The sequence below is a fragment of the Mesorhizobium sp. M0870 genome, from assembly GCF_040319775.1.
GTDB lineage: Bacteria > Pseudomonadota > Alphaproteobacteria > Rhizobiales > Rhizobiaceae > Mesorhizobium.
The window spans coordinates 1-57,671 of the sequence record NZ_JAMYOI010000034.1 but is presented as its reverse complement, the minus strand read 5'-3'; the positions used below and the strand labels follow the sequence as shown (position 1 = coordinate 57,671).

The window sequence follows — 57,671 nt, the reverse complement described above, 5'->3', positions numbered from 1 at the left end:
TCTCTATCAGATGGTCAGCCGGCTGATCTATGTGACCAGCGGCTGGTATCTGAAGAACGATGCCGGCACGGCACTGCTTGGCCAGCGCATCGCCGCGCTGCAGGACGCACGCAAGGCGCTGGAACCCAAGCTCGTTTCGCTGCTGCCGGCTTTCTCGCGCGAGCGCATCGAGGAGAAGCGGCACGGGCTGTTCAAGAGCGGCGCGCCGGAAGGGCTGGCCGGGCAACTGGCGCTCAGCGAGGTGGCGGAACTTATCCCCGACATCGCGCTGACGGCGCGCACCGCCGGCGCCGATATCGTCGCCGCGGCCAAGGCGTTCTTCGCCGTCAGCGATGCCTTCCGCATCCCGCGTGTCGAGGACGCCGCACGCTCGATCACGCCTTCGGACTACTATGATCAACTGGCGCTGTCGCGCGCCACCGACACGATCGGCGCGGCACGGCGCGGCATCGCGGTGGCGGCACTCACCGGCCACGCCAAGACGGCCGATCCGGTGGTTGCCTGGCTGGACGCCGGCGGCGAGCGGGTGGCGCGCATCCGCGAGCGGCTGCAGGCACTGACCGAGGGCGGCGACATCACCGTGTCGCGGCTGTCGGTGGCGTCGGGGCTGATGAGCGATCTGACGGGGATGTGAACCGCCGACGATCACCACACGCATCACCGGATGCGTGTGGCTCTTTTCGAATGCCATCCGCTTCGAAACCTGCGTTCAAAAAGCTCACCAGGAATGTTTGAGCGTGCCGACGATTTTCAGCCGGTCGCCGTAAAATTCGGTTCCGTAATAGCTGGTTGTCAAATACTTCCGGTCAAACAGGTTCGTTGCGTTCAGGGCCAACGTCACGTCCTTGGTCATCTTGTAGCTGATCGCCGCATCCACCAGTGCGTAGCCGCCAATCGAAGTCGTGTTCGCGTCATCCCCGTAGGCGTCGTATCGGTCATCGTTGCCGAACTCGTCGGTGAGGACGCTGGATGTGTAGGCCACGGCCTGCTGGAGGCTTTCGACATGGCGTGCCTCCAGTTCCTTCTGGGTTACAACTGAAACCGAGGCGGGAACGTCGACGATGGGCGTATCGGTCTTGGTGCCGGTCGCCGTATCCTCGGCGACGATCGTTTGATCGGGCCCGACAACGCGGTCCGACTTGCCGGTGACGACGATCGTTTCCAGTTGGGTTGCATCGTCCGGCGAAACCTCCTGGGCCCGGCCGGCCCCCATCGCTCCAAAGGATGCCGCTATCAAGGCACTGCTCGCAATCAATCGCCTTGCCTGAGTGCGCAACAATGCCTGTCGACCAATCGTCATTTCTTATTCCCTGTCAGACCAATATCGAGCCGTTCGACCGGTGACTTTCCGGCCCTGCGCGAGCGCAATTAGTCAAACCGGACAAAAGGAGTCAACTTAATAATCAAGAAATTCGCGCCGGCGGCAATCGCTGCGAAGCAGGGGGTGGAGGGCGGTGCCGGACCTTCGGTCCGACTTCCCCCACGAGAAAAAATAAGGGCTTGGCCCGCGCCGCGGACGAAAGCCAATTGCTGGGTTTTCGAACAATGAACCCCCGGCAGGGGCAAGGGACGGCACCAAGCTTCGTTCATTGCATGAGCGCATGAAACATGCAGACATGGCGCCCGACACGGAACCGGTGCCGGGGGATCATCATGACGGTAGAGACAGTGCAGCGTGCGTCCGGGCGCGGCATCTGGGGATGGATGTTGTTCGACTGGGCGGCGCAGCCGTTCTTCACCGTCGTCACCACCTTCATCTTCGGGCCTTATTTCGTGTCGCGGATGGCGAGCGATCCGGAAACCGGGCAAGCGGCCTGGGGCTACGGCATTGCCGCGGCCGGCCTTGTCATTGCAGTGCTGTCGCCCATCCTCGGCTCGATCGCCGACCAGACCGGACCGCGCAAGCCTTGGATCGCATTCTTTGCCGCGGTCAAGGTCACCTGCCTTTGCATGCTTTGGTTCGCGGCCCCCGGTTCGAACCTTTTCCTGGTCGTGCTGTTCTTTTCGCTGGCGTCGGTGGCGGCGGAGTTTTCGACCGTGTTCAACGATTCGATGATGCCGCGCCTGGTGCCGAAGAGCGAGATCGGCAGGATCTCCAACATGGCCTGGGGCCTTGGCTATCTCGGCGGCATGATCGCGCTGATCTTCGTCGTCGCTTGCCTGGCCGGTTCGCCGGAGACCGGCAAGACGATCATCGGCATCGACCCGCTGTTCGGGCTCGACCCGAAGCTCGGCGAGGACGCGCGCGCAACCGGGCCTTTGTCAGCCGGCTGGTACTTCCTGTTCATCCTGCCGATGTTCTTTTTCACCCCCGACGCCATCAAGGGCCTGCCGATCGGTCCGGCTGTCCGAGAGGGGTTGGCGGAGCTGAAAGTGACATTGGGCGAGGTGCGCAAGCGCAGCGGTATCTTCCGCTTCCTGGTCGCCCGCATGATCTATCAGGACGGCGTCAACGCGCTGCTGGCGTTGGGCGGCACTTTCGCCGCTGCGATGTTCCACTGGTCGATCACCGAGATCGGTATTTTCGGCATCATTCTCAACGTCGTCGCCATCTTCGGCTGCCTGGTCGCAGCCCGTCTCGACACGGCGCTTGGCTCAAAAACCATCGTCATGATCTCGCTGGTCCTGCTCAGCATCGCCACGATCGGCATCGTCTCGACCGGGCCGGGCTATACGTTGTTCGGCCTCTGGATGATGCCTGGACCGGACAGCGGCGGCCTGTTCGGCACGGCAGCGGAAAAAGCCTACATCTTCTTCGGCCTGTTGATCGGCGTGGCTTTCGGGCCGGTGCAGGCGTCGTCGCGATCCTATATGGCGCGCAGCGTCACGGCGGCAGAATCCGGCCGCTATTTCGGCATTTATGCGCTGGCCGGGCGGGCGACCAGTTTCCTGGCGCCGTTCATGGTCGCGTCGGTCACCCTGGCCAGCGGCTCGGCGCGGCTCGGCATGGCGGTGATCGTGCTGTTCCTGGGCATCGGCATGGCGATCCTGGTCAAGACGCCCTATCCGGCGGACCGGCCGGTGGATTGACTTTACCCTCCCCCTTGTGGGGGTGAGCAGCCGGTTCGCGAAGCGAATTCATCGTGCCAGTGGCACGATGAAAGGCCGGTGAACGCCGGGACGCTGCGAAGCAGCGGGGACCCGGCCCGGCGACTGGTCATTCAGAATTCAGCCCCGAGCCCTTCGCAGGCTCAGGGCGTTCGAAGCTCGAAAAGCCAAGCAATTGGCTTTTCGTTCGCTGCGCGAACCGCTTCTCACCCCCACAAAGGGGAGGGTAAAAGCAGCTAATGGCGGAAATGCCTGACGCCCGTAAACACCATAGCGATGCCGTGCTCGTCGGCGGCGGCAATGACGTCCTTGTCGTTCATCGAGCCACCCGGCTGGATGACGGCGGTGGCGCCGGCGGCGATTGCCGACAGCAAGCCATCGGCGAAGGGGAAGAAGGCGTCGGAGGCGACCACCGAGCCCTTGGTCAGCGGTTCGGCGAGGCCGGCGGCCTCGGCGGCGTCGAGTGCCTTGCGGGCGGCGATGCGTGAGGAATCGACCCGGCTCATCTGGCCGGCGCCAATGCCGACGGTGGCGCCGTCCCTGACGTAGACTATGGCGTTGGACTTGACGTGCTTGGCGATGCGGAAGGCGAATTTCAGGTCGGCCATTTCGGCCGGCGTCGGTGCCCGTGTGGTCACCACTTTCAGTTCGAGGTCGTCGACGACGGCGTTGTCCCGGCCCTGGATGAGCAGGCCGCCGGCGACGGATTTGACCGTCGTGCCCGGCGTGCGCGGGTCCGGCAGCCCACCGGTGACCAGCAGGCGCAAATTCTTCTTCCCCGCCACGATGGCCGCTGCCTCATCGGTGGCGCCGGGCGCGATAATCACCTCGGTGAAGGTTTTTACGATCTCTTCCGCCGCCTCGGCGTCGAGGGTGCGGTTGACGGCGATGATGCCGCCGAAGGCCGAGACCGGGTCGCAGGCCAGCGCCTTGGCGTAGGCGGCTTTCAGCGAGGCGCCTTCGGCAACGCCGCACGGATTGGCGTGCTTGATGATGGCGACGACGGCGGAAAGGTCGGGGTCGAACTCGCCGACCAATTCGAAAGCGGCGTCGGTGTCGTTGATGTTGTTGTAGGATAGCTGCTTGCCCTGCAGCTGGCGCGCCGTGGCGACGCCCGGGCGCTTGTCGCCGTCGACGTAGAAGCCGGCGCTCTGATGCGGGTTCTCGCCATAGCGCATCACCTCGACCAGCCTGCCGCCAAAGGCGCGCCATGTCGGATGTTCGATCTCGAGCGCCTCGGCGAACCAGCCGGAGATCGCCGCGTCATAGCTGGCGGTGCGGGCAAAGGCCTTGGCCGCCAGCTTCTTGCGGAAATCCAGCGACAGCGAGCCGATGTTCATCTCCAGCGCATTCAGCACCGAAGCGTAATCGCCGGGATCGGTGACGATGGCGACATAGGCGTGGTTCTTGGCCGAGGCGCGGATCATCGCCGGGCCGCCAATGTCGATGTTTTCGACGATCGACGCGTAATCGGCGCCGGAGCGGCGGACCTCCTCGAACGGATAGAGATTGGAGACGACGAGATCGATCGGCTCGATGCCGTATTTGCGCATTGCCGCGGAATGCTCCGGATCGTCGCGCACGCCAAGCAGCGCGCCATGCACGCCGGGATGCAAGGTCTTGACGCGGCCGTCCATGATCTCGGGGAAACCGGTGAGCTCGGAGACGTCGCGCACCGCCAGGCCCGCCTCGGTGATCGCTTTTGCCGTGCCGCCGGTCGAGACCAGTTCGACACCGGCCGCTGCCAGCGCTTTGGCGAAATCGATGAGGCCCGTCTTGTCGAAAACGGAGAGCAGGGCGCGACGCACGGGAACAAGGTCTGGTGCGGGAATGTTCTTGGCGGCGACGGCCATGGGCTGGCGGCCTTTCACGACTGGTGTGGTGGATGCCCGCGCCCGTAGCACATGCCGCCCGGAAATCAAACCGGCGGTCAGGTGGAGCAAGGCAACGAATCCGTGTTAACGGGTTTCTTCGGAGACTTCGCAGGCGCGTTGGCTGACGGAGCACCAACGAAAAAACCCGCCTATGCGGCGGGCCACTGGCGCAAACCGGCACCATAGGCAAAAATGTACCATAGCTGAGGGCACGGAGTCAAGAAAAAATTCCTATCTTGGGAAAGCTGCCGGCACAAAAGCTGCCGATGCCCCGAGCTGGTTGTCGTCAGGCCTTTTGTTAACCTGAGTTTGAAGCCCTGTCAGGAGGATCAGTTGTTTTCCGGGTGGCCGGCGATGCTGGTGCGGGTCAGCTGCCAGTGGACTTCGGCGATTTCCGAAGCCTTGAAGGCAAGCACGATCTGGCGGCTGCGGCGCGGGCCGCCAAGGCCGGCGAAATAGATCGATTCCTCGACCTCCGGCACCACTTCGGCTGCTGTGAACACCCAGGTGTCGGCCTGATCGGCGGCCAGCACCAGGCGGTCATGCTCGTCCTGCAAAAGGTTGACGTCGGGATGAACGTGGAAGCGGACGGTGACGAAGTCGCGCCCATTGTTGCGGATCGCCGTATTGCCGGGGCGCTGGAAGCGGTCGCGGCCAGCCAGCACATTGCCGTTCGACGACAGTTTCAGCTCGCGCTCATGCAGGAAGCCGAAGCGCGGGACATAGCCGTCATGGCGGGCGATGAAGCCCTGAACGCCCTTCTGGTCGGTGCGCTTGCACTGCACATGCTGCGGGCCGCCGATCAGCGGCGAACCGAGCAGGTCGTTGACGCGCAACGAATGGCTGAAGCGCGCCGACGAGGTGTCGTTGATGGTGGCGGTCGAGTGCGCGGCGGTGGCGCGCGCCAGCGGCCGGAATTCAGCCGCGCCATAGGTGTCAATGCCGGCATTGACGATGTAGTGCTGGCGGCCGGACGACAGTTCGAAGGCGAGGCAGCTGGCGTGTGCGGCGTTGGACACATCGATCGGCGGCGGCGGGCCGGTGTCGGCGATGACCGTGGTGCCGCCCATCGACAGGCGCTCATAGCCGGAATGCGGCGCATGCAGCAGCGGCGCGCCAGCGGTGTCGTCGTGGCGCAGAATGGTGGCGATGCGGTCGTGGATGGTGGCGCCCATGCCGTTGAAGCGGGCGAGGCTGCCATCCTGATGGCGGAAGAAGCGCAGCGCCGGCAGCATGCGGTCGATGGCGCCGATCAGCGCCTGCGGCGGCGTTTCCGCCTGGTTGGCATAAGTCTGGCGCAGCGGCAGAAGGTCGGCGAGGATTTCCAGGACGACCATCGGATTGCGCGAAATGTGCCCGCCATCTGCGAGGATCTGGCGGTCGAGTTCCTCGGCAAGATTGCGGGTCGCGCCCCGCAGGGCCGATGCCGGTGCCGGCAGGGACAAGGCAGCGAAGGCGAGCGCGATGCGGGCCCGCAGCCTGTCCTTGCCGTCGGGCATTTCGCGCGCCATCGACCTGAGGTAGCGGATCTGGATGGCAACCGATTTCAGGAAGGCGCGGTAGAAAGGGAACTCGGCGCCCTGCAATACGACCGAGGAGTGCTGCAACCAGGCGATGATGCGCTTGGCCGTCGTGCCCGGCTCCCAGGCGATGCCGGAGATATGGCTGCCATGCATGGTGATCCAGTCGGAGACCAGGGCGCGGGCATTGGCGGCGGCAAGCTCGGTGCCGGCGGCGCGCATATGGCGCAGCCAGCGAAAGCCGTGCAGCGTCTTCTGCCAGCCGTGATTGGGCACGTGGATCTGGAAAGGCGACTTGCCGCCGGTCTCGACCACGTGCCCCGACAGGGGATAGCGGCCGTAATAGATCTCGAGTGCGATCTGCGGGTCGGCGAGGCGCAGGTCCGGCGGTGCGATCAGCACACGTTCCGGCGTGCGGCCGGAATAGCGCCAGCGATAGACAGGCCCGGCGCGCAGGCGCCGGCGCATTTTGCGCCAGAACTCCTTCGCGACAAGCGTCCATAGACGCGTCGTGCTGCTGGCAGCAAGTGCCAAAACCCCTCCTGATCGTCCTCTACCCCGGCGCCGAGTCTACATGATTGCACGATTCGTGCGAAGGCGAATTCCACGAGCCCACGCCGGTTCACCTGGTTTTGCCCCCGATCCTACCCAAAAAAGTCAGTAATCCGGGCAGTTCAATCCCTAGCCGGCCCGCCGCATGCGAGCGGCGAAGAAACCATCGAGGCCCGAGCGTTCCGGCGCGCCGAGCTCCAGGTCGGCGGGCGTGGTGCGCAGCGTGCCTTGCGGCGTCAGGAATGGATCGATGCCGGCGATCTCGCCTTGCTGCAACGGATCGTTGGTGATTTCAGGCGTGCCGGCCAGAAAGACGCGATAGAGATCCTCGCCTTCGAGCGGATCGAGCGAACAGTTGGAAAAGACGATCGTGCCGCCGGGCTTCACCAGCGTGACGGCGCGGGCGAGCAGCCTGCGTTGCAGGTCGGCCAGTTTTTCGACATCGGCCGAAGTCTTGGTCCATGGCACGTCGGGGTGCCGCCGCACCGTGCCGGTCGACGAGCAGGGCGCGTCGAGGAGGATCGCGTCGAAGAGTTCTTCCGGCTCATATTTGAGCAGGTCGGCCTGGACGATTTCGGCAGACAGGCCGAGACGGTCGAGATTCTGCGTCAGCCGCACGAGCCGGTTTTTTGACGTGTCGACAGCGGTGACCTTCGCGCCGGCAACGATCAGCTGCGCGGTCTTGCCGCCGGGCGCGGCGCAGAGATCGGCAACCCGCAATCCCGTGACATCGCCGAACAGCCGGGCGGGCAGGCTGGCCGCGGCGTCCTGGACCCACCAGGCGCCCTCGGCAAAGCCGGGCAATTCAGTGACAGGACCGACAAGATTCTCGACCCGCACCGTGCCTGTCTGCAGGACGATGCCGCCGAGTTTTTCAGCCCAGAGTCCGGGATCGGCCTTGACCGAGAAGTCGACCGGCGCCTCAACGCGATGCGCTTCGAGGATCTGTCTGGCCTTCTCGTTGCCGTAGGTGGTCTTCAGCCGGTCGGAAAACCATTTGGGCGCTTCGTAGGTGGCGGCAAGGGCGGCAGGCAGTTCCGTTTCCTTGGCCCGTGCCAGTGTGCGCAGCACGCCATTGACGAGGCCGGAGAAACGCACCGTGCGCGGATCGGACTTGGCATGGGTCACCGCAATGTCGACGGCGGCGCTGTCGGGAATATCGAGGAACAGGATCTGTGCCGCTGCCACATGCAATATGTGCGACAAAGCGGTGGCATTGGGCGGCAGCGGTTTTTCCAGGCGCCGCGCCAGCAGCCCTGATATGGTCATGCGATAGCGCAGCGCGGTGACCAGGATGGCGCGGACCAGGCCGCGATCGCGCAAGTCGAGCGCCTTGTATTGCGGGTGGCCGTTTTCGTGATCGGTCAGCCCATCAAGCGGCGTCCTGGCGTCGATGACGGCGGCAAGCAGGCGCGCCGCCGCCTTGCGGGCGGCGAGGCCGGCAACGAAGTCGCCGCCGTCCCTGTGTTCCTGATCACCTGAAACTGTGCGTCGTGGTCCTCTGTCCGCCACGCTCACGACCATCGGCCCTTGGGCCCGGTCGGATTGCGACCCCACGGGTTGGATTTGGGCTTGGCGGCCTCCGCCGGCTGCTCGGGCCGCGCTGCCTGATCCCATGGGCCGGATGGCCGCGGTTCGTCCGCCTGGCGTGACGTTGGGGCCTGGCGCGGTGCAGCCCGGGTTTCGCTGCCGGCCATGTCGCGCGCCATCGCCTGCAAGGCTGCGATGCGGTTCTCAGTGGCGGGGTGGGTGGAGAACAGGCTGTCCATGCGCTCGCCGTGAAGAGGATTGATGATGAAGAGATGCGCGGTCGCGGGATTTCGCTCGGCATCGGGGTTGCGGATGCGTTCGGCGCCGCGGGCGATCTTGTCAAGCGCCGATGCCAGCCAGAGCGGGTGTCCACAGATTTCGGCGCCACGCCGGTCGGCCTCGTATTCGCGGGTCCGGCTGACCGCCATCTGCACGACCATCGCTGCAAACGGAGCCACGATCATCGCAACCAGCACGCCGACAAAGCCGAACGGGTTGTTGTCGCGGTTGCCGCTGAAAAAGAAGGCAAAATTGCCGAGCATCGAGATGGCACCGGCAAAGGTGGCGACGATCGTCATGGTGAGCGTGTCGCGATGCTGCACATGGGCGAGCTCGTGCGCCATGACCGCCGCGACCTCTTCAGGCGTCAGCGCCTGCAACAGGCCGGTGGAGGCAGCCACCGCCGCATTCTGCGGATTGCGGCCGGTGGCAAAGGCGTTCGGCTGCGGGTTGTCGATCAGATAGGTCTTCGGCATCGGCAGGCCGGCCTGTTTGGCCATTGCCTGGACGATGGCGTAATATTCGGGCGCGTTCCTTTCATCGACCTCGACGGCACGGTTCATCGACAGCACCATCTTGTCGGCATTCCAGTAGCTGAACAGGTTGGTGCCGGCGGCGATCAGCAGCGCGATCATCATGCCGCCGGTTCCGCCGATCAAAAAGCCGACGCCCATGAACAGCGCGGTCATCGCGGCAAGAAGCATGGCGGTGCGGATGGTGTTCATCGTCTGCTCCTGTCCGGGGGATAGCGAAAAGGGGTCGATCGTCGTGGGTTCATGGCTATATGATGGGAAACGCCAGTTCCTGTTTCAATTGACTGGACTCAATCTGCTGACTGGACTCAATCTACCGAGATTATCGCATGACCGACGAAATCAGTAAAACAGGCGCCGCTCCTGCCGAAGCGGCATCGCAAAGAGAGCTAGCGCCGGCCGCACGCCGTGCGTTGGCCGAGGCCGCAGCGCGGCGGGAAGACTACCGCGAAAAGGAGGTCGCGCTGCCGAAGGAGATCGGCGGCCGCGGCGGCAAGGAGCCAGGGCGCTACGGCGACTGGGAAGTAAAGGGCCTGACCAGCGACTTCTAGATGCCTCCCTACGCAGCGTTGCGCTGCGGCTCGAGCGCGATCCAGCCACGCTCGTCGACCGTGATGCCGACCATGTCGTAGCCTGCGATCGCGGCATGTTGCGTTGGCAAGGGGTGCTTGTGCGTGGCGCTGATGACCATGACCGCCGCGCCCGCCGCTTCGGCTGCCGCGATGCCAGCTGGAGCATCCTCGAAGACGAGGCAATCGCGCGCGTCGACGCCGAGTCGTTCCGCGCCAAGCCGGAAGCAATCGGGCGCCGGCTTGCCGCGGGAGACATCTTCCGCCGCGACGATGACGCCCGGCACGGGGATGCCGGCGGCCTTCATGCGCAACAGCGCCAGCTCACGTGGGGCGGAGGTTACGATCGCCCAGCGTTCGGGCGGCAGCGAATCGAGAAATGCCACGGCGCCGGCGATCTGGAGAATGCCATCGAGATCGGCCGCCTCGGCCTTCAGCAGCAGATCAGCCTCGTGTCCCGGATCGACGCCCGGCAGCGCCAGGCCGGTGATGGTCTCGATCGCGCGCACGCCATGGATCGTCGGCAGGAAGGCGGCGACGTCGAGGCCCTGGCGGCGTGCCCAATCGCTCCACACCCGTTCCGCCGAGGCGATGGAATTGATGAGCGTGCCGTCCATGTCGAAGAGGAAGGCCGCGAAGTTTCTGCCTGAATACATGATTTTCCTTGAGTTCGGGGAGCGCTGGTGGGGTTGCCGAACCTAACCCCTCGACCGCGGCAGGGGAAGACACGGGGTGGGCTTTTCGATCGGCCCAGGGAACCGCGGTATCCTCCGGGCGTTTGGGAAGGACTGCTTCTCACAACAACGATCGAAGGGGGACCAACGATGCTGATCCGGCTCGGCTACGAAATCGCCATCGAATGCGTAGCCGCCACGCCGGTGATTTCAGTGCTCGAGATCCATCGGGACAGGCAGGCCGACATCAAGCGGCAGACGCGGGTGCTGACCTCGCCCGCGGTGCCGACAAGGCTGTACCATGACCTGCATGGCAATGCCTGCCGGCGCTTCACAGCACCCGCCGGTGGTTTTCGCATCCTGTATGACGCGGTCGTCGAGGACAGCGGCGAGACGGACGAGGTCAACACGCTGGCCAGGGAAGTGCCGGTGGCGGACCTGCCCGACGAAGTTCTCGGTTATCTCCTGGGCAGCCGCTATTGCGAGACGGATCATCTGAGCAGCCTGGCCTGGGAGCTCTTCGGCGACATCCCGTCCGGCTGGGCGCGCGTGCAGGCGATCGTCGATTATGTCCACAACCGGCTGTCGTTCGGCTATGGCTATGCGCGCTCGACCCGCACCGCGGCGCAGGCGCATGAGGAGCGCGTCGGGGTCTGCCGTGACTTCGCCCATCTGGCGATCACGCTTTGCCGCTGCATGAACATTCCGGCACGCTACGTGAACGGCTATCTCGGCGATATCGGCGTGCCAGCCGATCCGGCGCCGATGGACTTCTCGGCGTGGCTGGAAGTGTTCCTCGACGGCAAATGGTACACGTTCGATCCTCGCCACAACACGCCGAGAACCGGCCGTATCGTCATCGCCCGCGGCCGCGACGCCACCGACGTGCCGCTGCTGCACAGTTTCGGCCCCCACCGGCTCAGCCTGTTCAAGGTGTGGACCTACGAACAGGAAGGCAATCTGTTCAACCCGCCCTACCACGGCATCGACAGGACCGTCAGCGCACAGATGCTGGCGTAGTCGCGAGGCCTACCGTTGCAACTGCTCCAGGGTGGTCAGGAGGTTTTCTCCGGGCCGCAACTTTCGGGACACATGGTCCGCTTCGGCACAGTGAGCTTGTGCCGCAACAGGACGCCGTCGACGGCGTCGCGGTGCCTCGGGCCAGATCATGGTAAGCGGCTGGTAAACGCCAGCGCCATGGTGCGTTCCCGTTTACCAGCCGTTCACCTTTGTTGGTTCCAAAGTTTAACAAAAACAGCGACTTGCTACTGGAAAGCCAGCTCTCCGCCCAGCTAGGGCGTCATCCGGCGGGAATCCTGCATTGCCCTTTCCGCGGCGACGAGGCCGAGGCGAGTGGAGGCTGTAGGATGCGAAATTACGGGGGTCTTGTTCACGCGGTTGGCGGGTTCGCCAGGGATCGCGGTGGAAATTTCGCAGTCCTGTTCGGCCTTAGCGCCTCGGTCTTGGCGCTGGCCGTGGGCTTTTCGGTCAACGTATCGCAGCTCTACAATGCGAAAACGAGCCTTCAGGGCGTGGTCGACGCCGCGGTCACGTCGACGGCACGCGACCTGACGACCGGTGTCATCAAGGAAGCCGATGCCAACAAATCGGTGCAGGCCTTTCTCGACGCCAACAGCCAGGCAGGCATTCTGCAGGCCGACCAGATCGTACTCGACAAGCTGATCGTCAACAGGACTGCCAAGACGGTCCAGGCCGACGCCCATGTCGATGTCGGGCTGTATTTCCCGATTTTTGGCACGGGCGACATGAAACGCGTCGCCGCCTCCACGACGGCGCTCTATTCGGACAAGACCATCGAAGTGGCGATGATGCTCGATGTGACCGGGTCGATGAGGAAGCGCGGCAAGGTCGACAAAATCGGCGATCTGAAAGCTGCTGCAAAAAACGCCGTCCGGACGATGCTGCAGAACCAGGATCCGAAGAACCCCCGCATCCGCGTCGCGATTGTGCCTTACGCATCAGGTGTGAACGCCGGCAAGCTGGCGGAAAACGTCTATGCCGAGAAGCAAGGGAGCTCTGAACTGCCACCCGTCGCCGGCAGTCCGCTTCTCGTCGCCAAGACGGGCAAAAATCTGCTGCCCTCCTTCAGCGAGTACATCTCCATCGTCGGCGCGGCGATGCCACATCCCGACAACTGCGCCACGGAGCGCAAGGACAAGAACGGCAACGCGGATATGAGCGCCGACGGCCCAGACACGGTTCGCACCGACAAGGAAGGCAAGAAATATTATGCCCTGGTCAATCGGGACGATCATCTCGGCGGGGACATGAACAGGTGCCCTGATGCGGAAGTGATCCCGCTGACCGCCGATTCCGATGCATTGCTTGAATCGATCGAGGACTTCCAGGCCGATGGTTACACGGCCGGCGCGATCGCCATTCAGTGGACCTACTATATGCTGTCGCCGCAATGGCGCACTGCGATCAGAAATGCCGGTCTCGGCAAAGGCGCCTCGGACGCCGATCCGAAGAAGATCGCCAAGGTCGCGATCCTGATGACCGATGGCCAATTCAATACCGCCTTCGCCGGTGCTGGGGACAGCTACAACAGCCAGGGCAACCTTGCGCGCGGCAACGCCGGAACGCTGTGCGGCAACATGAAAAATGACGGCATCGAGATTTTCACCATCGGCTTCGATCTGAACAACAAGGACATGTCGGCAACCGAGCGGGACCAGGCAAAGGCGGTGCTGAAGGACTGTTCATCGAAGGACGCCTCCGCCGCCAAGAGACATTTCTTCGAGGTGTCCACCGGAGCAGAATTGGATGCCGCCTTTCAGGAAATCATCCGCAACACCGAAAAGGTCGCATTGACCCAGTAGTCTAGTCCGCAAACGGAAAAGGCCGCCGCTTCTTTCGAAGCCGGCGGCCTTCCGTGTTTCCGTCCGTGGCGCGGCCCTATGGCGATGACCTATGAGGTCACCCGCCGCGCATTTCGCGCCTTAACGGGAAGACTGCTTCCCGAAAGTGCAATCCGCTGAGGCCACGTTCTGGAAAACGAAATCACTCGACATCGGATCACCTCCTTTCGATTTGTTGAACACATACTCATGATGGGGTGCGTTGCAGCAAAAGACAAGGCGCAGGTTTGAAAAAGTGGGAAGGTGCTTTTGGCACGACACTGGGTTGCGGGCTGTCGGCCGGGCAGGCAAGATCATGGCATAGAGCCGAGCCGGCAATCCGGGTCGGCCCCTGTGGGAGGGATGCATGGAGGCAGCCGAGAGAGCGGCGCGGATCGTGCGGACGGTTGTCGAGACGCTGAAACCGGGCTTTGCCGTCAGGCTGTGGACCGGGGAGCGGATCGGCCCCGCCACGGGTCCAGTGCTCACCATCAACGACCAGGACATCGTCTGGCAGGTGGTGAAGCGACCATCCCTGTCGACGCTGATCGAAATGTGGATTTCCAAGACGATCGATATCGAAGACGGGACGTTTTTCGACTTCTACGCCCTGCCGTCGCAAGGCAAGCTCAGAACCAAGCTCAAATCGCTGCCGAAAATGGCGATCCTGCGCGACCTGCCTTCCGTGCTTTTGGCACGCAGGCAGATGACGGCGCGGACCGATCTGTCGGGGCGCAATCCCTATGTCAGCGGTTCGAGCCAGGAGGCGATCCAGCATCACTATGACATTTCGAACGCCTTCTACCGGCTCTTCCTTGACGAGCGCATGGTCTACAGTTGCGGCTACTTCAAGGATTTCGCCAACAGCATCGATCAAGCGCAGATCGACAAGCTCGACCATATCTGCCGCAAGCTCCGGCTGAAGCCTGGCGAACGACTGCTCGACATCGGCTGTGGCTGGGGAGCGATGCTCATCCATGCCGCGAAGAACTATGGCGTCATCGGCCACGGTGTCTCGCTGTCGCAGGCCCAGACCAATCTTGCCCGTGAACGCATCCGCGCCGAGGGTCTGGAGGACCGCATCACCATCGAGATCAAATCCTATGCCGAACTCACCGGCTCGTTCGACAAGATCTCGTCGATCGGCATGTTCGAGCATCTCGGGCTCGCCAACCACGCGACCTATTTCTCAACTGTCCACCGCCTGCTGAAGCCCGGCGGCATCTATCTGCATCACGCCATCACCAGGCGCAGCAAGGGCGACATGAAGAAGACCCTGCGCAAGGGGCCGGAGTTCAAGGCGCTGATCAAATACATTTTCCCCGGCGGCGAACTCGACACGATCGGCATGACAACAGGCAATCTCGAGGCGCACGGCTTCCTGGTCTACGACGTCGAGAATCTGCGCGAGCATTACGCCCGCACCTGTCGCCTGTGGGCCGAGCGCCTGCACGCGCGTTTCGACGAGGCTATCGCCGAGGTGGGCGAGGCCAGGGCGCGGCTATGGCTGCTCTACCTGACCGGCTGTTCGATCACCTTCGAACGTGCCTCGGCACAGATTTTCCAGACCGTCGTCACCAAGCGCGCGCGCGGCCCAAGCGGCCTGCCGCCGACGCGGGCAGATCTGTATCGATAGCTTACACGAAGCGCATCGCGTCGCCGACTTCGACGCGCGCCGGCCGGTCGATCGTGCAGTAGACGCCGAGATTGTGGGCGTTGTGGCGGACCAGGTTGCGCAGGATCGCCGGATCATGGTCGAAGCCATCCTGGGCGACGATGGTGAAACCGCAGCGGCGGCAGGGTTCGGAGACAGTCAGCAGGAGATCGCCGATGGCAAGCTTGCGGCCGATCCATTCCGTTTCCGGAAACGACCCTTCGATTGCCGTCATGTCGACGACGATGTTGGGGCGGAAGCGGCGTGGGTCGGCGACCCCTTCCGGATGCAACGCTTTGAGCCGTGCCAGCGAGGCGGTGGTCAACAGATGGATGGGCGCCTTGCGGTAGCGCTCCGCGGTCAGCGGGCCGGAATAGTCAGGTCCGGCATTCTCGCGGCGAAACGGTCGGATCGAGGCCTCGAAGCCGAGATAGGCCGACACCGCGCGGTCGCTCTCGATACTTGGCGCAGCCAGCCAGTTGTCCCCGGGAACGGCAATCTCGAGTTCCAGGGTCGGCGACAGCCGGGTGCGGATGCGCGGCACCTTGTGCCATTTCGGGTCGCGGTCCGGTCGCGCGATCTCATTGTCGGACGCGTCGACGAGGCCGAACATGCGGTCGCCCTCGATGCTCTCGATATCGACCGAGATTGTTTCCCGACGCTCGCCGGCAAGCGAACTCGCCGGATAGCGCCAGAGTTCACTGACAGTGCCGAGCGCGGCCTGCATCATCAGCTCTTCTTGTTTTGCCGGTTGGCGACCAAATCATCGACGACGGCCGGATCCGCGAGCGTTGAGGTATCGCCGAGCGCTGAAAAATCGTCCTCGGCAATCTTGCGCAGGATGCGGCGCATGATCTTGCCGGAACGCGTCTTCGGCAGGCCGGGCGCGAACTGGAGCTTGTCGGGCGAAGCGATGGCGCCGATCTCCTTGCGGACATGGGCAACCAGCTCCTTGCGCAGTTCCTCGCTAGGCTGCTCGCCGGCCATCAGCGTGACGTAGCAGTAGATGCCCTGGCCCTTGATGTCGTGCGGATAGCCGACGACGGCGGCTTCCGAAACCTTGTCGTGGCTGACCAGTGCGGATTCGACCTCGGCCGTGCCCATGCGATGGCCGGAGACGTTGATGACGTCGTCGACGCGGCCGGTGATCCAGTAATAGCCGTCGGCGTCGCGGCGACAGCCGTCACCGGTGAAGTACTTGCCCTTGTAGGTCGAAAAATAGGTCTGCACGAAGCGGTCGTGGTCGCCATAGACGGTGCGCATCTGGCCGGGCCAAGAATCGGTGATGCACAGATTGCCGTCGGCCGCACCTTCCAGCACCTTGCCCTCGCTGTCGACCAGCTGCGGCTTGACGCCGAAGAAGGGCCGTGTCGCCGAACCCGCCTTGAGGTCGGTGGCGCCCGGCAGCGGCGTGATCAGGATGCCGCCGGTCTCGGTCTGCCACCATGTGTCGACGATCGGAACCTTGCCGTTGCCGACGATGTTGAAATACCACTCCCAGGCTTCCGGATTGATAGGCTCGCCGACCGAACCCAGCACGCGCAGCGACTTGCGCGACGTCTTCTTTACGTGCGCATCGCCGGCGCCCATCAGCGCGCGCAATGCCGTCGGCGCGGTGTAGAAGATATTGACCTTGTGCTTGTCGATGACTTCCCAGAAGCGCGACTGCGACGGATAGTTCGGCACGCCTTCGAACATCAGCGTGGTGGCGCCGTTGGCGAGCGGGCCATAGACGATGTAGCTGTGGCCGGTGACCCAGCCAACATCGGCGGTGCACCAGTAGATGTCGCCGTCATGGTAGTCGAAGACATATTGGTGCGTCATCGAGACGTAGACGAGATAGCCGGCGGTGGTGTGCAGCACGCCCTTCGGCTTGCCGGTCGAGCCCGATGTGTAAAGGATGAACAGCGGGTCCTCGGCCTTCATCTTCTCGGGCTTGCATTCGGCTTTCACCGTCGCGATCTCGTCGTGGTACCAGACGTCGCGGCCGGGAACCCAGCCGGTCTTGCCGCCGGTGCGGCGCACGACCACCACCTTTTCGACTTTCGTTCCGGCTTTCGCGGCGATCTCGATCGCCTTGTCGGTGTTTTCCTTCAAAGGGATCGGCTTGCCGCCGCGCAGGCCTTCATCTGATGTGATGACGAAGGTCGACTTGCAGTCGTCGATGCGGCCGGCCAGCGCATCCGGCGAGAAACCGCCGAAGACGATCGAATGGACGGCGCCGATGCGCGTGCAGGCCAGCATCGCATAGGCCGCTTCCGGAATCATCGGCATGTAGATGGTGACGCGGTCGCCTTTCTTGACGCCGTGCTTCTTCATCACATTGGCGAGCCGGCAGACATGCTCGTAGAGCTCGTTGTAGGTGACCTTCTTGTCGTCGTAGGGATTGTCGCCTTCCCAGATGATGGCGGTCTGGTCGCCGCGCTTCTTCAGGTGCCGGTCGATGCAGTTGTAGGAGACATTGGTCAGTCCGTCCTCGAACCATTTGATCGAGACCTTGCCGTCGAAGGAGGTGTTCTTGACCTTGCTGTAGGGCTTGAACCAGTCGATGCGCTTGCCGTGCTTGCCCCAGAATTTGTCCGGGTTCTTGACGCTGTCGGCATACCATTTCAGGTAGGTGTCATTGTCGATCAGCGCGTTTTTCTTCCACGCCGGCTGGACGCGATGGACATGAACCTCGGACATTCCTGACTTTCCTCCCGAACCAATCGCCGGCTTGAAATGTCGGCGGGATCGCAGCGGCACGGCCGCGAATTCGGCGGCATTATTACCAGTTCCGCCGTTACGGCAACATTAGACGTTGGATTCGCGCGGCGGGATGCCGCAGGTGTTTTTCCCGCCGCTGTCAGCACTCGATCAGCGTCGCTGCTAACTGCATGTTTTCGCGCGGAAAACCCGTTTTCGATCAGGAAAAATCAATAGACAGTTAAGCAACGGCGCGCACACTCTGACGTTGGGAGGAAAGGAGACTCAACCAGGACCGCCCAAGGGGGACTGCCATGCGCGACCATTCCGAAATGGACCTGATGCTCAAAGGCTATGGCCTGACCACGGCCAAGATTCTCTATCACTTTCCCGATCATCCGCATCTGTTGCAGAGCTTCATCTGGCAGGACTACGATCTGGCGCCACAATTTCCGGTACTGATCAAGTTCATCGAGTTCTGGAAGGCCAAGCTGGACGGGCCGCTGCATTCGATCAGCTACACCCACCAGAAGCTGATCGCGCCGAATGAATGGCGCAAGGTGGATGGTGAGTTCGTGCTGCACTGAACGCGGTACAACCGATCTCCCCCGCAAGGGGGGAGATTGGCAGCTTCAACGCCAGTGCTCACACCACCGGCGGATTGAGCCGGGCAAAGCCTTCCTGCCGCCGATACGGGAAGTACGGGTAGGGCGCGGTGACTTCGCTTGCCGCGTCGAGTTTCCTGATCTGCTCCGGCGTCAAATTCCAGCCGACGGCGCCGAGGTTCTGGCGCAGCTGTTCTTCGTTGCGGGCGCCGATGATGACGGAGGAAACAGTCGGACGCTGCAGCAGCCAGTTGATGGCGATCTGCGGCACGGTCTTGCCGGTTTCCAGCGCCACCGCATCGAGCGCATCCATCACCCGATAGAGATGCTCGTCCTCGACCGGCGGTCCGAAGCTTGCCGTGTCGTGCAGCCGGCTCTTTTCCGGCAAGGACTGGCCACGGCGGATCTTGCCGGTCAGGCGGCCCCAGCCAAGCGGGCTCCACACCAGCGCGCCGACGCCCTGGTCGAGGCCGAGCGGCATCAGCTCCCATTCATAGTCGCGCCCGACCAGCGAATAGTAGACCTGATGCGCGACATAGCGTGGATAGCCTTGGCTGTCGGCTTGCGCCAACGACTTCATCACCTGCCAGCCGGAGAAATTGGAGACGCCGACATAGCGCAGCTTGCCGGCGCGCACGAGTTCGTCCAGCGTCGACAAGACCTCCTCGATCGGCGTCCCGGCGTCGAAAGCGTGCAGTTGCAACAGGTCGATGTAATCGGTGCCGAGGCGCCTCAGCGCATCATCCACGGATCTGATCAGCCGCGACCGAGACGAGCCATAGTCGGCCGGCCCATCGCCCATCGGCAGCGCGGTCTTGGTCGAGATCAGCACGGCATCGCGGCGGCCTTTTATCGCTTCGCCAAGCACCTCTTCCGAGGCGCCGTTCGAATAGACGTCGGCAGTATCGAACAGATTGACGCCGGCCTCCAGGCAGATGTCGATCAGCCGCCGCGCTTCCCTGGCGTCGCTGTTGCCCCAGGCGCCGAACAGCGGGCCGGAACCGCCAAAGGTTCCCGCGCCAAATGAGAGTGCGGGCACTTTCAGGCCCGATGCACCGAGACGTCGGTAGTCCATCTTTTTGCTCCTGTGGAATGAAGGGTGTGGAAAGCGGGTTTGCAGAGGACGGTCACGACCGGATGGAGGCAGGCTCGCCGAGCGTGGCGGTGCGATCGAGACGCAGCGCCAGCCCCGCCACACCGAGTGCCGCGAGCGGCAGCAGGGCGGCGACCCAGGTGAGTGAGCCCAGGCCAAGGCCATGGGCAATCACCGCACCACCAAGCCAGGCACCTGCCGCATTGCCGAGATTGAAGGCGGCGATGTTGAAGGACGAGGCGAGGCTCTGGCCGGCACCTTGTGCCTTTTCCAGCACCCACATTTGCAGCGGCGCCACGGTGGCGAAGGCGGCGGCCCCGAGCAGACCGACATAGATGACGGCCATCACCTGGCTGTGGATGGCGAAGGTCATGGTGGCGAGCACCAGGGCCAGCACCACGAGACTGCCCAGCACGGCCGGCACCAGCCAGCGGTCGGCGACCTTGCCGCCAAGCAAGTTGCCGGCAATGAGGCCGCCACCGAAGACGAGCAGGATCGGCGACACGGCCGCTTCCTTGAAGCCGCTGATCTCGGTCAGCAGCGGCGCGATATAGGTGAAGACGGCGAAGACACCGGCATAGCCGAGCACGGTGGTGGCAAGACCGAGCAGGACAGGCGTGCGGCGCAAAACGGCGAGATCGGCGCGCAGATCGCTCTTTTCGGGCGCTGTTCGGCTGCGCGGCACCAGAGCCAGGATGACGGCGAAGGCCGCCAGACCGACCAGTGTCACCGCCCAGAAGGTCGCCCGCCAGCCGAAGGCCTGGCCGAGCCAGGTGCCGAAGGGTACGCCGAGGATGTTGGCGATGGTGAGCCCAGTGAACATCAGCGCGATCGCCGAGGCTTGTCTGTTGGGCGCGACCAGCCCGGTGGCGACGACAGAGCCGACGCCGAAGAAGGTGCCATGGGCGAAGGCGGTGATGATGCGGGCGCCCATCAGCGTCCAGTAGTCGGGCGCCAGTGCACAGGCGAGATTGCCAAGCGTGAAGATCGCCATCAGCGCCAGAAGCACGGTCTTGCGTGGCCAGTTGCCGGTGGCGATGGTCAGCAGGGGCGCGCCGATGACGACGCCGAGCGCATAGCCCGAAATGAGCTGGCCGGCGGCCGTGATCGAAACGCCGAGATCCTTGCTGACATCGAGCAGCAGACCCATGATGACAAATTCGGTGACGCCGATGCCGAAGGCACCGGCGGCAAGGGCGTAAAGAGCAAGAGGCATGGCGATTTCCACTTCGATGAGGAAGAGCGCCGTCCCGCGCCCCGACCCGTGAGATCGTGCTGCGACGCATTGTGAACCAGACTTGCCTTGGGCACATTTTCTGTGAAATAGATTCACAAATGGCCAGACCCGACATCAATCGCTCCGGTGAGATCGAAGTGTTCGTGCGCGTTGTCGAGGAAGGCAGTTTTTCCTCTGCCGCACGCGCCTTGCGCATGACGCCATCGGCGGTGAGCAAGCTGATCGCGCGGCTGGAGGCCCGGCTTGGCGCGCGGCTGGTCAGCCGTTCGACGCGAAAGCTGCAACTGACGCCGGAAGGCACAGCCTTCTACGACAGCGGCCTGCGCATCCTCGCCGACATGGCGGCGGCCGAGCAGGAGGCAGCGGCGGGTGCTTCACCGCGCGGACGTTTGCGCGTCAACAGCTACGTGCCCTTCGGAGTGCACCGGCTGATCCCGCTTCTGCCTCGGTTCCTCGAACGCTACCCCGAAATCTCAGTCGATCTGGTGCTGACCGACAGCGTCATCGACCTGATGGCGGAACGGGCCGATGTCGCCATCCGTGCCGGGCCGCTGAGTGAGTCACGGCTGGTGGCGCGCAAGCTCGGGCAAAGCCCGGTGGTCGTCGTTGCAGCACCTTCCTATCTGGAGGCGCACGGCACGCCGCTGACGCCAGCGGATCTCGACAGGCACAACCGCATGGGCTTCGGGTTCGTCAGGCATATCGATGGCTGGCCGTTCCTCGACGCGGACGGCCGCGCCATCATGGTTCCCATCACCGGCAACACGCTGGTCAGCGATGGCGAGGCGATGCGGCTGATGGCGCTGGCGGGCGCGGGCGTCGCCCGGCTGGCCCACTGGCATGTGGCGGCCGATATCGCCGCCGGTCGGCTGGTGTCGCTGCTGGAGGCATTCAATCCCGGTGACGAGGAGCCCACCCACGCCGTCTATGTCGGCCAGGGCCGGCATCTGCCGGCGCGGGTGCGTGCCTTTCTCGATTTTCTGGGTGAGAGCGTCCGGCTGACCTGACATCCCGGGAGCCACGGCTCCCGGGATGTCAGCGTGGGCTGTATTTATGCTTTCGGCGTGAACGGCGCCGGGCGGCGGCCCGCTGCCTGGCGCTCCAGCATCCAGCCGGGATATTCGGACGGCAGGGCGCTGACCTCGTCGAGACGAAACAGATCGTCGCTGTCGAGCTTCACTTCCGTCGCGGCAAGGTTCTGCTCCAGCTGCTCCATGCGGCTGGCGCCGATGATGACGCTCATCACGAAGGGCTTGGCCAGGACATAGCCGAGCGCCACCGTGGCGACGCTGACATCATGCTTTTTGGCGATTTCGCGCATGACGGTAACGGTCGCCCAGGCACGGTCCTCATTGACCGGCGGGAAGTTGAAGGACGCGCGGCGGCCTTCGCCATTGCCGGGCGCGCCGGGGCCGTACTTGCCGGAGAGCAGGCCACCGGCCATCGGCGACCACACCATCAGGCCGAGCTTCTCCTCGTTGAGCAGCGGCACGATCTCGCGCTCGAGGTCGCGGCCGGCGATCGAATAGTAGGACTGCACGGTCTCGAAACGGGCAAAGCCCTTGCGCTCGGCGATGCCGAGCGCCTTGGCGATGCGCCATGCCGCCCAGTTGGAGACGCCGACATAGCGAACCTTGCCGCTGGCAACGAGATCGTCGAGCGCCCGCAGCGTTTCGTCGATCGGCGTCACGGTGTCGGTGCCGTGCAGCTGGTAAAGATCGATATGGTCGAGTTGCAGCCGCTTCAGGCTGGCATCGACCGAATCCATGATGTGGCCGCGTGAAGAGCCGCGCTGGTTCGGACCGTCGCCCATGGCGCCGTGGGCTTTGGTGGCGATGACCACATTCTGCCTGTTCACGCCGAGATCCCTGAGCGACTGGCCGAGCAGCCGTTCGGATTCGCCAAAGGAGTAGACGTCGGCCGTATCGAAGAAATTGACGCCGGCGGCGAGCGAATGGGCAACGATCTCGTTGACGCCCCTCTGGTCGAGACTGGCGATCAGGCCCCATTGGGCATTTTCACCGGCAGCACCGAAGGTCATGGTGCCGAGGCAGATTTCGGAGACGAACATCCCCGTATTTCCAAGCTGATTGTAACGCATGGTGGCGGCTCCAGAGAGTTTGTGATGACGCAAAGCAAATAGGAACGGTACGTTTCGTTTCCAATTGCTGGCTCAACGAGCCCGCCGAGTTGGCCTATAACCCCTCACCGCATCTAATGCCGCCATCAGAAAGCGCCCGCTGCATTCACCGAACGAGGTTCGCATGAGTATGCGGATTATAAGTCTATAACTCGGATCTTCGTCTTCGGGCGGCGATTGACCTCCTCGACGAAGTCGTCATCCCACACGGGACCTGAGAGAAGATATTCCGCAAGCGAAGGTGTTGCGCCGACCAGTCGGTCGTAGTTCTCGGGGGAGAGTACGACAGCAGTTGGCTTTCCGCGCACCGTGATGGTTTGTGGCCCTTGTTCCCGCGCCTGCCGTACGAATTTCGACAGATTGTTCTTCGCGTCCTTAAGATGCCAGTTCAAGGGCACTACTCGCTAGATGGCTTCGCTAGTCATATACCAGATGCCGTTGAAGCATGGCAGGGTTTCCGCTCGAACAGATGTGTTGCTAGTCCCTCGACATGGGTTGGAAGCTATTGGCAGCGAGAATCTATAAGCCTCTTTCGGCGGCAGATCGCAAACCTCGGGATAAACATCTCTCTCGTCGTCATCCACGGGCGGAGCAAGGAGCGCAGCGACGCAGCGCAGACCCGAGGATCCATCCCGCGACATCTGCCGAAGAATGCAGCGGAACAGAATTCTGCACCGCTGCATTTTCCTTGTCGTCACGGCATGGATCCTAGGGTCTGCGCTCCGCTTCGCGTCGCTCCGCCCTAGGATGACGAAGGTGTGGTGGCCTGCAGCCAATCGAATATGTTGGAATTTAGCGACTAGAGACCGGTCTGTGCATCGGAACTATCGGCTGCCGAAGATCGCCGAACCGACGCGGACGCTGGTGGCGCCGAAGGCGATCGCCGTCTCGTAGTCGCCAGACATGCCCATCGAGAGTTTGGCGACGCCGGCTTCCTTGCCGAGCTTTTCCAACAGCGCGAAGTGCGGGCCGGGGTTCTCATCGGCCGGCGGGATGCACATCAGGCCCTCGATGGCGAGGCCATGCACGTCGCGGCAGCGGGCGACAAAGGCCACGGCGTCGCGGGGCTCGATGCCTGCCTTCTGCGGCTCGGAGCCGGTGTTGACCTGGACGTAGAGCTTCGGTGCGCGGCCCTGCCTGGCGATCTCCTTGGCCAGTTCGGCGGCGATCTTCTCGCGATCGATCGTCTCGATGACGTCGAACAGCGCCACAGCCTCCTTGGCCTTGTTGGATTGCAGCGGGCCGATCAGATGCAGTTCGATGTCGGGAAATGCGTCCTTCAGATCAGGCCATTTGCCTTGCGCCTCCTGCACGCGGTTCTCGCCGAAGACGCGCTGGCCGGCCTCGATGACCGGGCCGATGTCGGCAGCGTCGAAGGTCTTTGAGACCGCGACCAGCGTCACGACGCCGGCTTCGCGGCCGGCCTCGCGCTCGGCGGCGGCGATCTTCGCCTTGACCGCGAAAAATTGCTGAACGGCGTCACCCATATGCAAATCCTGCTGTTTTGACCGGCGTTTTTGTCAGACGCGATACCCATATGGTTGACGGGTTTGCCAAACCATGGTGAACACCCGGACCACATTCCCTGAACTGCCGAGCCATCGCCCGCAGTTCGCGCCTGCTTTTAAGTGAAAAACGTCCCATGGCAACCGAACGATACAATCCGCGCGCGTCAGAGCCCAAATGGCAGAAGGCCTGGGACGCCAAGAAGCTGTTCGAAGCGCACAATGACGATCCGCGCCCGAAATACTATGTGCTGGAGATGTTCCCCTATCCGTCGGGGCGCATCCATATCGGTCATACCCGCAATTACACGATGGGCGATGTGGTGGCGCGCTACAAACGGGCCAAGGGCTTCAACGTGCTGCATCCGATGGGCTGGGACGCCTTCGGCATGCCGGCCGAAAACGCGGCGATGCAGAACAAGGTCCATCCCAAGGAGTGGACCTACCAGAACATCGCCACCATGCGCGAGCAGCTCAAGGTCATGGGCCTATCGCTGGACTGGGCGCGCGAATTCGCCACCTGTGACGTCGACTATTACCACCGCCAGCAGATGCTGTTCCTCGATTTTGTCGAGAAGGGGCTGGTGACGCGCAAATCCTCCAAGGTCAACTGGGATCCGGAGGACATGACCGTGCTCGCCAACGAGCAGGTCATCGATGGACGCGGCTGGCGCTCGGGCGCGCTGGTCGAACAGCGCGAACTGACGCAGTGGTTCTTCAAGATCACCGACTTCGCCCAGGATCTGCTGGATTCGCTCGACGGCCTCGACGAATGGCCGGAAAAAGTGAAGCTGATGCAGCAGAACTGGATCGGCCGCTCGGAAGGCCTGCTGATCCGCTGGCCTCTGGCCGACGCCTCTGATGGCGAGCATGAGCTGGAAGTCTATACGACAAGGCCCGACACCATCTTCGGCGCTTCCTTCATGGCTGTCGCCGCCGATCATCCGTTGGCCAAGAAGGCCGCTGCGCACAATCCGGCGCTGGCGAAGTTCATCGAGGATATCGGCCATATGGGCACCTCGGTGGCGGCGCTGGAGACAGCTGAGAAGAAGGGTTTCGACACCGGCATCCGCGTCGTCCATCCGTTTGACGACAACTGGACGCTGCCTGTCTATGTCGCCAATTTCGTTTTGATGGAATACGGCACCGGCGCCATTTTCGGCTGTCCGTCCGGCGACCAGCGCGACCTCGACTTCGCCAACAAATACGGCCTGCCGGTGATTCCGGTGGTGATGCCGGAAGGCGAGAATCCGGCGACGTTCCAGATCATCGATGAAGCCTATGTCGATGACGGCGTGATGATCAATTCGCGCTTTCTCGACGGCATGAAGCCGGATCAGGCTTTCGACGAGGTCGCCAAACTGCTGGAGCAGAAGACGATCGGCAACCGGCCGATGGCCGAGCGCAAGGTGAATTTCCGCCTGCGCGACTGGGGCATTTCGCGCCAGCGCTACTGGGGCTGTCCGATCCCGATGATCCATTGCGAGGCTTGCGGCGTGGTGCCGGTGCCGAAGGCGGACCTGCCGGTGAAGCTGCCCGACGATGTCGATTTCGATCGCCCGGGCAATCCGCTCGACCGGCATCCGACATGGCGCCATGTGAAATGTCCGCAATGCGGCAGGGATGCGCGGCGCGAAACCGACACGATGGACACGTTCGTCGATTCGTCGTGGTACTTCGCCCGCTTCACCGCGCCGTGGGCGCATGAACCGACCGATCCCAAGGCGGCCAACGAATGGCTGCCGGTCGACCAGTATATTGGCGGGATCGAGCACGCGATCCTGCATCTGCTCTATTCGCGCTTCTTCACCCGCGCCATGCGCGAGGCCGGCCATGTCGATCTGGCCGAGCCGTTCAAGGGCCTGTTCACGCAAGGCATGGTGGTGCACGAAACCTATCGCGTCGGCTCGGCATCGAATGGCCGCTGGCTGGCGCCCACCGAAGTTCGGTTGGAGGATGTCGACGGCAAGCGCAGCGCCATCGACATCGCCACCGGCGAGGCCGTCACCATCGGTCCGCTGGAAAAGATGTCGAAATCGAAGAAGAACACGGTGAGCCCGGAAGACATCACCGATGGCTACGGCGCCGATACGGCGCGCTGGTTCATGCTGTCGGATTCTCCTCCCGAGCGCGATGTCGAGTGGACCGACGATGGCGCTGCCGGTGCGCATCGCTTCATCCAGCGCATCTGGCGACTGGTGTCGACGGCGGCCGAAACACTGGCCGGCATCAAGCCCGTGGCGGCCAGCAGCGGTGAGGCCGCGGTGGTTTCCAAGGCCGCGCACAAGATCCTGAAGGCGGTCGGAGAGGATATCGAGAAGCTCGCCTTCAACCGCGCCATCGCCCGCATCTACGAACTGGCCAACGCGCTGACCACGCCGCTCAACGAGGTGGCCGATGGCAAGGCCGATGCAGCGCTGAAAGGCGCCTGCCGGCAGGCGGTGGAGATTCTCGTGCATCTGATAGCGCCGGTCATGCCGCATCTGGCCGAGGAGTGCTGGGCAGCGCTTGGCGGCACCGATCTCGTTGCCGAACGGCCTTGGCCGGTCTTCGATCCGGCGCTGGTCGTCGACAACGAAGTCACCTATCCGGTACAGGTCAACGGCAAGAAGCGGGGGGATTTGACAATTGCCCGCGACGCGGACCAAGGTGCGGTCGAAAAAGCGGTATTGGCTCTCGACTTCGTGCAGAAAGCACTCGAAGGGAAGGCTCCGCGCAAGGTGATCATCGTGCCGCAGAGGATCGTCAATGTCGTTGCCTGATCGGGAAAAGACAGAGTTGAGCCATTTGCTGCGCCGCATAGCGCTTGCCGGCCTGATAGGTTCGCTCGCGCTTGTCTCGGCCTGCACGGTGCGGCCGCTCTATTCGAGCGCGCCACTGTCGGGTTCGCAGGCCAGTGCCAGTGCCGAACTGGCGTTGATCGGCATCAAGCCGGTCAATACGCGTTACGGCCAACAGGTGCGCAACAATCTGATTTTCGGGTTTGGACGAGGCGCCGGCGAGCCGGCCTCGCCGGCATATTCGCTCAATCTCGGCGTGACCGAAGCGGTCGAGTCCGCGGCACTCGTGCAGGTCGGAACGGATGAAGACGAACCGACCGCCGGTTCCGTGACGCTGACCGGCAGCTATACGCTGGCCGATGCGAAGACCGGCGTGGTGATCGCATCCGGCAAGCGTTCGATCACCTCGTCCTTCGACAGGCCGCGTCAGGAATTCGCCGCATACCGGGCGCAGATCGACGCCGAGAATCGCGCTGCGCGAGAGTTGGCGGAAGCGCTGCAGCTGTCCATTGCCCAGGACCTTGTCCGGCACGGCAAGACCGGCTAGCGCACCTCATCGCTCCACGGAAACGGTCTGGCTCCAGGCATGATGGGGTGATCGCGGGATCATGACCAGATTCTCGAACAGAGATTGTCCGAAGACCCATCGATCTGCTGCGGCACGGCGAGTAGATCGCGCCACCAGCGTGGATGCAGCGAGACGACGATCGTGCCGTGTCGGTCGCAGACCACCACGAAGATTTTGGTGCCCAGGATGGTCGGCGATCCATCCGGGAAGCAACTGTTAACCACTCGCTCCCTATTGCTCGGCAGACATTTCAAAGTGAGTCTTGAGAATGGAAGCCAAGCGTTTTTCCCGGGTCAATTTATCGACGGCTGCATTGCCTGATGGCCCCGAGGGGAAGCGCTTGGAGAGCATCGGCGACAGGGGTGGTCAGCGAAGTTCTTCCGCGGCAGGCGACCTTGATCGTCCGGCTCGCAAGGAGCCGGACGGCCGGCAGCCCACCACACGCCGGGCCGGCTATTCCGCACCGGTGGTCGATCTCGGCGGCAACAAGCGGCCCTATATGGAGCCGCGGGGTGGCTCGGACGATACGCCTTCGAAAATCGGCGATATCGAGAGCCCTGCCTGGCAGGAATATTTCTTCCTTGCACCCAACGTGCGTTTTACACGCACGCCGGACTATGAGGCCAGGAAGCATCGTCCGCCGCACGAGCGTGTTGTCGAACACGCCGCGACGCGCCCAGCAGAGCAAGCCGTTGCTCAATCCGTGGTCGGCGGGGCGTCCTCCGCGCCTTCGCTACTGGCATTGCCGGCTTCGGTGAAAAGCCCTGCTTCCCAGCCGCTGGCCGGCCACGCCTCGCAAGGGTCATCACCGCCGGCTGCTGCTTTTGTTGCCCCGGGGCGCGCCAGGGAGAAGGTGCCAGCCGTTGCGCCGGTGCTGCCGAGGTCGGTCGCTACGGCACGGGCATCCGCGCGTGCGTCCGTTGCTCCGGGCGCCAAAACGACCACTTCCGAAAGGCTGCGCTGGCCATATCTTTCGGATCATGCCTTCTTCGAGGCCATGGCACCCTATCTGGTCGACGTTTCGTCGCCGGCCCGGCAGACCGGTCCAGCGTCGCCTGCACCGGTCGCCGTGGCGCCAGTGACCACTATGCCGATCGACATTCGCCCGACGACAGGGACCGATGCCACCGCATTGTTTCGTGTCATCGACTGCCTTCCGGGCCAGGTCTTGAAGCCGTTGCCGGATGTTTGGCCGGCCAATTCGAACCGGACCGTCGCCCAACCTGGCGTGCCGGCGAGCAATGCGCCGTCGCCGGTCCAGGCTGTCGCAATCCCAGCCGCCAAAAGCGATGCCGTTTCCGTGTCGGCCGCGCCAAGTGTGAACGTCCCTGCCAGGGCCGTTGGCGCCCGCTCCGCGCGCTTGCCTGGGGCTGGAAAGGTCGTGCTGTCAACCGCAGGCGATCCCTATGAGCTTCCCTCGGAAGAGCTGTTGCAGCAGCCACCGGAGGGACAAGGCTTCTACATGTCGCAGGAGCGGCTCGAGCAGAACGCCGATCTGCTGGAAAGCGTGCTCGAGGACTTCGGCGTGCGTGGCGAGATCATTCATGTTCGCCCAGGCCCGGTCGTCACGCTCTATGAGTTCGAGCCGGCGCCGGGCGTCAAATCTTCTCGCGTCATCGGGCTTGCAGACGATATCGCCCGCTCCATGTCGGCGATTTCGGCGCGCGTCGCCGTCGTGCCTGGCCGCAACGTCATCGGCATCGAGCTCCCGAACGAGATGCGCGAAACCGTCTATTTCCGGGAGCTGATCGAATCGGAAGGCTTTCGCAAGACCAGCTGCAAGCTGGCGCTTTGTCTCGGCAAGACGATCGGCGGCGAGCCGGTCATCGCCGAGCTGGCGAAGATGCCGCATTTGCTGGTGGCCGGAACCACCGGCTCCGGCAAGTCGGTCGCCATCAACACCATGATCCTGTCGTTGCTCTATCGGTTGAAGCCGGAAGAATGCCGGCTGATCATGGTCGATCCCAAGATGCTCGAACTCTCTGTCTATGACGGCATCCCGCATCTTCTGACGCCCGTCGTCACGGACCCCAAGAAAGCCGTGACGGCGCTCAAATGGGCGGTGCGCGAAATGGAGGACCGGTATCGCAAGATGGCGCGGCTCGGTGTGCGCAACATCGACGGCTATAACGAGCGTGCCGCCGCTGCCCGCGACAAGGGCGAGACGGTTGTCATGACCGTGCAGACCGGCTTCGAAAAGGGCACCGGCGAACCGCTTTTCGAACAGCAGGAAATCGACCTTGCGCCGATGCCCTACATCGTCGTCATCGTCGACGAGATGGCCGACCTGATGATGGTCGCCGGCAAGGAGATCGAAGGCGCGATCCAGCGTCTGGCGCAGATGGCGCGCGCTGCCGGCATTCACCTGATCATGGCAACGCAGCGCCCCTCGGTCGATGTCATCACGGGCACGATCAAGGCCAACTTCCCGACCCGGATTTCCTTCCAGGTGACATCGAAGATCGACAGCCGCACAATCCTGGGCGAGCAAGGCGCCGAACAATTGCTTGGCCAGGGCGACATGCTGCACATGATGGGCGGCGGGCGCATTTCCCGCGTGCACGGGCCGTTTGTTTCCGACGCGGAGGTCGAGCATGTCGTCGCGCATCTCAAGGCGCAAGGGCGCCCCGAATATCTGGAAACCGTGACGGCCGATGAGGACGAGGAAGAAATCGAAGAAGACCAGGGCGCGGTCTTCGACAAGGGATCCATTGCAGCCGAAGACAGCGACGCGATCTACGACGAGGCGGTCAAGGTGGTGGTGCGCGACAAGAAGTGCTCGACGTCCTACATCCAGCGCCGCCTCGGCATCGGCTACAACCGCGCCGCGTCCCTGGTCGAGCGTATGGAAAAGGAAGGTTTGGTCGGCACACCCAACCATGTCGGCAAACGCGAAATCATCATGGGCCGGCGCCAGCCGGCAAGCGCACCCGAGGACGATGGCGCGGACTGATCGGCAGCCCGCTTGAAGCGCACATGAAAAAGGCCGGTTGCCCGGCCTTTTCATCACAAGCGAATTGGCTTCAGCCGATCGCCATTCTCAGCCGATCTTCTGGCCGGTTTTTGCCCAGTCGGCAAGGAACTGTTCCAGGCCCTTATCGGTCAGCGGGTGCTTGACCAGTGCCTTCAGGGTCGCCGGCGGCGCGGTCACGACATCGGCGCCGATGAGCGCCGCCTGCTTGACATGGTTCACGGTGCGCACCGAAGCGACCAGGATCTCGGTCTGGAAATCGTAATTGTCGTAGATCTGCCTGATCTCCTGGATCAGCTCCATGCCGTCGATGCCGATGTCGTCGACGCGGCCGACGAAGGGCGAGATGAACGAGGCACCGGCCTTGGCCGCCAGCAGCGCCTGGTTGGCCGAAAAGCACAGCGTGACGTTGACCAGGCGGTTCATCTCGGTGCGGATCGTCTTGCAGGCCTTGAGCCCGTCCAGCGTCAGCGGCACCTTGATGCAGACATTGTCGGCGATCTTGGCCAGAACCTTGGCCTGCTGCATCATCTCGGAATATTCGGTGGCGGTGACTTCAGCCGAGACCGGACCCTTGACGATATCGCAAATCTCTTTGGTGACGTCGGCGATCTTGCCGCCGGATTTGAGGATCAGCGACGGATTGGTGGTGACGCCGTCGAGCAGCCCCAGGTCGTTCAGCTCACGGATATCCTTGACGTCGGCGGTGTCGACAAAAAATTTCATGGCGGGTCTCCTGAAGATTTTCATGTGCATGTCATGCACATTCGGGGTCGGCCTTTGATCTAGACCAAAGTCAGGGCAAGGTCACGCCTCATGATCGAAGATTCGCCCTTTGTCGCAGCCGCACCGGTGCTGGTGCCGATGCCCGCCGAACGCCCCTACACCTATGCCGTGCCGGCCGGCATGCGCGTGGTGCCGGGCTCGATCGTGCGCGTGCCGCTTGGGCCGCGCCAGGTCGCCGGCATCGTCTGGGATGGCGCGGTCGAGAAGGTCGACGCGAAAAAGCTGCGCCCCATCGAACAGGTTTTCGACTGCCCGCCGATCGACCGCGCGATGCGCCGCTTCGTCGACTGGGTGGCGCAATACACGCTGTCGCCGCCGGGCATGGTGGCGCGCATGCTGCTCAGGGCGCCGGAGGCTTTCGACCCCGAACCGTGGATCGAGGGATTGCAGCGCACGCTTCTCGCACCCGACCGGATGACGAGCGCCAGGCAGCGCGTGCTGGAGACGGCCGAAGGCGGCCTTGCCTGGACGCGCTCCGGCCTCGCTCACGCCGCCGGCGTGTCGTCGACGGTGATCGACGGCCTGAGGGCGCAAGGCGTGTTCGAGACCGTGATGATCCCGCCGCGCCCGGTGGTGGCCGCGCCCGATCCCGGCTACGCCACACCGGAACTGATGCCGGACCAGAGCGCCGCGGCGCAGATGCTGCGCGCCAATGTCGCAGCCGGCGTGTTCAACGTCGCGCTGCTCGACGGCGTCACCGGATCAGGTAAGACGGAGGTTTATTTCGAAGCGGTGGCGGCTGCGCTCGACCAGGGCAGGCAGGTGCTGATCCTGCTGCCGGAAATCGCGCTGACGCATGCCTTTCTCGAGCGCTTCCAGCAGCGCTTCGGCGCCAAGCCGGGTGAATGGCATTCCGACCTGCCGCCGCGGATGCGCGAGCGGGTTTGGCGGCAAGTGGCGGAAGGCGGCGTGCGGGTCGTCGCCGGTGCGCGTTCGGCGCTGTTCCTGCCGTTCAAGGAGCTTGGCCTGATCGTCGTCGACGAGGAGCACGACCCTGCCTACAAGCAGGAGGACCGCGTCTTCTACAATGCGCGCGATATGGCGGTGGTGCGCGGCCATATCGGCAGCTTTCCGGTCGTGCTGGCGTCGGCGACGCCATCGGTTGAAAGCCGGGTCAATGCCAGCCAAGGTAAATACAACAGAGCGGTGCTTTCCGCTCGCTTCGCCGAGGCGGCGCTTCCGCATCTGAAGGCGGTCGACATGCGGCGCGCGCCGCCGGCGCGTGGCGGTTTCCTGTCGCCGGTGCTGCTCGACCAGATGCGCCAGACGCTGGAGAGGCAGGAGCAGTCGCTGCTGTTCCTCAACCGGCGCGGCTATGCGCCGCTGACGCTGTGCCGGGTCTGCGGCCACCGCTTCGGCTGCCCGGTCTGCTCGGCCTGGCTGGTCGAGCATCGTTTTCGCGGCCAGCTGGTCTGCCATCATTGCGGGCACAATGAGCGCCGCCCCGAAGCCTGCCCGGAATGCGGCACGCTCGATCATCTGGTCGCCTGCGGGCCAGGTGTCGAGCGGATCGCCGAAGAGGTCGTTACGCATTTTCCCGACGCGCGCACCATCGTCTTGTCGTCGGACCTGATGGGCGGCGTAAGGCGTCTGCGGCTGGAGCTGGAGGCAATCGCCGATGGCGAGGCCGACATCGTCATCGGCACGCAGCTCGTCGCCAAGGGCCACAACTTTCCCAACATGACCCTGGTCGGCGTCGTCGATGCCGATCTTGGCCTTGCCAATGGCGATCCGCGCGCCGCCGAGCGCACATTTCAGCTGCTCAGCCAGGTCACCGGCCGCGCCGGCCGCACCGGCAAGAAGAGCCTTGGCCTGCTGCAGACTTTTCAGCCCGACCACCCGGTGATGCGGGCGATCGTCTCGGGCGACGCCGAGGCGTTTTACGAACGTGAGATCGCCGAGCGCGAACGGGCCGCACTGCCGCCCTTCGGCCGGCTCGCAGGCGTCATCGTTAGTGCGGTGACGCGGGCTGAAGCCGAAGGCCATGCACGTGGCCTGCGCCGCGCCGCGCCCGAGGCGACGGATTTGTTCGTGCTCGGCCCGGCGGAGGCGCCGCTGTCACTGCTCGGCGGCCGCCATCGCTTCCGCCTGCTGATCCAGGGCGAGCGGCGCGCCGATATGCAAGGTTTTATCAGGGCCATGCTGGCCAACGGGCCAAAACAGCGCGGTTCGGTCAGGGTGCAGGTCGATATTGATCCGCAGAGCTTTTTGTAGAGGCGATGGCTGCCGGGCGCTTGGTAAGTGGATTCAAATAGGTACGTCGGGCGGCTCAAAACTCGACGTCTCGTGACGGCGATTCGTTTCGCTCAAATTCAATGCCGCCAGGATACCGAAGTAACCAATCAGCCAAATTTCTCCGACTGTCTTGCGAATAGAGCTTTCGCCCTTCATCGACCGGGACGATCATGGCAGCCGGCCTGCCATTTTTTTTATGATGGTTGGCTCGCCGTTTCCCGCAGCCTCCACAATTGCCGAGAGTGTCGCCTTGGCCTGCTGAAGCTGAACGGTTTTCACTGCGACCTCCTTATGCTCTCATGTGTTTATAGTATCGCGGATCGCCCAGGAAAAGGAGCAGCCCTTATGAAAACCCTCGGCCTTCTGGGCGGCATGAGCTGGGAATCGACCGCCATCTACTATCGCCTGCTCAACGAGATCGTGCGCGAGCGGCTGGGCGGCTTGCATTCTGCCAAACTCCTGCTGTGGTCCTTCGATTTTGCAGAGATCGCCGAGCGGCAGCATCACGGCGACTGGGACGGCGCCGGCGTGCTTCTCGTCGAAGCAGCGCGCAAACTCGAGGCCGGCGGCGCGGAAGGTCTGCTTTTGTGCACCAACACCATGCACAGGCTGGCCGATGAGGTGCAGGCGTCGGTGTCGATCCCGCTGATCCACATCGCCGACGCCACGGCGGTGGCGGTCAAGCGCGCCGGCATGCAGCGGCCGGCGCTGCTGGCGACGCGCTTCACCATGGAGCAGGACTTCTACAAGGGCCGGCTCGCCGACAGATTTGGATTGAGCCCTGTGGTGCCGGATGCGGCCGGGCGCGACATGGTCCATCGTGTCATCTATGAGGAACTGTGCCAAGGCATCGTCAAGGAGACTTCAAAGGCGGCTTACATAGCCGAGACCGAGCGCCTGCGCCGCGAAGAGGCGGCCGACAGCGTCATCATGGGCTGCACCGAGATCACCATGCTCATCGGCCAGCAGGACTTCGACGTTCCGGTCTTCGACACAACGCGCATCCATGCCGAGGCGGCGGTCGAATTCACGCTGGGCTGACAGGCTTCCGCAAATTGCCGGACTCCATCTGGCGTCCTTTCTTTCCTTCGCTAGAATGCCCGGAATTTCAAAACAGGCATTTCGAGGGGACGAGATGGATTTTGCGCTTCCATGGCCGACGAGCCAGGGCGAATGGCTGGCCTGGTCGAGCGCCGTCTTCACCGTGCTGCTCGGTCTTTTGTTTTTTCTGGCACCTGGTCTCGCCTTCCGTGCCCTGCGCTTGCAGGTCAAGCCAGAGAAGGCTGCCGCGATCGCCGAGGGGCGCGGCAGGATGTCGGGCTTTTATCTCGGTGTCGGCCTGTGCTGTATCCTGCTGGCGCAGCCGCTGATCTACATGGCGCTCGGCTTTTCCTGGTTGTTCACCGCCTTCGGCCGGCTGCTGTCGATGATGTCTGATGGCGCCAACACGCCTTTCAATTGGGTTTCCATTGTGCTGGAATTGGTCCTGGCGGCGTTGCCGCTCGCCTTTGCCTTCGGCTTTCTGCCTTGAATCGTTGGGTATTCCGCGATGGAAGACGGGTGACTTTCCCCGGATGCGACAATAGTGCCTGAAAACCATGCGGAACGACGCATTGCGGTCTTAAAATGCCTGTGCTAGACGGCAATCGACTTTCGGCCGGGGATAGCGGAAGCCGCGCCTCCGTGCTCGAAAAAATGCAGTAAGGTCAAAGATTTAGCCAGAGTTTTTGCTCGCGCCAACAATCTACGGCCTGTCAGACAAGAGAAAAGACGGTCCGTGGCTCAATCGTCATCGCCAATCTCAGGTGTCGCAGAACGCTATGCGGGTTCGCTGTTCGAACTCGCCCTGCAGGCAAATTCCGTGGCCAAGGTCGAAGCCGACCTCAACAGTTTCGAAGCCATGCTCGCGGGCAGCGCTGATCTCACCCGGCTGATCAATAGCCCGGTGTTCTCCAGCGAGGACCAGGCGAAGGCCATTGCGGCGATTGCCGACAAGGCGGGGATTGCCGGCCTCACTGGCAATTTCCTGCGCGTCGTCGCCCGCAACCGCCGGCTGTTCGCCATTCCCGGCATGATCAGGGCGTTCCGCCAGATATCAGCCGAACATCGTGGCGAGACCGCTGCTGAAGTGACGTCGGCGCACGAGCTGACGGCTGCCCAGCAGACCGAACTCAAGGCGGCGCTGAAGAGCGTTGCCGGCAAGGACGTGGCCATCTCCGTCACCGTCGATCCGTCGCTGCTCGGCGGGCTGGTGGTCAAGATGGGCTCGCGCCAGATCGATACGTCGCTCAAAACCAAACTCAATTCGCTCAAGCTTGCACTGAAAGAGGTCGGCTGATGGACATCCGCGCCGCGGAAATTTCCGCAATTCTGAAAGACCAGATCAAGAATTTCGGCAAGGAGGCCGAGGTCTCCGAAGTCGGACAGGTGCTGTCCGTCGGTGACGGTATCGCCCGTGTCTACGGCCTCGACAATGTCCAGGCCGGCGAAATGGTCGAATTCCCCGGCGGCATCCGCGGCATGGCGCTCAACCTCGAAGCCGACAATGTCGGCGTCGTCATCTTCGGCGCCGACCGCGACATCAAGGAAGGCGATATCGTCAAGCGCACCGGCGCGATCGTCGACGTCCCCGTCGGCCCCGGCCTGCTCGGCCGCGTTGTCGATGCGCTCGGCAATCCGATCGACGGCAAGGGTCCGATCAAGGCAGTCGAGCGCAAGCGCGTCGACGTCAAGGCGCCCGGCATCATCCCGCGCAAGTCGGTGAACGAGCCGATGTCGACCGGCCTCAAGGCCATCGATGCGTTGATCCCGGTCGGTCGCGGCCAGCGCGAGCTGGTCATCGGCGATCGCCAGACCGGCAAGACCGCCATCATCCTCGACACGATGCTCAACCAGAAGTCGGTGCACGACAACGGCCCCGAGAAGGAAAAGCTCTACTGCGTCTATGTCGCCGTCGGCCAGAAGCGCTCGACCGTCGCGCAGTTCGTCAAGGTGCTGGAAGAGCGCGGCGCGCTCGAATACTCGATCATCGTCGCCGCCACCGCTTCCGATCCGGCACCGATGCAGTTCCTGGCGCCGTTCGCCGGCGCCACCATGGGCGAATACTTCCGCGACAATGGCATGCACGCGCTGATCAGCTATGACGATCTGTCGAAGCAGGCCGTCGCCTATCGCCAGATGTCGCTGCTGCTGCGCCGCCCGCCGGGCCGCGAAGCCTATCCGGGCGACGTCTTCTACCTGCACTCGCGCCTGCTCGAGCGCGCCGCCAAGCTCAACGACGATCTGGGCGGTGGTTCGCTGACCGCGCTGCCGATCATCGAGACGCAGGCCAACGACGTGTCGGCCTACATCCCGACCAACGTGATCTCGATCACCGACGGCCAGATATTCCTCGAAACCAACCTGTTCTTCCAGGGCATCCGTCCTGCGGTGAACGTCGGCCTGTCGGTCAGCCGCGTCGGCTCGGCCGCGCAGATCAAGGCGATGAAGCAGGTTGCCGGCTCGATCAAGGGCGAGCTCGCGCAGTACCGCGAAATGGCGGCCTTCGCGCAGTTCGGCTCCGATCTCGACGCCGCCACGCAGCGCCTGCTCAACCGCGGATCGCGCCTGACCGAACTCCTGAAGCAGCCGCAGTTCTCGCCGCTGAAGACGGAAGAGCAGGTCGCGGTGATCTTCGCCGGCGTCAACGGCTATCTCGACAAGCTGCCGGTCAACCAGGTCGGCAAGTTCGAGCATGGCCTGCTCAGCCACATGCGTTCGGCCGGCAAGGACGTCCTCGATGCCATCCGCAAGGAAAAGGCGCTGTCGGACGATCTGCGCGCCAAGCTGAAGGCCGAGATCGACGCTTTCGCCAAGACCTTCGCCTGAGCGAATTGCAAGACGGGATCAGGTTTGAAGCATGCCTTCATTAAAAGACCTTCGTAACCGTATCGCCTCGGTCAAGGCGACGCAGAAGATCACCAAGGCGATGCAGATGGTCGCCGCGGCGAAGCTGCGCCGTGCGCAAGAGGCTGCGGAAGCGGCGCGCCCCTATTCGGAGCGCATGGGTTCCGTGCTGGCCAACATCACCCAGGCCATCGGCGGCGGCGGCGATGCCCCGGCGCTGATGACCGGCACCGGCAAGGATGACGTGCATCTGCTCGTCGTCTGCACCGCCGAGCGCGGCCTGTGCGGCGGCTTCAATTCGCAGATCGCCCGCCTTGCCCGCGACCATATCCGCAAGCTTTTGGCGGACGGCAAGCAGGTCAAGATCATCTGCGTCGGCAAGAAGGGTTTCGACATCCTGCGCCGCGACTATGCGTCGATGATCATCGACCGCGTCGATCTGCGCGAGGTCAAGACACTCGGCTTCGTCAATGCCGATGCGATCGCCAAGAAGGTCATCCACCTCTTCAATGAGGGCGGCTTCGACATCTGCACGCTGTTCTATTCGCAGTTCAAGTCGGTGATCAGCCAGATCCCGACCGCGCAGCAGATCATTCCGGCCGGCGTTGCTTCGGCTCCTGCCGAGGCGATCGATGGCGGCAACGCCGTCTACGAATATGAGCCGGAGCCGGGCGAAATCCTCTCCGACCTCATTCCGCGCAACATCTCCGTGCAGGTTTTCCGGGCGCTGCTCGAAAATGTGGCCGGCGAAATGGGCGCCAAGATGAGCGCCATGGACAATGCGACGCGCAACGCCGGCGACATGATCAACAAGCTGTCGATCACCTATAACCGCCAGCGGCAGGCGCAGATCACCAAGGAACTGATCGAAATCATTTCGGGCGCCGAGGCGCTCTAGGCGTGGTTCGCGGGTCATCGACCCGCGACTGGACCGCGTGAGAAACAAAGGACGAAAAAGGGTAAAGACGATGGCGAAAGCAGCGACCCCCCAGAAGGCGACATCCAAGACGGCAGCCCCCAAGGCCGCAGCCGCGAAAACCGCAGCCCCCGTGAAGGCGGCAAAGGCTCCAGCAGCCCCGGCCAAGGCGGCAGCACCGGCGAAGGCCGCCGCTGCCAAGACATTGGCAGTGGCCAGCAAGGCAACCGGCGTTGCCGGCAAGGTCCGCCAGGTCATCGGCGCCGTTGTCGACGTGCAGTTCGGCGATCACCTGCCGGCGATCCTGAACGCGCTCGAGACGACCAATGTCGGCAATCGCCTGGTGCTCGAAGTCGCCCAGCATCTGGGTGAAAACACAGTGCGCTGCATCGCCATGGACTCGACCGAAGGTCTGGTTCGCGGCCAGGAAGTGCGTGACACCGGCGCGCCGATCACCGTGCCGGTCGGCCCGGGCATGCTCGGCCGCATCATCAACGTCATCGGCGAGCCGGTCGACGAAGAAGGCCCGGTCGACGCGACCGAAATGCGCTCCATCCACCAGCCGGCTCCGACCTATGTCGAGCAGTCGACGGAAGCGCAGATCCTGATCACCGGCATCAAGGTGCTCGACCTGCTGGCGCCCTACGCCAAGGGCGGCAAGATCGGCCTGTTCGGCGGCGCCGGCGTCGGCAAGACCGTGCTGATCCAGGAACTGATCAACAACATCGCCAAGGCGCATGGCGGCTATTCGGTGTTCGCCGGCGTCGGCGAGCGCACCCGCGAAGGCAACGATCTCTATCACGAGTTCATCGAATCCGGCGTCAACAAGAAGGGCGGCGGCGAAGGCTCCAAGGCCGCACTCGTCTACGGCCAAATGAACGAGCCGCCGGGCGCGCGCGCCCGCGTCGGCCTGACCGGCCTGACGGTTGCCGAATATTTCCGCGACCAGGGCCAGGACGTGCTGTTCTTCGTCGACAACATCTTCCGCTTCACGCAGGCCGGTTCGGAAGTGTCGGCTCTGCTCGGCCGTATTCCTTCGGCCGTGGGCTATCAGCCGACGCTCGCCACCGACATGGGCGCGCTGCAGGAACGCATCACCACCACGACCAAGGGCTCGATCACGTCCGTGCAGGCCATCTATGTGCCCGCCGACGACTTGACCGATCCGGCGCCGGCGACCTCGTTCGCCCACCTTGACGCGACGACGACGCTCAACCGCGCCATCGCCGAAAAGGGCATCTATCCGGCCGTCGATCCGCTGGATTCGACCTCGCGCATGCTCGACCCGCTGGTCGTCGGCGACGAGCATTATGGCGTCGCGCGCCAGGTGCAGTCGATCCTCCAGCGCTACAAGTCGCTGCAGGACATCATCGCCATCCTGGGCATGGACGAGCTGTCGGAAGAGGACAAGCAAACCGTGGCCCGCGCCCGCAAGATCGAGCGCTTCCTGTCGCAGCCGTTCTTCGTCGCCGAAGTGTTCACCGGCGCGCCGGGCAAGCTGGTCGACCTCGCCGACACCATCAAGGGCTTCAAGGGCCTCTGCAACGGCGACTACGATCACCTTCCGGAAGCTGCCTTCTACATGGTCGGCGGCATCGAGGAAGCGGTCGAGAAGGCACAGCGCCTCGCGGCTGAAGCGGCTTAATTTAGGGAATAGGGAGTAGTCAGTAGTGAGTGGGGAATAGCAGCTGCGTAATGTGGACCGGTTAGGGCCACTTACTACTGCCTAGTTCCTATTCCCTACTCACTAAATTGATCATGGCTGAAGCTTTCAAGTTCGAACTGGTCTCGCCGGAGCGTCTGCTCGTTTCCGAGCAGGTCGAATCCGTCGTCATTCCCGGCGCCGAAGGCGAGATGACCGTCATGGCGCATCACGCTCCGGTCATGACCACGATCAAGCCGGGCGTCGTCACGGTGAAGACCGCGGCGGGCGGCGAAGAGCGCTATGTGGTGTTCGGCGGCTTCGCCGACATCGTTCCGGCCGGCTGCACGCTGCTGGCGGAATCGGCTGTCGCGGTGAAGGATGTCGACCGCGCCGATCTCGCGCGCCGCATCCAGGAAGCCAAGGAAGACGCCACTGATGCCAAGGACGACGAGGCTCGCAGCAAGGCGGAACAGTTCCTTAGCCAGCTCACCACGCTGGAAGGCGCCATCCTGCCGGCGTAAGGCCTGAGGGCAGACTCTGGAATTCATGCCATTGGTAGCGCGCAGGACGGGCGTTCTGTCGCGATCCTTCGCGCCTAGGGGCGCTGTCCCGCCGACATCATAACCGCGAGGCCGTAGCTCAGGCCTGCTCGCTCTGTATGCCGAGCGCGGCGAAGGCCAGAACCGGACCATCGCGCCGCAGGTGGACGAGATGGACAGCCACGAGTTCGATCAACGTCTGCCGCTCGGCATGGTCCCTGGCGAAGCCGGCCAGGTCGAACACCGCGGTCACGGTTTCGTTGGCCGGCAGCTGCTCGCTCAAAAGTGCCGTCAGCGCCGCGTCGAGCGGATCGGTGAAATGTCCCGCCGGCAAGGTTTTTCCTCGCGCGGCGCAAGCGGCGATCCAGGCAGCCACCACCAGGGTTAGATGGACCAATTCAGTACCGGCTTCGAGGCATTCGATGGCGGAGGCGACGATGCGCTGCGGCAGTTTCTGGCTGCCGTCATTGGCGATCTGCGCCGTGCGATGGGCAAGTGCAGTGTTGGAAAAACGCTCCGCGAGCTCCGCAGTATAGGCGCTCGTGTCCAATCCGGCATCCTCGGGCAGGGTCGGGATGGCTTCGGCCCACAATGCATCAACGAATTGCCGGATCGCCGGGTCGGCGAAGGCGCGGTCGACGGTGGCATGACCGCTGAGCAGGCCAAGATAGGCGATGGCCGAATGCGAGCCGTTGAGCAGCCTGAGCTTCATGTCCTCGAACGGGCCGACATCGCGAACCATGGTGACGCCGAATTGTTCCCACGCGGGCCGGCCAGTCGGGAACTTATCTTCGACCACCCACTGACAAAACGGCTCGGTCATCACGGGCCAGGCATCCTCGACGCCGAGTTCTTCAGCGATCCGCGCCCGATCGGCGTCAGTGGTTGCGGGCACGATGCGATCGACCATGCTGGAGGGAAACGCGACTTGTTGTGCGATGTGGTCGGCAATTCCGACATCGCTCGATTGCGCGAGCCCGGCATCTCGCAACTGGGCGAATTCGACCAACAGCCGGTGCAGCGTGGCGCCGTTGGCCGGCAAATTGTCGCAACACAGGACAGTGAAGGGCGGCGTGCCGGCGGCGCGTCGCCGGGCAAGCGCCTCGGTCAGAAAACCATGCGCTGTCTTCGGCATCCGGGGATTGGCCAGATCATGGGCGATATCGGGATGTGCGGCGTCCAATCCGCCGCCTGCCGCCCTCAGATAGGCCTTTTCAGTGATCGTCAGCGTGACGATGCGGGTGCGCGGATCGGTCAGCGCGACCAGCACCGCCCTGGGATCCTCCGGCGCCACCAGCATCACACCGATCGAACCGATGACCTGAAGCCTTTCGGTTCCACTGCTTCTGATCGCCAGCGCGTAGAGCCCGTCCTGCGGCGTGAGAGCGTCGCGCGTGTCGGTGCTGCGCAGCGAAACGCCTGTTATGCCCCAATCCGCGTCGCCTGCCGCCAGGCAATCGTCGACATAGGCTGCCTGATGGGCGCGGTGGAAGGCGCCGACACCAAGGTGCACGATGCCCGGGACGACGCGGCTGCGATCATACGCAGGTGTCGCGATCGAAGCCGGCAGTGCGCGCACCGTCTTCGTGGAAAGGCGTTCGGTCGTCGTGGTGCGACTGGTCTGGTCGGATGACATGAGTGGCCTCGGCAGGGATCGGCAAAGCGGCGTAACATTCGATTTCCTGCCACACAATGGGTCGAAAAGTCATCATACAACAATCAGATTTTTGTATGTTGACATTATTTCTTGCCGCCCCTACCGATAGTGGCCTTGGGAGGATGACCGTGACACTGACCCATGCGGATCTGCTGTTTCCCGCCGAGGCGCATTCGCGCGCGATTGCCCGTGATCTCTATGCCGGGATCAAGGACCTGCCCCTTGTCAGCCCGCATGGCCACACCGATCCGCGCTGGTATGCGCTGAACGAGCCATTCCCGGATCCGGCGCAACTGCTCATCGTCCCGGATCACTACATCTTCCGCATGCTGTTCAGCCAGGGCGTCCGCCTCGAGGATCTCGGCGTCGCGACGCTGGACGGCGCGCCTGTCGAAACCGACGGCCGGACGATCTGGCGGCGCTTTGCCGAGCACTATTATCTGTTTCGGGGCACACCGACCCGGCTGTGGTTCGACCACGTACTTGCCGATCTGTTCGGCATCGACGAACCGCTGACCGCCGCGACCGCCGACCGCCACTACGACACCATCGCGACGCTGCTGCAGTGGGAGAATTTTCGCCCGCGCGCGCTGTTCGAGCGTTTCAACATCGAGGTCATCGCGACCACGGAAGGCGCGCTCGACGATCTCAAATGGCACCAGATGATCCGCGACAGCGACTGGCAGGGCCGTGTGGTCACCGCTTATCGGCCGGATGCTGTCGTCGATCCCGATTTCGAAGGGTTTTCAACCAATCTCGATCGGCTCGGCGAGATCACCGGCTGCGACACCGGCAATTGGGCCGGCTATCTCGATGCGCATCGCCAGCGGCGCGCCTTCTTCAAAAGCTTCGGCGCGACTTCGTCGGATCATGGCCATCCGACGGCCGAGACCGCCAATCTTTCGGATGCGGCGGCGCAAGAGCTGTTCAATCGGGTTCGCCGTGGTTCCGACGATGAGCGCGAGCGAAAACTGTTCCGCGCCCAGATGCTCACCGAGATGGCCAAGATGAGCCTCGACGATGGGCTGGTCCTGCAGATCCATCCCGGCTCCTGGCGCAACCATTCGCCCGCAATCTTCCAAAAATTCGGCCGCGACAAGGGCTTCGATATCCCGACCCGGACCGACTATGTGACGGCGCTGAAGCCGCTGCTCGACTGCGTCGGGCTGGAGCGCGACCTCACCGTCATCCTCTTCACGCTCGACGAGACCAGCTATGCGCGCGAGCTGGCGCCGCTGGCCGGTGTCTACCCGGCGCTGAAGCTCGGGCCGGCCTGGTGGTTCCACGACAGCCCGGAAGGCATGCGGCGCTTCCGCGAGATGACCACCGAGACGGCCGGCTTCTACAACACCGTCGGTTTCAACGACGACACCCGTGCCTTTCCCTCGATCCCGGCGCGTCACGATGTGGCGCGGCGAGTCGACTGCGCGTTCCTGGCGCGTCTCGTCGCCGAGCACAGGCTGCGCGAGGACGAGGCGCATGAGCTGGCGCGGGAACTGACCTATACGCTGGCGAAAAAGGCGTATCGGCTCTGAAGGGGCAACTCGCCCGCAATGCAAAGGGAGGAAACCATGTTGCATTTTTCAAGACTGACGGGAGCTGCGCTGCTCGCCGCCGCACTGATGGCCGGAACGGCAAGTGCCCAGACGGTTCTGCGCTCGTCCGACACCCACCCGGACGGCTATCCGACGGTCGAGGCAGTCAAATATTTCGGCGAGCTTGTAAAGGAGCGTACGGCCGGCCGCTATGCGGTCGAGCTCTATCATTCCGCGCAGCTAGGCGAAGAAAAGGACACGATCGAGCAGGTTCGCACCGGCGTGATCGACCTCAACCGCATCTCGATGGCGCCGTTCAACGGGCTCATTCCCGAAACCACTGTGCCCTCGCTGCCCTACATCTTCCGCTCGGAAGACCATATGCACAAGGTCATGGACGGGGCGGTCGGCGACCAGATCGCGGCGGCGTTCGAACAGGTCGGGCTGGTGCTGCTCGCCTTTTATGACAGTGGCGCGCGCTCCTTCTACAATTCGAAGAAACCGATCAACTCATTAGCCGATCTGGCCGGCATGAAGTTCCGCGTCATCCAGTCCGACATCTTCGTCGACATGGTGGCGGCACTCGGCGCCAACGCGACGCCGATGCCGTATGGCGAGGTGTATTCGGCGATCGAGACCGGGGTCATTGACGGCGCGGAAAACAATTTTCCGAGCTACGACACCGCAAAGCATGCGGAAGTCGCCAAGTTCTATTCGCTCGACGAGCACACTATGGTGCCGGAAGCCTTCGTCATGGCGAAGTCGAGCTGGGACAAGCTGACGCCAGAGGATCAGGCGATCTTCAAGGCGGCCGCCAAGGAGAGCGTCGCCAGGCAGCGCGAGCTGTGGACCGCCAAGGTCAAGGAATCGCGCGCCAAAGTCGAAGCGGCCGGTTCGCAGATCACGACGCCGGACAAGCAGCCCTTCATCGACGCCATGGGTCCGGTCTACGAGAAGCACGTCAAGGACGACAAGCTGAAGGCCATGGTCGAAGCCATCAAGGCCGTGCAGTGATCAAGCGGCGGCGCGGGCATTCCGCGCCGCCATCCCCCTTGCGGAGAGAACCGGTGACCTCCAGCCCAGAACATAGACTGCCCCTGTCCGGCGTCGCCCGCATGATGTCGCGCGTCAGCACAGCGGCGCTATGGGTCGCAGGCATCGGGCTGGTGCTGATGACCGCCTTCGTCGCCTGGCAGGTGTTCGGTCGTTATGTCCTGAACCGCTCGCCAAGCTGGACCGAGCAGGGCTCGGTGATGCTGATGAGCTGGTTCATTTTCCTCGGCGCTGCCGTCGGGGTGCGCGAGAACTATCACCTCGGCTTCGACGTCCTGCTCTACGTGCTGCCCAAAGGCGGCAAGCGTTGGCTGCGGATGATCTCGGACCTCGTCGCGCTCGCCTTCGGCATCGGTATGATCTGGTATGGCAGCCAACTGGTCGCATTGACCTGGGGCGCTACCTTGCCGTCGCTCGGCATATCGGGGGGCTGGGACTACGTCCCGCTGGTCGCGGGAGGCGTGCTCGTCGCGCTCTTCACGCTGGAGCGCATCGTGCTTCGTCTCTCCGGTGCGCCGATCGACGATGTGCTCGATGAACTGCCGCCGGCGGAAGTCGCAACCGAACTCGACACGGCGAACGTGAAGGTCTGACGCCATGGAACTCTGGATCCTCTTCGGCGTCTTCACCCTTCTGATGCTTATAGGCACGCCGATCGCTTTCTGCCTCGGCGTCGCAAGCTTTGCCACCGTCCTCTACATGGGCCTGCCGCCGCTCATCGTGTTCCAGCGCCTGAATTCCGGCATGAGCGTCTTTTCGCTGCTGGCCATTCCCTTCTTCATCTATGCCGGCGACTTGATGGTGCGCGGCGGCATCGCCAGCAAGATCGTTGCCTTCGCCGGCTCGCTCGTTGGCCATTTGCGCGGCGGCCTCGGGCAGGTCAACATTGCGACCGCTACACTGTTCGGCGGCATTTCGGGCTCCGCGGTGGCCGAGGCAGCGGCGGTCGGCGGCTTGATGATCCCGCAGATGAAGGCGCGTGGATATGGAGCGGATTACGCAGTCAACGTCACGTCGATGGCGGCGCTGATCGCGCTGCTCCTGCCGCCGTCGCACAACATGATCATCTACTCGATCTCGGCAGGTGGAAAGATCTCCATCGCCGACCTGTTCACGGCCGGCATCATTCCGGGCCTGCTGTTGGCCCTGTCGCTGATGATCACCGCCTATTTCGTGGCGCGCTCCCGCGGCTATCCGACCGAGCCGTTTCCGGGCTTCACCGCCGTCGCGCATCTCTTCGCTGTCGCGGTGCCCGGCCTGCTGCTGATCGCGATCATCTTCGGTGGCGTACGATCGGGCGTTTTCACGGCGACCGAGAGTTCCTGCGTCGCGGTCATCTATGCGTTGCTCGTTACTGTCTTCGTTTACCGGCAGATGACTTGGGAAGGTTTCGTTCATGCTACCCATGGTGCCGTGCGCACCACGGCCATGGTGCTGCTCATCATCGGCATGGCGGCGGCGTTCTCGTGGTTGATGGCCTTCCTGAAAGTGCCGGCAGCGCTCATAGCCTCCATGAACGCGATCTCGGAGGATCCGCTGGTCGTGCTTCTCCTGCTCAACGTCTTGATGCTGTTCCTCGGCACCTTCATGGATATGGGGCCGACGATCATCATCTGCACGCCGATCTTCCTGCCCGTGGCGCAAGCCTACGGCGTCGACCCGGTGCATTTTGGCGTCATCATGATCCTCAACTTCGGCATCGGGCTGAATACGCCGCCGGTGGGCGCTGTGCAGTTCGTGGCGTGCGCAGTGGGCAAGATATCCGTCTGGGAAGCGATGCGCTCGATCTGGCCGTTCTATGGGGCCGGGCTCGTGGTACTGGGGCTCGTCACTTACATTCCGGCCATTTCGCTCTGGCTACCGAGCGTCTTCAAATAGGGGCGACATGGCATCGGACACCGCAACCGACCTCAGGGTCGAGAGAAAACCCAAACTGTCGGAGACCGTGGTCGCGACGATCCGCAAGCAGTTGCAGGCGGGTGAGATCCTGCCCGGCCATAAATTACCGACCGAAGGCCAACTGACCGAAACCTTCGGCGTCAGCCGCACCGTCATCCGCGAGGCGCTTGCCAAGCTTGCCGCCGACGGGCTGGTCGAACCGCGCCAGGGCGCCGGCGTCTTCGTCACAGAGCACATCTCGACAATGTTCGGCGCGCTGGCCGCCGACATGGGCAGCAAGGATTCGATCGCACTCAACGTGCTCGAAGTGCGGCTGGCGATCGAGATCGAATCGGCCGGGCTCGCCGCCATCCGTCGCAACGCCGCGCAGGAGGCGGCGATCCAGGAAGCCTTCTTCGAATTCGAGCGGCTGCTGCTTGCCAGCGAGCCGACCGGTCCGGCCGACCTCGCCTTCCATCGCGCCATCGCCAGCGCCACCAGCAACCCCTTCTATGTCGAGATGCTCGACGTGCTCGGCCGGCGCGCCATCCCGTGCGACGTGACTTCGCCCTGGTCGACCGAACTGGCGCAATCCGACAGCTACCAGCGCGGGCTGCAACGCGAGCACCTGGTGATCCTCAACGCCATTACCTCTGGCGATGCCGAGGCCGCGCGCGAGGCGATGCGCGCACACCTCACCGCCAGCCAGCAGCGTTACCGCGAGCGGCTGCATGCACGTCAGGCTTTTTATTCCAGTTCGGTCAAGGCCGCCGCCGGCAAATGACCCATCTCAAGTCAGGACGAAAATGAGCCAGAGCCATATCGACTGTACATCACGCTTTGCCATCGACCCGGTCGCCGCCGCGGCGATGGGAACCGATGAGCTGCGTCACAATTTCCACATTGACGGCCTGTTCCAGCGCGGCCGCATCAGCCTGACCTACACCCATTACGACCGCATGATCGTTGGTGGCGCCGTGCCGACTGGCGCACCGCTGCCGCTGGAAGCGATCAAGCCGACCGGCACGAAGAACTTTCTCGACCGTCGCGAACTGATCGCCGTCAACATCGGCGGCGCGGGCGTCATCACGGCCGGCGGCCAGTCCTTCGAATTGCAGGCGCGCGACATGCTCTATCTCGGCATGGGCACCACCGACGTGTCCTTCGCCTCGGTGGACAAGACCGCGCCGGCTAAATTCTATCTGCTCAGCGCGCCTGCGCATCAGGCCTGGCCCAGCCGGCTGATCCGCATCGGCGACGCCAAGCGCCTCGATCTCGGCAGCAAGGACACCTGCAACGAGCGTTCGATCTTCCAGTTCATCCATGCCGAGGGCGTGAAGACCTGCCAGCTGGTGGTCGGCATGACTCAGTTGGCTCCAGGATCGGTGTGGAACACCATGCCATGCCATGTGCATGACCGGCGCATGGAGGCCTATCTCTATTTCGACCTGGCCGAGACGGCGCGCGTCTTCCATTTCATGGGCGAGCCTGACGAGACGCGCCATATCGTCATGGGCAATGAGGAGGCGGTGCTGTCGCCGGGATGGTCGATCCACTCCGGTGCCGGCACTTCCAATTATGCTTTCATCTGGGCGATGGCCGGCGACAATGTCGACTATACCGATGTCGACCCGGTGGCGTTGGGGGATCTGCGGTGAGCGACCCCTTCAGCCTTACCGGAAAACGTATCCTGGTCACCGGCGCCAACACTGGCATCGGCCAAGGCATCGCCGTGTGCGTCGCACGCGCCGGGGGCGCGGTGGTCGGCGTCGGCCGCTCGTCGATGGACGATACGGCAGACAAGATTGCGGCGGTGGGCGGGCAATTCGAAGCGGTGAGCGCCGACCTTGCCGACACTTCGGCCGCCGGCCTGTTGCTCGACCGGATCTGGGACGAAAGCGGTCCGCTCGACGGGCTGGTCAACAATGCCGGCATCATCCGCCGCGCCGATGCCGTCGATCTCAGAGAGGCCGATTGGGACGACGTCATGGACGTCAACCTGAAGACGGTTTTCTTGCTCTGCCAAAGCTTTGCAAGGCGTGCCTTGGCCGCTGAGCGGAAAGGCAAGATCGTCAACATCGCCTCGGTGCTGGGCTTTCAGGGCGGCATCCGTGTCGCGTCTTACACGGCCTCGAAGCATGGCGTGCTCGGCATCACCCGGCTGCTCGCCTGCGAATGGGCGCAAAAAGGCATCAACGTCAACGCCATCGCGCCGGGCTATATCGAGACCAACAACACGCAGGCGCTGCGCGCCGATCCCGACCGCAGCGCCGCCATCCTGGCGCGGATCCCGGCCGGTCGCTGGGGGGAAGCGGGCGACATTGGCGACGCCGCCGTGTTCCTGCTGGCGCCGGCGTCGAACTACATGCATGGAGCGGTGGTGCCTGTGGATGGCGGCTGGCTTGCGCGATGAGGAGACGACGATGACCACAAAGATTTTCGCGCATGCCGGCGAGGGCGCCTGGACGCCGACCCCGGACGGCAACAGGCGACGCGTTCTCCTGCATACCGACGAGTTGATGCTGGTCGAATTCGGCTTCGACAAGGGTGGCGTCGGCGCCCTGCATTCGCACCCACACGTCCAGGCTAGCTATGTCGCCGAGGGCCGCTTCGAGGTGACCATCGACGGTAGGACCGAAACCATCGAGACCGGCGGCAGCTTCATTGTGCCGTCCGGTCTGGTGCACGGCGTCAAGGCGCTGGAAGCAGGGCGGCTGGTCGACAGCTTCACGCCGCACCGGGCCGATTTCCTCGGCTAGCCAGGGAAGACCCGCACCTCAAAAGAGGCGCGGGTTGTTGCCTGGGCGCTTGTGGCGCCGCGGTACTCAAGACATGACCGCAGGATGCGAACCTGCCGCATGATGGTGAACATAGGCTTAACGCGCCGGGTGTTCGGTCAGGTGATATGCCGGAGCAGGCTGAAGAGCCGCTCGAACGTCTTGCCGTAGGGCGGGCGCAACAAGGCTCCCGCGCTCAGCCGGGACTGCAGGAAAACCGGCTTCTCCTTGCTGAAGGTGCGAAAGCCCCATTCGCCGTGATAGGCGCCCACGCCGCTGGCGCCGACGCCGCCGAAAGGCTGGTTCTCCTGCACCAGATGCAGCATGCAGTCGTTGATGGTGACGCCGCCGGCGACGGTCTCATGCAGGATGCGTTGACGGTTGCCGCTGTCGCGCCCGAACCAGTAGAGCGCCAGCGGCCGGTCCGCCCCATTCACATGCGCGATTGCCTCGTCGATCCCGGTATATTCTACGATGGGCAGCACCGGCCCAAAAATCTCTTCGCGCATCAGCCGCAGGTGCGCGCCGGCATTGCGGACCAGGGTCGGCAGCAATTTCCGGCTGGTACCGCCAAGCTCCTCACTGGCCGGGTTGATTTCGGTGACATCGGCGCCGGCGTCACGCGCTTCAGTGATCATGTCGCGCAGGCGCTGGTGGTGCCGATCGCTGATGATGGCGGTATAATCGGGGTTGTCGCGCAGGGTCGGGTAGAGCTTCGCGATCGCCGTTGCGAGCTTCGCGGCGACCGCGTCTGCTCGCCCCTTCGGGACCAGAAGATAATCCGGCGCGATGCAGGTCTGCCCGGCATTCAACAGCTTGCCGTAGGCAATGCTGGATACCGCCGCGTCGAGGTCGCATGACGGATCGAAGATTGCCGGCGACTTGCCGCCGAGTTCGAGCGTGACCGGGGTCAGGTTGGCTGCCGCGGCTATCGCGACCTGGCGTCCGACCGCGGTCGAGCCGGTGAACAGCAAATGATCGAAAGGCATCGACACGAAGGCCTTTCCCATCTCCGCGTCGCCGCTGATGACGCTGAGCTCATCGGGTGCGAAATGCTCGGCAACGAGTTTGGCCAGCAGCGTTGAAAATGTCGGCGTCAGTTCGGAAGGTTTTATGAGTACGCGGTTGCCGGCGGCAAGGGCCGCGGTGACCGGCGCGACAGCGAGCTGGAAAGGATAATTCCAGGGCGACACGATGCCGACGACACCCAGTGGCTGCGGAAGGAGGCGATTTCTGCCCGGCAGGAACGGCATAGTGGTGGCGACGCGGCGTTCGCGCATCCAGCCCCTGAGGTGCGACAGCGCGTGGCGGATACCGGCGCGCACGACGAACAGTTCCGCAAGACGCGTCTCATGCGCGGAACGGCCGCCAAAGTCGGTGTCGATGGCGGTGCAGATGTCGGCTTCATGCCGCTCGGTCAACGCCAACAGGCGTTTCAGGCGATCCTTGCGGATGCCAAAGTTGGGGAAAGGCTGCGCCTCGAAGGCAGCACGCTGCAACCGAAACCGCTCGCCGAGAGCATCCTGAATGGCCTGCAGCATCGCGCCCTCCCTGACTTGTCGGGCCGAGCTTACATCGTGGTGCGTGGCGGAATCCAGCGGGGGTGCAGGTCTCGCAAGGGAAGGTGCTGCGGCGAGCCTTGGATCAATCGGTCAGCTTCCGCGTTCGCGCCGCAGGCTTTCCTTGTGCCGGCTTGTTCTGGTTGTGGTCCGGTGTCAGCTGCGCTAAGGCAAGGTGCCCATGCGGAGAGTCGTTTTGACCGGTTTCCACATCCTCTCCAATCCACGAAATTGCAGCCCGGTGTCTGCCTGATGCAGGCATCGGCGATGAGCATCTTGGCCGTGGCCCGCAGGCGGCGCGTTTCGTCCCGGGTGGCCCTGATGCAAGATCGGGTTGCCGCATTGCGCCAGCGGAATTGCGGATGAAGGGCGCGCGCAGGCTTGAGGCTGCGTTTGGAGCGGCCGCGCGAAGGGTTATGCGGGAGTTTCTGCGATTCGTGCCGCTGTCTCTGAAACAGCGCATGCAAAGACGCACATACGCACGCGCAACGCCCGCCAACAGAATTTTCATTTCGGGCTGCGCGCGCAGCGGGACGACGCTGACACAGCGGCTGATGAGGTGTTTCGGGGATATTTTCGTCCATCCGCCCGAAGCGCGATACACAATGCTGGACATGCTGGATCGGCCGGAATCGAACCTCGTCGTCAAGCGCGATGCGCGCGGTTTTGCGCATCTGGCGAAGCTACCTCCCTCCATCGGCTTGATCTATTGTGTGCGCCATCCATTCGACACGCTGACAAGTTCGCATCCGCAAACACGCCACGAGCGTCGGTTCCACGTCACGCCGCATCGCTGGCTGGCCGAATACGACGCGCTGACCCGGCTGAAGAAGGCACAACCGCACCGGCAGATACTCTTTGTCCGCTACGAAGACATGATCGGCGCGCCCGATGCGCAGCAGGACAGAATCGCGCAGTCGTTCGGACTGACACCGCGCATTCGTTTCAGCGAGGATCCGGACAATCCGATCCGGGTGGCTTCGTTGAGAAAATGGGAACGGAATGAAGAATTCAGGACCTATCTCGACGGTCTGCCCCCGGCATTTCTCGTCGGCGTCCGGCGTTTCTGCGCCGAGTTCGGCTATGACATGCCAATAAGCACGCCGACCGTGGACGCGCGGTGATGCAGGCACCGGCGGCCGTCGCGACAGAAGAGCGAGATCCCAAGCGGCGCGTGCTGAAAGACGTGTTCGGCTTCGATGATTTTCGCCCCGGCCAGGCCGATGTCATGGACGCGCTGCTGGCTGGGCGTCATGTGCTGGCCGTCATGCCGACAGGTGCGGGCAAATCGCTCTGCTACCAAGTGCCGGCACTGGTCCTGGGTGGGCTCACCATTGTCGTTTCGCCGCTGGTGGCGCTGATGCAGGATCAGGTCGCCGCCTTGCGGCTTGCCGGCGTGGCGGCCGACACGATCAATTCCTCGATCGACCGCGATGCCAATATCGCCGCATGGCGTCGCGTCGCCTCAGGCCAGACGCGCCTGCTCTATCTCGCGCCGGAGCGGCTGATGACCGAGCGGATGCTCGAGGCGCTGGCCAGGCTCGATGTCAGCCTGATCGCCGTCGACGAGGCCCATTGCATTTCGCAATGGGGGCCGGCGTTCCGGCGCGAATACGAGGACCTGTCGCGTCTGCGCGGCATCTTTCCCAACGTGCCGATCATCGCGCTGACGGCAACGGCAGACGAAGGCACGCGCACCGACATCGAATCCCGGCTATTTGCCGAGCGCGTCGAGACCCTGGTGCTGGGCTTCGACCGGCCGAACATCAAGCTTGCCATCGAGGCCAAGCAGGACAGCAAGCGGCAATTGCTGCGCTTCGTCGCGCGCCATCCCGGCCGCAGCGGCATCGTCTACTGCCTGTCGCGCAAGAAGACGGAGGAGATGGCGGCCTTCCTCGAGAAGAACGGCGTGACCGCGCTCGCCTATCATGCCGGCATGAGCAAGGAGGCGCGAGACGCCAACCAGAACAGCTTCATGACCCTTTCAGGCGTCGTCATGGTGGCGACCATCGCTTTCGGCATGGGCATCGACAAGCCTGATGTCGCCTATGTCTTCCACACCGACATGCCGGGCAGCCTGGAGGCCTACTACCAGGAGATCGGCCGCGCCGGCCGCGATGGGCGGGACGCCGAGGCGCATATGCTGTTCGGCCTTGGCGATATCCGCATGCGCCGGATGTTCATCGACGACGAGGATGCGCCGCCCGAGCACAAGAGGCGCTCGCATGGCCGGCTCGACACGCTGATCGGCTATTGCGAGACGGCGCAGTGCCGCCGCCAGGTGCTGCTCGGCTATTTCGGCGAAGAAGCGCAGCCTTGCGGCAATTGCGACACCTGCCTCGACCAGGCGCCGCGCGCCGATGGCGGAGCGGAGGCGCGGATCATCCTGGCAGCCATCGCCCAGAGTGGCGAACGCTTCGGTGCCGGCCATGTCATCGACATTCTGCTCGGCCATGAAACCGAGAAGGTGCTGGCCAGGAACCACCAGAGGCTCGCCAGCTTCGGCAGCGGACTGGCGCACAAGAAGGACTCTTGGCTGTCGCTAATCCGGCAGCTCGTCGCCGGCGGGTTCCTGATGCCGGATCCGGCCGGCCATGGCGGGCTCGCCATCGCCGAAAAAGGCCATGCGCTTGGCCGTGGCGAGGTGCCGTTCCATTATCGCGTCGAGGTGCGCAGCCGCGCCTTGCGCGGCAAGACGCGCTCCGGGCAGGATTTCGGGCAATCGGATGTGGACACCGGGCTGCTGGCCGCGCTGAAGACCTTGCGACTGCGGCTCGCCAAGGAGCGCCAGGTGCCGGCCTATGTGGTGTTTTCCGATCGCACCCTGATCGACATGGCAGAGCGCCGCCCAAACGACCTCGACGCCTTCGCTGAAGTGAATGGGGTTGGGGCGGCAAAGCTGAAGGAGTTCGGCCAGGTTTTTCTGAGTACGATTGCCGAGCACCAATCCGATGGCTCGGCCTGAGGTCAGATCAGCGACTGGTCACGCGTCCTGAAGCATAGCGATCTTCGGAGAGGGCATCCGTTCCGAGACCTCCTGTTCCGTCGCCGCCCATTCCTCCACCGCCCATGCCCCCGCCGAGACCGATCAGTTCAATGTTCTCTGGCCGGCCCGCCGACAGATCAGGCCCAGACTGAGGCGTTCATCGACTTCATGGCTGAGCATCTTCAACCGCAATAGGTGCCGCTGTCCGCCTATCCACCGCAGCGTCGACCCGCGGGGCGTCAGTCGCGCGATATGGACAGTCCCGTGAAAAGCGGAGCGTAGGCGGCGAGCCTGCGGGATACGAACTCCGTGAAGAGCCGCACGCGCTTCGTCTTGCGTGTCTCCCCCTGTGTGAGAAGCCAGAGCGTTCCGTACATGTGCAGGTCGGTGCCCGGCACCCTCACCAGCAGGGGGTCGGCATCTCCGACGAAGCACGGCAGTGTCGTGATCCCGAGACCTTGCCGTACGGCAACGATCTGCGCCTCGGCGTCCGTGGTCCTGAATGGAACCCCCGCGGTGCGAACCTCACCCGCGCCGGCCCACTCTGGAATTCCATGAACGCTTATGACGATCCACCGGATGGGATCAGGCGCGCCCGCACGCCACGCGGCCAGGCGATCGCGGGACATGTAGACGCCGCCGAACACCTCCGGTCCCTTCAGGCCGTGAAGATTGAGCGGCAGGGTTTTGCGGTCGTAGACGACGCGGATCGCGACGTCGGCCTCTCGGCTGGTCAGATTTGCCAGCTCGCCGGACGACAGGATTTCCATCTCGATGTCCGGGTGCAGACGCGCGAAATCGGCGAAGTCCGGCATGAGCAGGTGTGTCGCGAGGGGAGGTGCCAGCGTCACCCGCAGAAGCCCGCGCACACCCTGGTCGCGCCCGAAGACGCGCGTCTCCAGCTGGTGCGACGACGCTTCCATCTGGTTCGCGAGATCGAGGACCTCCTCGCCCGCAGCCGTCAGGCGGTAGCCCGAAGGCAGCTTTTCGAACATGTGCGCTCCGAGGCGTTCCTCGAGCCGGGCGACGCGTCGCAGCACGGTCGAGTGATTCACCCCGAGCTGCGCGCCGGCAGCCCGCACCGAGCCTCCGCGCGCGACGGCAAGAAAGTAGCGAATGTCATCCCAGTCGATCATGGTGCAATCCGGCACCGCGCGGTGCGCCTTCCAAAGCCCGTATCTAACGCATGCTACAGCAGTACGGGCGGGACATCATAGCTTATGTCGACAGGGGCGGCGCAATTCCGAATGGCGGACACGGATCGTCACGGCTGGCGTCAGTTCCTGAAAGCGGATCGATTTTGCACCACCGATGTGCGCGCTTCCGCACTCACCGCGTGACTCTGACGGGCCCATCTAGAGGTTCTCGGGGCTTACCCGAACGACCAAAGACAGAGCCTGGAAGGATTGAGTTATGGGAAAACTAGACGGTAAGGTTGCGGTTATTACGGGTGGCGCCACCGGCATCGGCCTCGCCGCTGCAAAGCGCTTCATCGAGGAGGGCGCTTTCGTCTTCATTTTCGGCCGTCGGCAGGATGTGCTCGACGCTGCTGTGGCCAACCTCGGGGCCAATGCCCGCGCGGTGAAAGGCTCGGTTTCCGACGAGGCCGACCTCGACCGGCTCTACGCGGCGGTGAAGGCCGAGCGCGGAACCCTCGACATCGTCTTCGCCAATGCCGGGGCGGGAGGCCTGCTTCCGCTCGGCGAGATCACCGCCGAGCACATTGACGAAACCTTCGACACCAATGTGAAGGGTACGATATTCACGGTCCAGAAGGCGCTGCCACTGATGGGCGAGGGCGGTTCGATCATCCTGACCGGATCGAGCGCCGGCACCACGGGCGCCCCCGCATTCAGCGTCTACAGCGCGAGTAAGGCGGCCGTGCGCAATCTTGCGCGGAGCTGGGCGGAGGACCTGAAGGGCACCGGCATCCGGGTAAACGTGCTGTCGCCCGGGCCGACAGCGACCGAACTCGCGAAGGCAGCGATAGGGGAGGAGGGCTTGAAGGCCTTCGCCTCGATGAACCCGCTCCAGCGCATGGCCGATCCGGCGGAGATTGGAGCGGCGGCTGCGTTTCTCGCGTCGCCCGACAGCAGCTTCATGACCGCCAGCGAGGTCGCCGTCGACGGGGGCCTGGCGCAAATCTGACGCTACGCCCCGCCGTTCATTCCATTCGATATTCCGGGCCCGCAGGGCGTGGTAAACTGAAGGAGAATATACATGAGCTATGCAATTATTGGCTTCGGCAAGATCGGCCACGCTCTTGCCAAGGCGTTTGCCCGCAACGGCATCGAAGTGTCCGTGGCAACCACGCGCGACCCGGAAAGCTTTGCAGCCGATGCGGCCGCGATCGGACCCACGATTATCCCCAAAACGCTGGCGGAAGCGATCAAGGCGGACATCATCTTTCTGGCGGTTCGTTTCGAGTCGCACCCAGATGTCGCGAAGGCGCTGTCAAGCTGGGAAGGCAAGACGATCATCGACGCGACGAACGTGTTTCCAGCCCCTGAAGAGCTGGACGGTCTGCCGTCCTCCGCCTTCGTCGCAAAGGCGTTCACCGGTGCCAAGCTCGTCAAAGGGTTCAATCACCTGATTGCAGCCACTTTGGCTGCCGATCCGATCGTCGAGGGCGGGCACCGGGTCGTCTTTCTGTCGAGCGACGACGAGGACGCGATCGCTCCCGTGGCGGCCTTAGCCAAACAACTCGGGTTCGCACCGGTCAAGCTGGGGAAGCTCAACGAGGGTGGCGCACTGGTGCACGCACGCGGCCGCACTTGGGGCCAGCTGATCTTCCAGGACCTGTTCAAGAAGGAGCAGTAACGGATTTATCGTGCACCGACAGAGTGGCCGGTGTTCGACGCCGGCCACATCGTCAGCAACGAGCCGAGCGCGCAAAGTGACGTGCTTGAAAGCGGCTTACATCTGCCTGGGATCCTTCGGCCGACATGTGCCGGCCACCCATGAATCGTAATTGCAATAGCTGACGTCCCAGCCGGCATCGCGTCTTTTGGAAGTTACCTCACGACCGCCCGGGCGGATGGGTCCGAAGCCACCCCAACTGCCATCCGAGCCTTTGCAATTTCCCATGACGCGATAATTGCAGTTGTCTACGACGAAGTTGCGGTCCATCGACACGCATGCCGATGCGACAGTGGAAAGACTGAAGAAGGCCGTGCCGGCGACTGTGACGGCGAGAGAGGCTTTGCGCCTAGTGGTCTCCTAACTGGCTGGGCAAACCAACCATTACGAGATCTTGGCCGGGCCACTTCCCCCATTTGGGCCAAACCGGCTGGCAAATTCACAGCGACATGGCTGCGCTTGCGGACAGAAAACCATGTGCGGAGAGCCGAATGGGCCTGCCCATCGCCGAAGCTTTACGCCTCCGCAAAGGCCAGAGTGTCCCGGCTCGGGCGGCTTTGTCCTGTTGGCTGCGCGATATGCGCGCGATATGCGGCAGGCGGCTAGAGCGATTCCTATTTTGAGAGAATCGTAGGATTCCCAAAGCCGGATGTTTGTGATTCAAGATGCTGGCTGGATTGGAG

49 protein-coding genes (1 of these 49 running past the window's edge) are annotated in these 57,671 nt (G+C 63.5%); 31 read left to right on the top strand and 18 right to left on the bottom strand.

From position 1 onward, the window contains the following. On the top strand, window positions 1-634 hold the 3' end of the coding sequence (locus tag NKH97_RS28760) for an NAD-glutamate dehydrogenase (protein ID WP_352799255.1). It extends 4,157 nt beyond the left edge of the window; the window shows 634 of its 4,791 coding nt (coding positions 4,158-4,791); the start codon falls outside the window, past its left edge; its stop codon occupies window positions 632-634. Between the two features lie 84 nt (window positions 635-718). Here NKH97_RS28760 and NKH97_RS28755 read toward each other — a convergent pair whose 3' ends face one another. Then, the gene (locus NKH97_RS28755; RefSeq protein ID WP_352799253.1) at window positions 719-1,300 is read right to left on the bottom strand and encodes a TonB-dependent receptor domain-containing protein; all 582 of its coding nucleotides are present in this window, start codon (window positions 1,298-1,300) and stop codon (window positions 719-721) included. A gap of 353 nt (window positions 1,301-1,653) precedes the next feature. Between NKH97_RS28755 and NKH97_RS28750 the strand changes: the two genes are divergently transcribed. Beyond that, window positions 1,654-3,030, top strand: coding sequence for an MFS transporter (locus tag NKH97_RS28750; RefSeq protein ID WP_023811732.1), 1,377 nt, complete (start codon window positions 1,654-1,656; stop codon window positions 3,028-3,030). Between the two features lie 254 nt (window positions 3,031-3,284). On the opposite strand, the gene purH is transcribed toward NKH97_RS28750, so the two are convergent. The 4 genes from purH to htpX all read right to left on the bottom strand — a co-directional run bounded on the left by purH (window position 3,285) and on the right by htpX (window position 9,528). Beyond that, window positions 3,285-4,901 (bottom strand): bifunctional phosphoribosylaminoimidazolecarboxamide formyltransferase/IMP cyclohydrolase, encoded by a 1,617-nt coding sequence (gene purH, locus NKH97_RS28745; RefSeq protein ID WP_352722564.1) that lies wholly within the window; start codon window positions 4,899-4,901, stop codon window positions 3,285-3,287. A 350-nt stretch (window positions 4,902-5,251) separates the two neighbouring features. Then, window positions 5,252-6,976: a heparinase II/III family protein gene (locus tag NKH97_RS28740; RefSeq protein WP_352722563.1), complete on the bottom strand. Its 1,725-nt coding sequence runs from the start codon at window positions 6,974-6,976 to the stop codon at window positions 5,252-5,254. A gap of 147 nt (window positions 6,977-7,123) precedes the next feature. Continuing rightward, window positions 7,124-8,518, bottom strand: coding sequence for an RsmB/NOP family class I SAM-dependent RNA methyltransferase (locus tag NKH97_RS28735; protein WP_352722562.1), 1,395 nt, complete (start codon window positions 8,516-8,518; stop codon window positions 7,124-7,126). Next, on the bottom strand, window positions 8,509-9,528 hold the full coding sequence (htpX, locus tag NKH97_RS28730) for a zinc metalloprotease HtpX (RefSeq protein WP_352722561.1): 1,020 nt from the start codon (window positions 9,526-9,528) through the stop codon (window positions 8,509-8,511). The genes NKH97_RS28735 and htpX overlap by 10 nt, the downstream gene beginning before the upstream one ends. A 137-nt stretch (window positions 9,529-9,665) precedes the next feature. On the opposite strand from htpX, the gene NKH97_RS28725 reads away from it, so the two are divergent. Next, the gene (locus NKH97_RS28725) at window positions 9,666-9,887 is read left to right on the top strand and encodes a DUF1674 domain-containing protein (RefSeq protein WP_023811736.1); all 222 of its coding nucleotides are present in this window, start codon (window positions 9,666-9,668) and stop codon (window positions 9,885-9,887) included. Between the two features lie 8 nt (window positions 9,888-9,895). Here the strand turns inward: NKH97_RS28725 and NKH97_RS28720 are convergent, their stop codons facing one another. Further along, window positions 9,896-10,561, bottom strand: a complete 666-nt coding sequence (locus NKH97_RS28720) for an HAD-IA family hydrolase (RefSeq protein WP_352722559.1) — start codon at window positions 10,559-10,561, stop codon at window positions 9,896-9,898. A gap of 168 nt (window positions 10,562-10,729) precedes the next feature. Between NKH97_RS28720 and NKH97_RS28715 the strand changes: the two genes are divergently transcribed. The 3 genes from NKH97_RS28715 (at window position 10,730) to NKH97_RS28705 (ending at window position 15,076) form a co-directional block, all read left to right on the top strand. Next, window positions 10,730-11,599, top strand: coding sequence for a transglutaminase-like domain-containing protein (locus tag NKH97_RS28715; protein ID WP_023811738.1), 870 nt, complete (start codon window positions 10,730-10,732; stop codon window positions 11,597-11,599). Between the two features lie 347 nt (window positions 11,600-11,946). Continuing rightward, a complete protein-coding gene (locus NKH97_RS28710; RefSeq protein WP_352750632.1) occupies window positions 11,947-13,422 on the top strand; it encodes a TadE/TadG family type IV pilus assembly protein in 1,476 nt (491 codons plus the stop codon). A 385-nt stretch (window positions 13,423-13,807) separates the two neighbouring features. Continuing rightward, on the top strand, window positions 13,808-15,076 hold the full coding sequence (locus NKH97_RS28705; protein WP_352441020.1) for a class I SAM-dependent methyltransferase: 1,269 nt from the start codon (window positions 13,808-13,810) through the stop codon (window positions 15,074-15,076). Window position 15,077: 1 nt separating this feature from the next. On the opposite strand, the gene NKH97_RS28700 is transcribed toward NKH97_RS28705, so the two are convergent. Further along, on the bottom strand, window positions 15,078-15,821 hold the full coding sequence (locus tag NKH97_RS28700; RefSeq protein WP_352555461.1) for an MOSC domain-containing protein: 744 nt from the start codon (window positions 15,819-15,821) through the stop codon (window positions 15,078-15,080). Between the two features lie 2 nt (window positions 15,822-15,823). Further along, a complete protein-coding gene (gene acs / locus NKH97_RS28695; protein ID WP_352773042.1) occupies window positions 15,824-17,779 on the bottom strand; it encodes an acetate--CoA ligase in 1,956 nt (651 codons plus the stop codon). Between the two features lie 314 nt (window positions 17,780-18,093). Between acs and NKH97_RS28690 the strand changes: the two genes are divergently transcribed. After that, window positions 18,094-18,366 carry an usg protein gene (locus NKH97_RS28690; protein ID WP_109664371.1) on the top strand — a complete coding sequence of 91 codons (273 nt, stop codon included), beginning with the start codon at window positions 18,094-18,096 and terminating at the stop codon, window positions 18,364-18,366. A 58-nt stretch (window positions 18,367-18,424) separates the two neighbouring features. Here NKH97_RS28690 and NKH97_RS28685 read toward each other — a convergent pair whose 3' ends face one another. Then, a complete protein-coding gene (locus tag NKH97_RS28685; protein ID WP_128304069.1) occupies window positions 18,425-19,459 on the bottom strand; it encodes an aldo/keto reductase in 1,035 nt (344 codons plus the stop codon). Window positions 19,460-19,511: 52 nt separating this feature from the next. Beyond that, a complete protein-coding gene (locus NKH97_RS28680; RefSeq protein WP_128304068.1) occupies window positions 19,512-20,693 on the bottom strand; it encodes an MFS transporter in 1,182 nt (393 codons plus the stop codon). A gap of 119 nt (window positions 20,694-20,812) precedes the next feature. Between NKH97_RS28680 and NKH97_RS28675 the strand changes: the two genes are divergently transcribed. Continuing rightward, window positions 20,813-21,721, top strand: coding sequence for a LysR family transcriptional regulator (locus tag NKH97_RS28675; RefSeq protein ID WP_023811745.1), 909 nt, complete (start codon window positions 20,813-20,815; stop codon window positions 21,719-21,721). Window positions 21,722-21,765: 44 nt separating this feature from the next. Here NKH97_RS28675 and NKH97_RS28670 read toward each other — a convergent pair whose 3' ends face one another. The 3 genes from NKH97_RS28670 to NKH97_RS28660 all read right to left on the bottom strand — a co-directional run bounded on the left by NKH97_RS28670 (window position 21,766) and on the right by NKH97_RS28660 (window position 24,341). After that, window positions 21,766-22,815: an aldo/keto reductase gene (locus NKH97_RS28670; RefSeq protein ID WP_352554305.1), complete on the bottom strand. Its 1,050-nt coding sequence runs from the start codon at window positions 22,813-22,815 to the stop codon at window positions 21,766-21,768. A gap of 176 nt (window positions 22,816-22,991) precedes the next feature. Further along, the gene (locus tag NKH97_RS28665; RefSeq protein WP_023811747.1) at window positions 22,992-23,246 is read right to left on the bottom strand and encodes a type II toxin-antitoxin system Phd/YefM family antitoxin; all 255 of its coding nucleotides are present in this window, start codon (window positions 23,244-23,246) and stop codon (window positions 22,992-22,994) included. A gap of 432 nt (window positions 23,247-23,678) precedes the next feature. Further along, entirely contained in the window at window positions 23,679-24,341 is a 663-nt protein-coding gene (locus NKH97_RS28660; RefSeq protein ID WP_128304066.1) for a YggS family pyridoxal phosphate-dependent enzyme, read from the bottom strand. A gap of 155 nt (window positions 24,342-24,496) precedes the next feature. Between NKH97_RS28660 and leuS the strand changes: the two genes are divergently transcribed. Beyond that, the gene (gene leuS, locus NKH97_RS28655) at window positions 24,497-27,121 is read left to right on the top strand and encodes a leucine--tRNA ligase (protein WP_352799244.1); all 2,625 of its coding nucleotides are present in this window, start codon (window positions 24,497-24,499) and stop codon (window positions 27,119-27,121) included. Beyond that, window positions 27,108-27,686, top strand: coding sequence for an LPS assembly lipoprotein LptE (gene lptE, locus NKH97_RS28650; RefSeq protein WP_023811749.1), 579 nt, complete (start codon window positions 27,108-27,110; stop codon window positions 27,684-27,686). The genes leuS and lptE overlap by 14 nt, the downstream gene beginning before the upstream one ends. A 59-nt stretch (window positions 27,687-27,745) precedes the next feature. On the opposite strand, the gene NKH97_RS28645 is transcribed toward lptE, so the two are convergent. After that, window positions 27,746-27,931: a hypothetical protein gene (locus NKH97_RS28645; protein WP_352799242.1), complete on the bottom strand. Its 186-nt coding sequence runs from the start codon at window positions 27,929-27,931 to the stop codon at window positions 27,746-27,748. 44 nt (window positions 27,932-27,975) lie between these two features. On the opposite strand from NKH97_RS28645, the gene NKH97_RS28640 reads away from it, so the two are divergent. Next, on the top strand, window positions 27,976-30,660 hold the full coding sequence (locus NKH97_RS28640) for a DNA translocase FtsK (RefSeq protein ID WP_352799240.1): 2,685 nt from the start codon (window positions 27,976-27,978) through the stop codon (window positions 30,658-30,660). An 87-nt stretch (window positions 30,661-30,747) separates the two neighbouring features. On the opposite strand, the gene fsa is transcribed toward NKH97_RS28640, so the two are convergent. Then, entirely contained in the window at window positions 30,748-31,404 is a 657-nt protein-coding gene (gene fsa / locus NKH97_RS28635; protein ID WP_127270489.1) for a fructose-6-phosphate aldolase, read from the bottom strand. Between the two features lie 90 nt (window positions 31,405-31,494). Between fsa and NKH97_RS28630 the strand changes: the two genes are divergently transcribed. From NKH97_RS28630 to NKH97_RS28590, 8 genes are all read left to right on the top strand, one after another. Continuing rightward, window positions 31,495-33,678, top strand: a complete 2,184-nt coding sequence (locus tag NKH97_RS28630; protein ID WP_352799238.1) for a primosomal protein N' — start codon at window positions 31,495-31,497, stop codon at window positions 33,676-33,678. 366 nt (window positions 33,679-34,044) lie between these two features. After that, complete coding sequence (locus tag NKH97_RS28620; RefSeq protein ID WP_023811754.1) at window positions 34,045-34,740, top strand: aspartate/glutamate racemase family protein; 696 nt, start codon at window positions 34,045-34,047, stop codon at window positions 34,738-34,740. A 94-nt stretch (window positions 34,741-34,834) separates the two neighbouring features. Further along, window positions 34,835-35,230 (top strand): AGROH133_08824 family phage infection protein, encoded by a 396-nt coding sequence (locus tag NKH97_RS28615; protein ID WP_013529034.1) that lies wholly within the window; start codon window positions 34,835-34,837, stop codon window positions 35,228-35,230. Between the two features lie 246 nt (window positions 35,231-35,476). After that, the gene (locus NKH97_RS28610) at window positions 35,477-36,037 is read left to right on the top strand and encodes a F0F1 ATP synthase subunit delta (protein WP_023762496.1); all 561 of its coding nucleotides are present in this window, start codon (window positions 35,477-35,479) and stop codon (window positions 36,035-36,037) included. Further along, window positions 36,037-37,566 carry a F0F1 ATP synthase subunit alpha gene (gene atpA / locus NKH97_RS28605; protein WP_023811756.1) on the top strand — a complete coding sequence of 510 codons (1,530 nt, stop codon included), beginning with the start codon at window positions 36,037-36,039 and terminating at the stop codon, window positions 37,564-37,566. The genes NKH97_RS28610 and atpA overlap by 1 nt, the downstream gene beginning before the upstream one ends. A 31-nt stretch (window positions 37,567-37,597) precedes the next feature. After that, on the top strand, window positions 37,598-38,482 hold the full coding sequence (locus NKH97_RS28600; RefSeq protein ID WP_127261419.1) for a F0F1 ATP synthase subunit gamma: 885 nt from the start codon (window positions 37,598-37,600) through the stop codon (window positions 38,480-38,482). Between the two features lie 70 nt (window positions 38,483-38,552). Then, the gene (gene atpD / locus NKH97_RS28595; RefSeq protein ID WP_352799234.1) at window positions 38,553-40,145 is read left to right on the top strand and encodes a F0F1 ATP synthase subunit beta; all 1,593 of its coding nucleotides are present in this window, start codon (window positions 38,553-38,555) and stop codon (window positions 40,143-40,145) included. Between the two features lie 113 nt (window positions 40,146-40,258). After that, entirely contained in the window at window positions 40,259-40,666 is a 408-nt protein-coding gene (locus NKH97_RS28590; RefSeq protein WP_013529039.1) for a F0F1 ATP synthase subunit epsilon, read from the top strand. Between the two features lie 118 nt (window positions 40,667-40,784). Here NKH97_RS28590 and NKH97_RS28585 read toward each other — a convergent pair whose 3' ends face one another. After that, entirely contained in the window at window positions 40,785-42,320 is a 1,536-nt protein-coding gene (locus tag NKH97_RS28585; RefSeq protein WP_352799232.1) for a mannitol dehydrogenase family protein, read from the bottom strand. A gap of 143 nt (window positions 42,321-42,463) precedes the next feature. On the opposite strand from NKH97_RS28585, the gene uxaC reads away from it, so the two are divergent. The 8 genes from uxaC (at window position 42,464) to NKH97_RS28545 (ending at window position 49,566) form a co-directional block, all read left to right on the top strand. Then, window positions 42,464-43,876: a glucuronate isomerase gene (uxaC, locus tag NKH97_RS28580; protein ID WP_352441008.1), complete on the top strand. Its 1,413-nt coding sequence runs from the start codon at window positions 42,464-42,466 to the stop codon at window positions 43,874-43,876. A 36-nt stretch (window positions 43,877-43,912) separates the two neighbouring features. Beyond that, entirely contained in the window at window positions 43,913-44,890 is a 978-nt protein-coding gene (locus NKH97_RS28575; RefSeq protein ID WP_023811762.1) for a TRAP transporter substrate-binding protein, read from the top strand. A 101-nt stretch (window positions 44,891-44,991) separates the two neighbouring features. Beyond that, a complete protein-coding gene (locus NKH97_RS28570; RefSeq protein WP_031213442.1) occupies window positions 44,992-45,522 on the top strand; it encodes a TRAP transporter small permease in 531 nt (176 codons plus the stop codon). 4 nt (window positions 45,523-45,526) lie between these two features. Then, window positions 45,527-46,807, top strand: coding sequence for a TRAP transporter large permease (locus tag NKH97_RS28565; protein WP_023811764.1), 1,281 nt, complete (start codon window positions 45,527-45,529; stop codon window positions 46,805-46,807). A gap of 7 nt (window positions 46,808-46,814) precedes the next feature. After that, window positions 46,815-47,591 (top strand): FadR/GntR family transcriptional regulator, encoded by a 777-nt coding sequence (locus NKH97_RS28560; protein ID WP_128304058.1) that lies wholly within the window; start codon window positions 46,815-46,817, stop codon window positions 47,589-47,591. 22 nt (window positions 47,592-47,613) lie between these two features. Beyond that, window positions 47,614-48,465: a 5-dehydro-4-deoxy-D-glucuronate isomerase gene (gene kduI, locus NKH97_RS28555; RefSeq protein WP_128304057.1), complete on the top strand. Its 852-nt coding sequence runs from the start codon at window positions 47,614-47,616 to the stop codon at window positions 48,463-48,465. Further along, entirely contained in the window at window positions 48,462-49,220 is a 759-nt protein-coding gene (gene kduD / locus NKH97_RS28550) for a 2-dehydro-3-deoxy-D-gluconate 5-dehydrogenase KduD (RefSeq protein ID WP_023811767.1), read from the top strand. The genes kduI and kduD overlap by 4 nt, the downstream gene beginning before the upstream one ends. A gap of 10 nt (window positions 49,221-49,230) precedes the next feature. Then, window positions 49,231-49,566: a cupin domain-containing protein gene (locus NKH97_RS28545; protein ID WP_023811768.1), complete on the top strand. Its 336-nt coding sequence runs from the start codon at window positions 49,231-49,233 to the stop codon at window positions 49,564-49,566. Window positions 49,567-49,703: 137 nt separating this feature from the next. Here the strand turns inward: NKH97_RS28545 and NKH97_RS28540 are convergent, their stop codons facing one another. Further along, entirely contained in the window at window positions 49,704-51,125 is a 1,422-nt protein-coding gene (locus NKH97_RS28540; RefSeq protein WP_352611360.1) for a coniferyl aldehyde dehydrogenase, read from the bottom strand. 380 nt (window positions 51,126-51,505) lie between these two features. Between NKH97_RS28540 and NKH97_RS28535 the strand changes: the two genes are divergently transcribed. Beyond that, window positions 51,506-52,267, top strand: a complete 762-nt coding sequence (locus NKH97_RS28535; RefSeq protein ID WP_128304054.1) for a sulfotransferase family protein — start codon at window positions 51,506-51,508, stop codon at window positions 52,265-52,267. After that, window positions 52,267-54,108, top strand: coding sequence for a DNA helicase RecQ (recQ, locus tag NKH97_RS28530; protein ID WP_352750602.1), 1,842 nt, complete (start codon window positions 52,267-52,269; stop codon window positions 54,106-54,108). The genes NKH97_RS28535 and recQ overlap by 1 nt, the downstream gene beginning before the upstream one ends. Before the next feature lie 260 nt (window positions 54,109-54,368). Here the strand turns inward: recQ and NKH97_RS28525 are convergent, their stop codons facing one another. After that, on the bottom strand, window positions 54,369-55,265 hold the full coding sequence (locus NKH97_RS28525; RefSeq protein WP_352799227.1) for a LysR family transcriptional regulator: 897 nt from the start codon (window positions 55,263-55,265) through the stop codon (window positions 54,369-54,371). A gap of 277 nt (window positions 55,266-55,542) precedes the next feature. On the opposite strand from NKH97_RS28525, the gene NKH97_RS28520 reads away from it, so the two are divergent. Both NKH97_RS28520 and NKH97_RS28515 read left to right on the top strand, forming a co-directional pair. Then, complete coding sequence (locus tag NKH97_RS28520; protein WP_352611363.1) at window positions 55,543-56,277, top strand: SDR family NAD(P)-dependent oxidoreductase; 735 nt, start codon at window positions 55,543-55,545, stop codon at window positions 56,275-56,277. A gap of 72 nt (window positions 56,278-56,349) precedes the next feature. Continuing rightward, window positions 56,350-56,949 carry an NADPH-dependent F420 reductase gene (locus NKH97_RS28515; RefSeq protein ID WP_352611364.1) on the top strand — a complete coding sequence of 200 codons (600 nt, stop codon included), beginning with the start codon at window positions 56,350-56,352 and terminating at the stop codon, window positions 56,947-56,949. Window positions 56,950-57,671 lie beyond the last annotated feature (722 nt).

Bases quoted from the DNA above. Each gene is read 5' to 3' on its own strand.
- NKH97_RS28755 (WP_352799253.1), bottom strand. From the start codon at position 1,300: ATGACGATTGGTCGACAGGCATTGTTGCGCACTCAGGCAAGGCGATTG.
- NKH97_RS28750 (WP_023811732.1), top strand. From the start codon at position 1,654: ATGACGGTAGAGACAGTGCAGCGTGCGTCCGGGCGCGGCATCTGGGGA.
- purH (WP_352722564.1), bottom strand. From the start codon at position 4,901: ATGGCCGTCGCCGCCAAGAACATTCCCGCACCAGACCTTGTTCCCGTG.
- NKH97_RS28735 (WP_352722562.1), bottom strand. From the start codon at position 8,518: ATGGTCGTGAGCGTGGCGGACAGAGGACCACGACGCACAGTTTCAGGT.
- htpX (WP_352722561.1), bottom strand. From the start codon at position 9,528: ATGAACACCATCCGCACCGCCATGCTTCTTGCCGCGATGACCGCGCTG.
- NKH97_RS28725 (WP_023811736.1), top strand. From the start codon at position 9,666: ATGACCGACGAAATCAGTAAAACAGGCGCCGCTCCTGCCGAAGCGGCA.
- NKH97_RS28720 (WP_352722559.1), bottom strand. From the start codon at position 10,561: ATGTATTCAGGCAGAAACTTCGCGGCCTTCCTCTTCGACATGGACGGC.
- NKH97_RS28715 (WP_023811738.1), top strand. From the start codon at position 10,730: ATGCTGATCCGGCTCGGCTACGAAATCGCCATCGAATGCGTAGCCGCC.
- NKH97_RS28710 (WP_352750632.1), top strand. From the start codon at position 11,947: ATGCGAAATTACGGGGGTCTTGTTCACGCGGTTGGCGGGTTCGCCAGG.
- NKH97_RS28705 (WP_352441020.1), top strand. From the start codon at position 13,808: ATGGAGGCAGCCGAGAGAGCGGCGCGGATCGTGCGGACGGTTGTCGAG.
- NKH97_RS28700 (WP_352555461.1), bottom strand. From the start codon at position 15,821: ATGCAGGCCGCGCTCGGCACTGTCAGTGAACTCTGGCGCTATCCGGCG.
- acs (WP_352773042.1), bottom strand. From the start codon at position 17,779: ATGTCCGAGGTTCATGTCCATCGCGTCCAGCCGGCGTGGAAGAAAAAC.
- NKH97_RS28690 (WP_109664371.1), top strand. From the start codon at position 18,094: ATGCGCGACCATTCCGAAATGGACCTGATGCTCAAAGGCTATGGCCTG.
- NKH97_RS28685 (WP_128304069.1), bottom strand. From the start codon at position 19,459: ATGGACTACCGACGTCTCGGTGCATCGGGCCTGAAAGTGCCCGCACTC.
- NKH97_RS28680 (WP_128304068.1), bottom strand. From the start codon at position 20,693: ATGCCTCTTGCTCTTTACGCCCTTGCCGCCGGTGCCTTCGGCATCGGC.
- NKH97_RS28675 (WP_023811745.1), top strand. From the start codon at position 20,813: ATGGCCAGACCCGACATCAATCGCTCCGGTGAGATCGAAGTGTTCGTG.
- NKH97_RS28670 (WP_352554305.1), bottom strand. From the start codon at position 22,815: ATGCGTTACAATCAGCTTGGAAATACGGGGATGTTCGTCTCCGAAATC.
- NKH97_RS28660 (WP_128304066.1), bottom strand. From the start codon at position 24,341: ATGGGTGACGCCGTTCAGCAATTTTTCGCGGTCAAGGCGAAGATCGCC.
- leuS (WP_352799244.1), top strand. From the start codon at position 24,497: ATGGCAACCGAACGATACAATCCGCGCGCGTCAGAGCCCAAATGGCAG.
- lptE (WP_023811749.1), top strand. From the start codon at position 27,108: ATGTCGTTGCCTGATCGGGAAAAGACAGAGTTGAGCCATTTGCTGCGC.
- NKH97_RS28640 (WP_352799240.1), top strand. From the start codon at position 27,976: ATGGAAGCCAAGCGTTTTTCCCGGGTCAATTTATCGACGGCTGCATTG.
- fsa (WP_127270489.1), bottom strand. From the start codon at position 31,404: ATGAAATTTTTTGTCGACACCGCCGACGTCAAGGATATCCGTGAGCTG.
- NKH97_RS28630 (WP_352799238.1), top strand. From the start codon at position 31,495: ATGATCGAAGATTCGCCCTTTGTCGCAGCCGCACCGGTGCTGGTGCCG.
- NKH97_RS28620 (WP_023811754.1), top strand. From the start codon at position 34,045: ATGAAAACCCTCGGCCTTCTGGGCGGCATGAGCTGGGAATCGACCGCC.
- NKH97_RS28615 (WP_013529034.1), top strand. From the start codon at position 34,835: ATGGATTTTGCGCTTCCATGGCCGACGAGCCAGGGCGAATGGCTGGCC.
- atpA (WP_023811756.1), top strand. From the start codon at position 36,037: ATGGACATCCGCGCCGCGGAAATTTCCGCAATTCTGAAAGACCAGATC.
- NKH97_RS28600 (WP_127261419.1), top strand. From the start codon at position 37,598: ATGCCTTCATTAAAAGACCTTCGTAACCGTATCGCCTCGGTCAAGGCG.
- atpD (WP_352799234.1), top strand. From the start codon at position 38,553: ATGGCGAAAGCAGCGACCCCCCAGAAGGCGACATCCAAGACGGCAGCC.
- NKH97_RS28590 (WP_013529039.1), top strand. From the start codon at position 40,259: ATGGCTGAAGCTTTCAAGTTCGAACTGGTCTCGCCGGAGCGTCTGCTC.
- NKH97_RS28585 (WP_352799232.1), bottom strand. From the start codon at position 42,320: ATGTCATCCGACCAGACCAGTCGCACCACGACGACCGAACGCCTTTCC.
- uxaC (WP_352441008.1), top strand. From the start codon at position 42,464: ATGACCGTGACACTGACCCATGCGGATCTGCTGTTTCCCGCCGAGGCG.
- NKH97_RS28575 (WP_023811762.1), top strand. From the start codon at position 43,913: ATGTTGCATTTTTCAAGACTGACGGGAGCTGCGCTGCTCGCCGCCGCA.
- NKH97_RS28570 (WP_031213442.1), top strand. From the start codon at position 44,992: ATGATGTCGCGCGTCAGCACAGCGGCGCTATGGGTCGCAGGCATCGGG.
- NKH97_RS28565 (WP_023811764.1), top strand. From the start codon at position 45,527: ATGGAACTCTGGATCCTCTTCGGCGTCTTCACCCTTCTGATGCTTATA.
- NKH97_RS28560 (WP_128304058.1), top strand. From the start codon at position 46,815: ATGGCATCGGACACCGCAACCGACCTCAGGGTCGAGAGAAAACCCAAA.
- kduI (WP_128304057.1), top strand. From the start codon at position 47,614: ATGAGCCAGAGCCATATCGACTGTACATCACGCTTTGCCATCGACCCG.
- NKH97_RS28545 (WP_023811768.1), top strand. From the start codon at position 49,231: ATGACCACAAAGATTTTCGCGCATGCCGGCGAGGGCGCCTGGACGCCG.
- NKH97_RS28540 (WP_352611360.1), bottom strand. From the start codon at position 51,125: ATGCTGCAGGCCATTCAGGATGCTCTCGGCGAGCGGTTTCGGTTGCAG.
- NKH97_RS28535 (WP_128304054.1), top strand. From the start codon at position 51,506: ATGAAGGGCGCGCGCAGGCTTGAGGCTGCGTTTGGAGCGGCCGCGCGA.
- recQ (WP_352750602.1), top strand. From the start codon at position 52,267: ATGCAGGCACCGGCGGCCGTCGCGACAGAAGAGCGAGATCCCAAGCGG.
- NKH97_RS28525 (WP_352799227.1), bottom strand. From the start codon at position 55,265: ATGATCGACTGGGATGACATTCGCTACTTTCTTGCCGTCGCGCGCGGA.
- NKH97_RS28520 (WP_352611363.1), top strand. From the start codon at position 55,543: ATGGGAAAACTAGACGGTAAGGTTGCGGTTATTACGGGTGGCGCCACC.
- NKH97_RS28515 (WP_352611364.1), top strand. From the start codon at position 56,350: ATGAGCTATGCAATTATTGGCTTCGGCAAGATCGGCCACGCTCTTGCC.